General features: G+C 63.4%; 56 protein-coding genes and 1 tRNA gene (2 of these 57 running past the window's edge). 19 read left to right on the top strand and 38 right to left on the bottom strand.

Annotation, left to right across the window (positions count from 1 at the left end; genetic code table 11):
- Positions 1-353, top strand: partial view of a DUF4142 domain-containing protein gene (locus tag AB4Y85_RS09310; RefSeq protein ID WP_441984594.1) — the 3' portion only. 151 nt of this gene lie to the left of the window's left edge; the window shows 353 of its 504 coding nt (coding positions 152-504); its start codon lies off the left edge, out of view; its stop codon occupies positions 351-353.
- A 10-nt stretch (positions 354-363) separates the two neighbouring features.
- On the opposite strand, the gene AB4Y85_RS09305 is transcribed toward AB4Y85_RS09310, so the two are convergent.
- Positions 364-978, bottom strand: coding sequence for a pyridoxamine 5'-phosphate oxidase family protein (locus tag AB4Y85_RS09305; protein WP_441984593.1), 615 nt, complete (start codon positions 976-978; stop codon positions 364-366).
- A gap of 134 nt (positions 979-1,112) precedes the next feature.
- Here AB4Y85_RS09305 and AB4Y85_RS09300 point away from each other — a divergent pair, with 134 nt between their 5' ends.
- From AB4Y85_RS09300 to AB4Y85_RS09290, 3 genes are all read left to right on the top strand, one after another.
- On the top strand, positions 1,113-2,051 hold the full coding sequence (locus AB4Y85_RS09300) for a DMT family transporter (protein WP_441984592.1): 939 nt from the start codon (positions 1,113-1,115) through the stop codon (positions 2,049-2,051).
- An 82-nt stretch (positions 2,052-2,133) separates the two neighbouring features.
- A complete protein-coding gene (locus tag AB4Y85_RS09295; protein WP_441984591.1) occupies positions 2,134-3,810 on the top strand; it encodes an adenylate/guanylate cyclase domain-containing protein in 1,677 nt (558 codons plus the stop codon).
- 66 nt (positions 3,811-3,876) lie between these two features.
- A complete protein-coding gene (locus AB4Y85_RS09290) occupies positions 3,877-4,722 on the top strand; it encodes an AraC family transcriptional regulator (protein ID WP_441984590.1) in 846 nt (281 codons plus the stop codon).
- A 72-nt stretch (positions 4,723-4,794) separates the two neighbouring features.
- Here AB4Y85_RS09290 and pnp read toward each other — a convergent pair whose 3' ends face one another.
- The 9 genes from pnp to rimP form a co-directional block, all read right to left on the bottom strand.
- A complete protein-coding gene (gene pnp, locus AB4Y85_RS09285; protein WP_441984589.1) occupies positions 4,795-6,948 on the bottom strand; it encodes a polyribonucleotide nucleotidyltransferase in 2,154 nt (717 codons plus the stop codon).
- 293 nt (positions 6,949-7,241) lie between these two features.
- Positions 7,242-7,511: a 30S ribosomal protein S15 gene (gene rpsO / locus AB4Y85_RS09280; protein WP_441984588.1), complete on the bottom strand. Its 270-nt coding sequence runs from the start codon at positions 7,509-7,511 to the stop codon at positions 7,242-7,244.
- A 296-nt stretch (positions 7,512-7,807) separates the two neighbouring features.
- The gene (truB, locus tag AB4Y85_RS09275) at positions 7,808-8,740 is read right to left on the bottom strand and encodes a tRNA pseudouridine(55) synthase TruB (RefSeq protein ID WP_441984587.1); all 933 of its coding nucleotides are present in this window, start codon (positions 8,738-8,740) and stop codon (positions 7,808-7,810) included.
- A complete protein-coding gene (locus AB4Y85_RS09270) occupies positions 8,737-9,321 on the bottom strand; it encodes a YcxB family protein (RefSeq protein ID WP_441984586.1) in 585 nt (194 codons plus the stop codon). Before AB4Y85_RS09270 ends, truB begins: the two co-directional genes overlap by 4 nt.
- Before the next feature lie 17 nt (positions 9,322-9,338).
- A complete protein-coding gene (rbfA, locus tag AB4Y85_RS09265) occupies positions 9,339-9,764 on the bottom strand; it encodes a 30S ribosome-binding factor RbfA (RefSeq protein WP_441984585.1) in 426 nt (141 codons plus the stop codon).
- Between the two features lie 223 nt (positions 9,765-9,987).
- Complete coding sequence (gene infB, locus AB4Y85_RS09260) at positions 9,988-13,029, bottom strand: translation initiation factor IF-2 (RefSeq protein WP_441984584.1); 3,042 nt, start codon at positions 13,027-13,029, stop codon at positions 9,988-9,990.
- On the bottom strand, positions 13,026-13,697 hold the full coding sequence (locus tag AB4Y85_RS09255; protein ID WP_441984583.1) for an RNA-binding protein: 672 nt from the start codon (positions 13,695-13,697) through the stop codon (positions 13,026-13,028). Before AB4Y85_RS09255 ends, infB begins: the two co-directional genes overlap by 4 nt.
- Before the next feature lie 30 nt (positions 13,698-13,727).
- On the bottom strand, positions 13,728-15,347 hold the full coding sequence (nusA, locus tag AB4Y85_RS09250) for a transcription termination factor NusA (protein WP_441984582.1): 1,620 nt from the start codon (positions 15,345-15,347) through the stop codon (positions 13,728-13,730).
- A 12-nt stretch (positions 15,348-15,359) separates the two neighbouring features.
- Positions 15,360-15,986, bottom strand: a complete 627-nt coding sequence (gene rimP, locus AB4Y85_RS09245) for a ribosome maturation factor RimP (RefSeq protein ID WP_441984581.1) — start codon at positions 15,984-15,986, stop codon at positions 15,360-15,362.
- A gap of 268 nt (positions 15,987-16,254) precedes the next feature.
- On the opposite strand from rimP, the gene AB4Y85_RS09240 reads away from it, so the two are divergent.
- The 3 genes from AB4Y85_RS09240 to AB4Y85_RS09230 are packed head-to-tail and all read left to right on the top strand — an operon-like array spanning position 16,255 to position 19,173.
- Complete coding sequence (locus AB4Y85_RS09240; protein WP_441984661.1) at positions 16,255-17,226, top strand: efflux RND transporter periplasmic adaptor subunit; 972 nt, start codon at positions 16,255-16,257, stop codon at positions 17,224-17,226.
- A gap of 1 nt (position 17,227) precedes the next feature.
- Entirely contained in the window at positions 17,228-18,475 is a 1,248-nt protein-coding gene (locus AB4Y85_RS09235; protein WP_441984580.1) for an ABC transporter permease, read from the top strand.
- Positions 18,472-19,173: an ABC transporter ATP-binding protein gene (locus tag AB4Y85_RS09230; protein WP_441984579.1), complete on the top strand. Its 702-nt coding sequence runs from the start codon at positions 18,472-18,474 to the stop codon at positions 19,171-19,173. The genes AB4Y85_RS09235 and AB4Y85_RS09230 overlap by 4 nt, the downstream gene beginning before the upstream one ends.
- Here AB4Y85_RS09230 and trmB read toward each other — a convergent pair.
- The 10 genes from trmB to AB4Y85_RS09180 form a co-directional block, all read right to left on the bottom strand.
- Positions 19,158-19,853 (bottom strand): tRNA (guanine(46)-N(7))-methyltransferase TrmB, encoded by a 696-nt coding sequence (trmB, locus tag AB4Y85_RS09225; RefSeq protein WP_441984578.1) that lies wholly within the window; start codon positions 19,851-19,853, stop codon positions 19,158-19,160. The genes AB4Y85_RS09230 and trmB overlap by 16 nt on opposite strands.
- A gap of 67 nt (positions 19,854-19,920) precedes the next feature.
- Positions 19,921-21,099: a methionine adenosyltransferase gene (gene metK / locus AB4Y85_RS09220; RefSeq protein WP_441984577.1), complete on the bottom strand. Its 1,179-nt coding sequence runs from the start codon at positions 21,097-21,099 to the stop codon at positions 19,921-19,923.
- 108 nt (positions 21,100-21,207) lie between these two features.
- Positions 21,208-21,624, bottom strand: coding sequence for a helix-turn-helix domain-containing protein (locus AB4Y85_RS09215; protein WP_441984576.1), 417 nt, complete (start codon positions 21,622-21,624; stop codon positions 21,208-21,210).
- 49 nt (positions 21,625-21,673) lie between these two features.
- Positions 21,674-23,281 carry an apolipoprotein N-acyltransferase gene (lnt, locus tag AB4Y85_RS09210; protein ID WP_441984575.1) on the bottom strand — a complete coding sequence of 536 codons (1,608 nt, stop codon included), beginning with the start codon at positions 23,279-23,281 and terminating at the stop codon, positions 21,674-21,676.
- Positions 23,278-24,300: a hemolysin family protein gene (locus AB4Y85_RS09205; RefSeq protein WP_441984574.1), complete on the bottom strand. Its 1,023-nt coding sequence runs from the start codon at positions 24,298-24,300 to the stop codon at positions 23,278-23,280. The genes lnt and AB4Y85_RS09205 overlap by 4 nt, the downstream gene beginning before the upstream one ends.
- A 32-nt stretch (positions 24,301-24,332) precedes the next feature.
- Positions 24,333-24,791 (bottom strand): rRNA maturation RNase YbeY, encoded by a 459-nt coding sequence (gene ybeY, locus AB4Y85_RS09200; RefSeq protein ID WP_441984660.1) that lies wholly within the window; start codon positions 24,789-24,791, stop codon positions 24,333-24,335.
- 14 nt (positions 24,792-24,805) lie between these two features.
- On the bottom strand, positions 24,806-25,900 hold the full coding sequence (locus AB4Y85_RS09195) for a PhoH family protein (RefSeq protein WP_441984573.1): 1,095 nt from the start codon (positions 25,898-25,900) through the stop codon (positions 24,806-24,808).
- 66 nt (positions 25,901-25,966) lie between these two features.
- Positions 25,967-27,325 (bottom strand): tRNA (N6-isopentenyl adenosine(37)-C2)-methylthiotransferase MiaB, encoded by a 1,359-nt coding sequence (miaB, locus tag AB4Y85_RS09190; protein WP_441984572.1) that lies wholly within the window; start codon positions 27,323-27,325, stop codon positions 25,967-25,969.
- Between the two features lie 348 nt (positions 27,326-27,673).
- Positions 27,674-28,357: a glutathione S-transferase family protein gene (locus tag AB4Y85_RS09185; RefSeq protein WP_441984571.1), complete on the bottom strand. Its 684-nt coding sequence runs from the start codon at positions 28,355-28,357 to the stop codon at positions 27,674-27,676.
- Positions 28,358-28,377: 20 nt separating this feature from the next.
- Complete coding sequence (locus tag AB4Y85_RS09180) at positions 28,378-28,530, bottom strand: DUF1127 domain-containing protein (RefSeq protein WP_441984570.1); 153 nt, start codon at positions 28,528-28,530, stop codon at positions 28,378-28,380.
- Between the two features lie 192 nt (positions 28,531-28,722).
- On the opposite strand from AB4Y85_RS09180, the gene gcvA reads away from it, so the two are divergent.
- Positions 28,723-29,652 (top strand): transcriptional regulator GcvA, encoded by a 930-nt coding sequence (gcvA, locus tag AB4Y85_RS09175; protein WP_441984569.1) that lies wholly within the window; start codon positions 28,723-28,725, stop codon positions 29,650-29,652.
- Here the strand turns inward: gcvA and AB4Y85_RS09170 are convergent.
- The 4 genes from AB4Y85_RS09170 to tsaB form a co-directional block, all read right to left on the bottom strand.
- Complete coding sequence (locus AB4Y85_RS09170) at positions 29,649-30,416, bottom strand: lysophospholipid acyltransferase family protein (RefSeq protein WP_441984568.1); 768 nt, start codon at positions 30,414-30,416, stop codon at positions 29,649-29,651. The two genes, gcvA and AB4Y85_RS09170, sit on opposite strands and share 4 nt — an antisense overlap.
- Complete coding sequence (locus tag AB4Y85_RS09165) at positions 30,413-30,787, bottom strand: Fur family transcriptional regulator (RefSeq protein WP_441984659.1); 375 nt, start codon at positions 30,785-30,787, stop codon at positions 30,413-30,415. The genes AB4Y85_RS09170 and AB4Y85_RS09165 overlap by 4 nt, the downstream gene beginning before the upstream one ends.
- 193 nt (positions 30,788-30,980) lie before the next feature.
- The gene (locus AB4Y85_RS09160) at positions 30,981-31,463 is read right to left on the bottom strand and encodes a GNAT family N-acetyltransferase (protein ID WP_441984567.1); all 483 of its coding nucleotides are present in this window, start codon (positions 31,461-31,463) and stop codon (positions 30,981-30,983) included.
- On the bottom strand, positions 31,460-32,143 hold the full coding sequence (tsaB, locus tag AB4Y85_RS09155) for a tRNA (adenosine(37)-N6)-threonylcarbamoyltransferase complex dimerization subunit type 1 TsaB (RefSeq protein ID WP_441984658.1): 684 nt from the start codon (positions 32,141-32,143) through the stop codon (positions 31,460-31,462). Before tsaB ends, AB4Y85_RS09160 begins: the two co-directional genes overlap by 4 nt.
- A gap of 132 nt (positions 32,144-32,275) precedes the next feature.
- Between tsaB and AB4Y85_RS09150 the strand changes: the two genes are divergently transcribed.
- Positions 32,276-32,851: an NUDIX hydrolase gene (locus tag AB4Y85_RS09150; protein WP_441984566.1), complete on the top strand. Its 576-nt coding sequence runs from the start codon at positions 32,276-32,278 to the stop codon at positions 32,849-32,851.
- A gap of 3 nt (positions 32,852-32,854) precedes the next feature.
- Here the strand turns inward: AB4Y85_RS09150 and AB4Y85_RS09145 are convergent, their stop codons facing one another.
- The 10 genes from AB4Y85_RS09145 to fabA form a co-directional block, all read right to left on the bottom strand.
- Complete coding sequence (locus AB4Y85_RS09145) at positions 32,855-33,445, bottom strand: malonic semialdehyde reductase (RefSeq protein WP_441984565.1); 591 nt, start codon at positions 33,443-33,445, stop codon at positions 32,855-32,857.
- Positions 33,446-33,516: 71 nt separating this feature from the next.
- Positions 33,517-34,077 (bottom strand): NifU family protein, encoded by a 561-nt coding sequence (locus tag AB4Y85_RS09140; RefSeq protein ID WP_441984564.1) that lies wholly within the window; start codon positions 34,075-34,077, stop codon positions 33,517-33,519.
- Between the two features lie 357 nt (positions 34,078-34,434).
- Positions 34,435-34,932 (bottom strand): universal stress protein, encoded by a 498-nt coding sequence (locus AB4Y85_RS09135; protein ID WP_441984563.1) that lies wholly within the window; start codon positions 34,930-34,932, stop codon positions 34,435-34,437.
- A gap of 75 nt (positions 34,933-35,007) precedes the next feature.
- Entirely contained in the window at positions 35,008-36,048 is a 1,041-nt protein-coding gene (trpS, locus tag AB4Y85_RS09130; protein ID WP_441984562.1) for a tryptophan--tRNA ligase, read from the bottom strand.
- 96 nt (positions 36,049-36,144) lie between these two features.
- The gene (murJ, locus tag AB4Y85_RS09125; RefSeq protein ID WP_441984561.1) at positions 36,145-37,653 is read right to left on the bottom strand and encodes a murein biosynthesis integral membrane protein MurJ; all 1,509 of its coding nucleotides are present in this window, start codon (positions 37,651-37,653) and stop codon (positions 36,145-36,147) included.
- Between the two features lie 181 nt (positions 37,654-37,834).
- Entirely contained in the window at positions 37,835-38,461 is a 627-nt protein-coding gene (locus AB4Y85_RS09120; protein ID WP_441984560.1) for a thioredoxin domain-containing protein, read from the bottom strand.
- Between the two features lie 202 nt (positions 38,462-38,663).
- On the bottom strand, positions 38,664-40,298 hold the full coding sequence (locus AB4Y85_RS09115) for a chloride channel protein (RefSeq protein WP_441984559.1): 1,635 nt from the start codon (positions 40,296-40,298) through the stop codon (positions 38,664-38,666).
- Positions 40,299-40,567: 269 nt separating this feature from the next.
- Entirely contained in the window at positions 40,568-41,398 is an 831-nt protein-coding gene (gene fabI, locus AB4Y85_RS09110) for an enoyl-ACP reductase FabI (protein ID WP_441984558.1), read from the bottom strand.
- Positions 41,399-41,644: 246 nt separating this feature from the next.
- On the bottom strand, positions 41,645-42,868 hold the full coding sequence (gene fabB / locus AB4Y85_RS09105; RefSeq protein WP_441984557.1) for a beta-ketoacyl-ACP synthase I: 1,224 nt from the start codon (positions 42,866-42,868) through the stop codon (positions 41,645-41,647).
- 219 nt (positions 42,869-43,087) lie between these two features.
- Complete coding sequence (gene fabA, locus AB4Y85_RS09100; protein ID WP_441984556.1) at positions 43,088-43,609, bottom strand: 3-hydroxyacyl-[acyl-carrier-protein] dehydratase FabA; 522 nt, start codon at positions 43,607-43,609, stop codon at positions 43,088-43,090.
- 302 nt (positions 43,610-43,911) lie between these two features.
- On the opposite strand from fabA, the gene irr reads away from it, so the two are divergent.
- Together irr and AB4Y85_RS09090 are read left to right on the top strand one after the other, a co-directional pair.
- Positions 43,912-44,382 carry a Fur family transcriptional regulator Irr gene (gene irr, locus AB4Y85_RS09095; protein ID WP_441984657.1) on the top strand — a complete coding sequence of 157 codons (471 nt, stop codon included), beginning with the start codon at positions 43,912-43,914 and terminating at the stop codon, positions 44,380-44,382.
- 43 nt (positions 44,383-44,425) lie between these two features.
- Positions 44,426-45,301 (top strand): EamA family transporter, encoded by an 876-nt coding sequence (locus tag AB4Y85_RS09090; protein ID WP_441984555.1) that lies wholly within the window; start codon positions 44,426-44,428, stop codon positions 45,299-45,301.
- A gap of 3 nt (positions 45,302-45,304) precedes the next feature.
- Here the strand turns inward: AB4Y85_RS09090 and AB4Y85_RS09085 are convergent, their stop codons facing one another.
- Both AB4Y85_RS09085 and AB4Y85_RS09080 read right to left on the bottom strand, forming a co-directional pair.
- Positions 45,305-45,454: a DUF3096 domain-containing protein gene (locus tag AB4Y85_RS09085; protein WP_441984554.1), complete on the bottom strand. Its 150-nt coding sequence runs from the start codon at positions 45,452-45,454 to the stop codon at positions 45,305-45,307.
- A 200-nt stretch (positions 45,455-45,654) separates the two neighbouring features.
- On the bottom strand, positions 45,655-46,185 hold the full coding sequence (locus tag AB4Y85_RS09080; RefSeq protein WP_441984553.1) for an SH3 domain-containing protein: 531 nt from the start codon (positions 46,183-46,185) through the stop codon (positions 45,655-45,657).
- 165 nt (positions 46,186-46,350) lie between these two features.
- Between AB4Y85_RS09080 and AB4Y85_RS09075 the strand changes: the two genes are divergently transcribed.
- From AB4Y85_RS09075 to AB4Y85_RS09065, 3 genes are all read left to right on the top strand, one after another.
- Complete coding sequence (locus tag AB4Y85_RS09075) at positions 46,351-47,343, top strand: 2-hydroxyacid dehydrogenase (protein WP_441984552.1); 993 nt, start codon at positions 46,351-46,353, stop codon at positions 47,341-47,343.
- Positions 47,344-47,592: 249 nt separating this feature from the next.
- Positions 47,593-48,312, top strand: coding sequence for a Crp/Fnr family transcriptional regulator (locus tag AB4Y85_RS09070; protein WP_441984551.1), 720 nt, complete (start codon positions 47,593-47,595; stop codon positions 48,310-48,312).
- The gene (locus tag AB4Y85_RS09065) at positions 48,313-48,603 is read left to right on the top strand and encodes a hypothetical protein (RefSeq protein ID WP_441984550.1); all 291 of its coding nucleotides are present in this window, start codon (positions 48,313-48,315) and stop codon (positions 48,601-48,603) included.
- 26 nt (positions 48,604-48,629) lie between these two features.
- Here AB4Y85_RS09065 and AB4Y85_RS09060 read toward each other — a convergent pair whose 3' ends face one another.
- Complete coding sequence (locus AB4Y85_RS09060) at positions 48,630-49,892, bottom strand: flavin monoamine oxidase family protein (protein WP_441984549.1); 1,263 nt, start codon at positions 49,890-49,892, stop codon at positions 48,630-48,632.
- Positions 49,893-49,989: 97 nt separating this feature from the next.
- Between AB4Y85_RS09060 and AB4Y85_RS09055 the strand changes: the two genes are divergently transcribed.
- Positions 49,990-50,733: a sulfate transporter family protein gene (locus tag AB4Y85_RS09055; RefSeq protein WP_441984548.1), complete on the top strand. Its 744-nt coding sequence runs from the start codon at positions 49,990-49,992 to the stop codon at positions 50,731-50,733.
- A 58-nt stretch (positions 50,734-50,791) separates the two neighbouring features.
- On the opposite strand, the gene AB4Y85_RS09050 is transcribed toward AB4Y85_RS09055, so the two are convergent.
- Positions 50,792-51,895 (bottom strand): complex I NDUFA9 subunit family protein, encoded by a 1,104-nt coding sequence (locus AB4Y85_RS09050; protein ID WP_441984547.1) that lies wholly within the window; start codon positions 51,893-51,895, stop codon positions 50,792-50,794.
- Positions 51,896-52,110: 215 nt separating this feature from the next.
- Between AB4Y85_RS09050 and AB4Y85_RS09045 the strand changes: the two genes are divergently transcribed.
- The 4 genes from AB4Y85_RS09045 to AB4Y85_RS09030 form a co-directional block, all read left to right on the top strand.
- Positions 52,111-52,195: transfer RNA gene (locus tag AB4Y85_RS09045), tRNA-Leu, on the top strand.
- Between the two features lie 264 nt (positions 52,196-52,459).
- A complete protein-coding gene (locus AB4Y85_RS09040) occupies positions 52,460-53,335 on the top strand; it encodes a LysR family transcriptional regulator (protein WP_441984546.1) in 876 nt (291 codons plus the stop codon).
- A gap of 103 nt (positions 53,336-53,438) precedes the next feature.
- Complete coding sequence (gene wrbA, locus AB4Y85_RS09035) at positions 53,439-54,041, top strand: NAD(P)H:quinone oxidoreductase (RefSeq protein ID WP_441984545.1); 603 nt, start codon at positions 53,439-53,441, stop codon at positions 54,039-54,041.
- A gap of 5 nt (positions 54,042-54,046) precedes the next feature.
- On the top strand, positions 54,047-55,010 hold the 5' portion of the coding sequence (locus tag AB4Y85_RS09030; RefSeq protein ID WP_441984544.1) for an amidohydrolase. It continues 716 nt past the right edge of the window; only the first 964 of its 1,680 coding nucleotides appear in the window; the start codon lies at positions 54,047-54,049; the stop codon falls past the right edge of the window.

Here is a 55,010-nt window from a genome sequence, read left to right as displayed (position 1 = left end):
AGAAAGGCGGCAGCGACGGTGTGAAGAATTTCGGCCGCCAGCTCGAGACCGATCATTCCGCGGCCAACCAGAAGGCCATGAATGCGGCAAGTTCGCTCAGCGTGACGCCGCCGACTGAACCCAGCAAGCAGCAGAAGGAAACCTACCAGAAGCTGTCAAAGCTTTCAGGCGCCGCCTTCGACCGCGAATTCATCAAGGAATCGGTCACTGATCACAGGAAGGATATCGCGGAATACGAGAAGGAAGCCAAGCAGCAGAACGACCCTGCGGCAGCCTATGCCAAAGAGACCTTGCCTGCTCTGCACAACCATCTGCAGGCGGCCCAGGCACTCGAAAAACAGCCGAAGTCATAATAACTGCGCTTCAGTAGAGCGTCGTCTTCTGCCGCTCCGGCAGACCCTTGTCGTAGGTCTCGCCGTCAAACCGGTTGGCAGTGACGGCGGCAAGGATCTGCCCGGCGCTGGGAAGCGTGCTTCGCGCCACATGCTTCTGCGAGTTCCACAGCTCTGAGCGCAGGATGGCGCGGGCGCATTGGAAATAGACTGCATCGACCGTGATCGCGATGACGGATTTCGGCGCCTTGCCGTCCACCGCGAAACTTTCGAGGAGGGCAGGCTCCACGCTGATCACGGCCCGTCCGTTCACGCGCAGGGTCTCGCCAATGCCGGGAATTAGGAACAGCAGGGCCACCTGCGGATCGCGCACGATGTTGCGCAGGGAATCGAGGCGGTTGTTGCCGCGCCGGTCCGGCAGCAGCAGGGTCTTCTCGTCCTGCACGCGCACGAAGCCCGGCGCATCGCCGCGCGGTGAGCAATCGAGCCCTTCCGGACCGCGCGTGGCCAGGGACGCGAAGGGCGCCGCCTCGATCAGTGCGCGGTATTCGGGAATGACGCGGTCCATCTCCTTGAGGAGAGAGGCCTCGGCAGGCTGGTCGTACAGCGCTTCGAGCTCAGCGAGGCTGGATATCGTGGCCGGCATGAAGGCCTCTCCCAAGGATTAGAGACGATACGGCATAACCCCGTCCGCCCCTCGCCGCAATGGTGGGATGCGCCTTGCAACCTTGTGCCATGGAAAGGGGTGTGAAATGGCTGTCGAGACAAGGATCGCCCGCCATGACCGCCTCATCCGTCGAGACCACGACCGCAGCCGCCAAGCGCCCTTATATGGGCTATGTCATGGCGGCGGCCGGGGCCACGCTGTTCGCCACCAAGGGCATCCTGATCAAGCTCGCCTATGCGCAGGGCCTCGACGCGGAAACGACCTTGGCGCTGCGCATGATCCTCGCCCTGCCCTTCTACCTGGTCATCGGCATTCATGCCTTCAGGACCATGAAGCAAAGCGGCGAGGAACTGCCGGACCGGCAGCTCTGGCTGCGCATGATCGCCGTCGGTGTCCTGGGCTACTGGATTTCGAGCTATCTCGACTTCAAGGGGCTCGAATATATCTCCGCCCATTACGAACGGCTGATCCTGTTCACCTATCCACTTTTCGTGGTTCTGTTCGGCGCGGCTTTCTTCTGCCAGCCCATTCGGCCCAAGGCGCTCGTGGCCTTCGCGGTGAGCTATGCGGGCCTCGCCCTTCTCTTTGCACAAAACCTCTCCGCCTCCGGCATGAGCACCGTGACCGGCGCGCTCTATGTGCTGACCGCCGCCGTAACCTTCGCGCTCTACCAGCTTTTCGCGAAGCCCCTGATCATGCGAGTCGGGCCGCAGCTTTTCACCTGCATCGCCATGGGTTCGGCGGGCGTTGCCGTGATCTTGCAATTCCTCATCACCCATCCCGTCCAGGCGATCTTCGTCTCGCCGAGCCTGTGGGGCCTGGGGCTCGCCCTCGCCTTCGGCGCGACCGTGCTGCCGTCGTTTTTCTTAAGCGCAGCGCTCAAGCAGATCACCGCCCAGGCCAATGCAACAATCGGCATGCTGAGCCCGGTCGTCACCATCATTCTCGCCATGGCGATCCTTGGCGATGCGGTGACCGGCATGGATTGGGTGGGGGCTGCCCTCGTCATCCTCGGCATCGGCTGGTTCACGCTCTCTGAGCGCAAGGCCTGAACCGCACCGTTCCAGGGATAGTGATTTGACTCGTCCCCGAGCCATATAGCTTCCTGACAGCGGTGCGACGCGAAAGAGGCCGATGCGGGAGCAGGGCGGAACAGGGGCAGGCCATCTTGGCCGCACAGCGATTCCATGGCGGGAGATTCGTCTGGCTTCGGGCCTCGTGCTCGGGCTTTTCCTGCTTACCCATTTCAGCAACCACGCCCTCGGGCTCGTCTCCATCGAAGCGATGGAGGCGGGCCGCCACTGGTTCAACCGCCTCTGGCGAAACCCGGTCGGCACCACCCTCCTCTACGGGTCGATCCTGCTGCATTTCCTGCTGGCGCTTTATGCCCTCTACCGGCGGCGGACCCTGCGCATGCCCGCGCGCGAGGCGGCGCAGCTGATTCTTGGTCTCGTCCTGCCCTTCCTCATCATCTCCCATGTGGTCGGCACCCGGGTGGAATGGAGCATTACCGGGTGGGAGGCGGATTACCCGGAGGTCGTGCGCAATCTCTGGATCAACCGGCCCATGATCGGGCTGCGCCAAGCCATCGCGTTGGTCATCGCCTGGCTTCATGGGTGCCTGGGCATTTATTTCTGGCTGCGCCCAAAACCCTGGTTTCCGCGCCCTGCCCTCGCCCTTTACACGGCGGCGATCCTCTTGCCCGTTCTGGCCTTGCTGGGTTTCGCGGAAGCCGGGCGCGAGATTGCCGCGATGCCTGAAAGGTTTCCCGTTGAGGGGCGCCCTGAATCAGGTTCCGTATTGCTGGCCTATGCGGATGTAGGCCTCTATGCCGCCTTCACGGGCCTTATCGGTGCGACGCTGCTTGCCCGCGCCATTCGGAGCGGCCTGCTTTTCAAGCGGCGGGTGCGGATCTCCTATCCCAACAATCAGACGGCCACCGTGCCCATCGGCTTCACCGTGCTGGAGGCAAGCCGCATCGCGGGCATTCCGCACATCTCAGTGTGCGGTGGCAGGGGCCGCTGCTCCACCTGCCGGGTGCGAGTGATCGACGGGCATCACAAGGAGCCGCCGCCCTCCCCGCAGGAACAGGCAACCCTCAACCGAATCAAGGCCGGGCCGCATGTGCGTCTCGCCTGCCAGTTCAGGCCCACCCACGACGCCTCCGTGGTGCCGATCCTCTCCGCCGGTCGCAACGGCCTGACGCCTCTGGTGAGCGCCGGGCGGGCGCAGGGGCAGGAGCGGGAGATCGCAGTCCTGTTCTGCGACCTGCGCGGCTTCACGAGCCTCGCCGAGCGCCGCCTGCCCTTCGACACCGTGTTCATCCTCAACCGCTATTTCGAGGTGGTGGGTGAGTCTGTCGAGGATGCGGGTGGCTATATCGACAAATTCGTCGGGGACGGCGTGCTCGCCCTCTTCGGCCTCAAGGCCTCGCCAGAGGAAGCGGCGCGCCAGGCCGTGGACGCCGCCTGCCGCATCCATGCCGGCCTTGCCGACCTCAACGCCGATTATTCAACCGAATTCGAACACCCGCTCAAGATCGCCATGAGCCTCCACGCAGGCCCGGCAATCGTCGGCGAAATGGGCTACGGCCAGGCCACAAGCCTCACCGCCGTGGGCGACACCATCAACGCCGCAAGCCGCCTGGAGGGCCTCGCCAAGGAGCTCGACGTTGAACTGGTGATCTCCGAACACCTCGCCACCCGCGCCGGCCTCGACCTCTCGCAACACGAGCGCCAGACGGTGATGATCCGGGGCAGGGCGGCGCCGCTGGACAGCTGGATTATTCCGGAGGTGGATGGGTTGCGATAAGAATAGCAGGATTTATCAAAAGGCTTCCGTTTAAGATTAGGCAATCAAGCCTATCGGGTGCGGACAATGAAGCCTGTTTCAGAGAGTTACGCGAACCGCCTTACGCGTGTTTCATCCTATATCCACGATCATCTGGACGATGACCTCAATCTCGATGTTCTTGCCGAGATTGCCTGTCTGTCTCCTTATCACTGGCATCGGATTTATCAGGCCTCCTTTGGAGAAACGGTCGCAGCAACCGCCAAACGCCTGAGACTGCAGCGAGCAGCCGCAGAGCTTGCCCACACGAACAAGCCGATTCCGCAAATCGCGGCCCGCGCCCAATACGACAGCCAGGCCTCCTTCACCCGTGCCTTCAGCGCCGCCTTTGGATTGCCGCCTGCGAAATATCGCGAGGTCGGTGCTCACTCGGTCTTCAAATCTCCAACCGCACAAGATGTCCAAGCCATGTATGACGTTGCCGTGACCCAAGTTCCTGCCATGACCTTGATCGCCGTCGATCATCGCGGCTCGTATATGAGCATCGGCAAGAGCTTCGACCTGTTGTTCACGACGCTGGCGGCCCGCAATCTCATCAGACCGGATCTGCGCATGATCGGCGTGTATCTTGATGATCCCACGCACGTGCCGGAGTCCGAGTTGAAATCTCAAGCCGGTGTTACGATCAGTGATCCGTTGAATGCTGACGCACCGCTTCTGACAACGCGGATACGCGGCGGTGACTATGCCGTGCTGAAATATAAGGGCCCGTACGGCGATATGCGTGCGGCTTACGATTGGCTTTACGGCCAATGGCTTCCCGCTTCCGGGCGCGATGCCGCCGATGCGCCGGTCTTCGAGGAGTATCTCAATAACCCGCGCGACACGCCGCCGACAGAGCTGCGGACGGATATCTGTCTTCCGCTGAAGTGAGATTGCTCTTGGATAAATAAAAAAGGCGCGGCCGAAACCGCGCCTTCACTATTCTTAATCAGGCTAACGCAGTTACTCGCCCGCAGCTTTCTGCTGTTCGCGCTCGGCCTTGAGCTGCTCGGTGATGTCTTCGCCGGTTTCCTGGTTCACGACCTTCATGGAAAGGCGAACCTTGCCGCGATCGTCCATGCCGAGGAACTTCACCTTGACCTTGTCGCCTTCCTTGACGACGTCCGTCACCTTGGCGACGCGGTTCTTGGCGAGCTCCGAGATGTGCACGAGGCCGTCGCGGGAACCGAAGAAGTTCACGAAGGCGCCGAACTCCATCACCTTCACGACCGTACCTTCATAGATCACGTTGATCTCGGGCTCGGCGACGATGGAGCGGATCCAGTTATAGGCGGCCTTGATCGACTTGCCGTCGGCGGAGGCGATCTTGATGAGACCGTCGTCGTTGATGTCGATCTTCGCGCCGGTTTTCTCCACGATCTCGCGGATGACCTTGCCGCCCGAACCGATGACTTCGCGGATCTTGTCGACCGGGATCTGCATGGTCTCGATGCGCGGAGCATGCTCGCCGAGTTCGGCGCGCGGAGCGGTGAGCGCCTTGTTCATCTCGTCGAGAATGTAGGCGCGGCCGCCCTTGGCCTGCTCGAGAGCGACACGCATGATCTCTTCGGTGATACCGGCGATCTTGATGTCCATCTGGAGCGAGGTGATGCCCTGGTCGGTACCGGCCACCTTGAAGTCCATGTCGCCGAGGTGATCCTCGTCGCCGAGAATGTCGGACAGGACCGCATAGCGCTCACCCTCGAGGATGAGGCCCATGGCGATGCCGGCGACCGGACGGCGAAGCGGAACGCCCGCATCCATCAGCGCCAGCGAAGCGCCGCAGACGGAGGCCATGGAGGAGGAGCCGTTCGACTCGGTGATCTCCGACACGACGCGGATCGTATAGGGGAAGTCATGGGTTGCCGGCAGCATCGGGTGGATGGCGCGCCAAGCGAGCTTGCCGTGGCCGATTTCGCGGCGGCCAGGCGAGCCCATGCGGCCCGTCTCACCGACGGAATAGGGCGGGAAGTTGTAGTGCAGCAGGAAGGTTTCCTTGCGGGTGCCTTCGAGCTGGTCGATGTACTGCTCGTCCTCGCCGGTGCCGAGGGTGGCCACCACGAGGGCCTGCGTTTCGCCGCGGGTGAACACGGCCGAGCCGTGGGTGCGGGGCAGAACGCCGACTTCGGACACGATCGAGCGCACGGTCTTGAGATCGCGGCCATCGATGCGGGAGCCGGTGTCGAGAATGTTCCAGCGCACGACCTTGGCCTGGGCGTCCTTGAAGACGGCCTTAACCTTCTCGGGCTCGAACTTGGCTTCGCCTTCAGCGGGGCAGAGCGCTTCGAACACCTTCGCCTTCACGGCGTCGACGGCGGTGTAGCGGTCCTGCTTCTTGGTGATCTTGTAGGCTTCGCGCAGGTCCGTCTCGGCGATTTCCAGAACGGCCTTCTCCACGTCGGAGACATCGGCCGGCTTATAGTCGCGCGGCTCCTTGGCGGCCTTCTCGGCGAGGCGGATGATGGCCTCGATCACCGGCTGGAAGTGCTTGTGGCCGAACATCACGGCGCCGAGCATCACGTCTTCCGGCAGTTCCTTGGCTTCCGACTCGACCATCAGCACGGCGTCGGCGGTGCCGGCGACCACGAGGTCAAGAACCGTCTCTTCCATTTCCTGCAGCGGCGGGTTCAGCTTGTACTGGCCGCCGATATAGCCGACGCGGGCAGCGCCCACGGGGCCCATGAAGGGCACGCCGGAGAGGGTCAGCGCAGCCGAGGCAGCGACCATGCCGACGATGTCGGGATCGTTCTCGAGATCGTGCGAGAGCACGGTCACCACGACCTGCGTGTCGTTCTTGTAGCCTTCGACGAAGAGGGGGCGGATCGGGCGGTCGATGAGGCGGGAGACCAGCGTCTCCTTCTCACTCGGACGGCCTTCGCGCTTGAAGTAGCCGCCCGGAATACGACCGGCGGCGTAGGCGCGCTCCTGGTAGTTCACCGTGAGCGGGAAGAAGTCGAAGCCGGGCTTCGGCTCCTTGGCCGAAACGACGGTGGCGAGCACGGTGGTCTCACCATAGGTGGCGATCACGGCGCCATCGGCCTGGCGGGCCATGCGGCCGGTTTCGAGCGTGAGCTTGCGCCCACCCCAGATCAGTTCTTCGCGTTGTGTATCGAACATGTTTCGTCTTTCATGACAGCAGGAGCGGGGGCTCGATGCCATGAGCAAGACGGCAAGAGGCTCGTTGGGCGGAACATGCCGCCTTTCCAAGCCTCTTGCGATCCTGCCATGGTCATCGCGTCGTCCGTCTCCTCGAAAAGGGCGCCGGGACATGTTGTTGTCTCGCCAGCGCCGGAGCGAACCTTTCGGGCCGGTCGCCCGATCCGTTCGGAAGATCCGGGGCACGATCCTTGAAGGTCCGGCCCGGAAGACCGTCCGGAGCCGTGCTCCGGACGGAAGTTCTCGCAAAAAGCCTAGCGGCGAATGCCGAGCTTCTCGATCAGCGTGCGGTAGCGGCTCTCGTCCTTCTTCTTCAGGTAGTCGAGAAGCGAACGACGCGACGACACGAGCTTCAGGAGGCCACGACGGGAGTGGTTGTCCTTGGCGTGAGTCTTGAAGTGACCGGTCAGGTTGTTGATCCGCTCGGTGAGGATCGCGACCTGCACCTCGGGGGAGCCGGTATCGCCAGTCTTCTGGGCGAATTCCTTCACAAGCGCAGTTTTGCGCTCAGCAGTAATCGACATCGCATATCCTTTCAGGTTTGCTGTTCAGTGAGACCTTGGCCTTTAAGACCTGAAGGTCGGATTCGTCCGGGAAAGGCCGGGCCGGGATGTCGTCCAGCGCGGTCTTCATATCCGTGACGTCCTCAAGGGCTCATGGCCCTCAAAGCGGGCGCACCATACACCAATTGCGGCAAAGTGCCAGAAAAATCATTTTTGCCAAGCGGGGCAATGGGATGGCTTGGCTGCGAGGAGGGTAATCGGAGCCTATCGCGGAGGGTGTCATCCCGGACGGCGAAGCCGATCCGGGATGACATGTTTTAAGCCCCGAGGTTGAACACCCGATGCGGCACCAGTTCGCCGCGCTCCACGTCGCCGACGGCCACCAGCACGCCGTTGCAGGTGGCATAGGCCTTGCCGGAGATCGGCGCATCACGGCCGCGCAGGATGATCGACTGGCCGCGCATGAGGCGGGTGGCCATGTCGCGGCTCACCGCAACGGACGAGATTTCGTCGAGAGCGGTTTCCACCGGGCGCAGGGCGGCGGCGTTGGTGGCGAGATCGTCCACCGTTACCGCATCATGCTCCGTGAAGGGGCCGACGCGCGTGCGCCGGAGCGCCGCGATATGGCCGAGGCAGCCGAGCGCGCGGCCGAGATCGCGGGCGATGGCGCGCACATAGGTGCCCTTGCCGCAATCGGCTTCGATGATAGAGCGGTTGCCATCGTGGTGTACTAAGGTGAGACGGTCGATTTCGACGGTCCGTGCCTGCAGCTCCACTACTTCGCCTCCGCGGGCGAGATCGTAGGCGCGCTCGCCCTGGATCTTGATGGCTGAGAAACGCGGCGGCACCTGCTGGATAGAGCCGGTGAAGCGCGGCAGCAGCGCCTCGATCTCGGACGGCTCCGGCAGCTTGTCCGTCTGCTCGACGATATCGCCCTCGGTGTCGTCCGTATTGGTCTCCGCGCCCCAGGCGACGGTGAACACGTAGGATTTCCGGCCGTCCATGATGAACGGCACGGTCTTGGTGGCTTCGCCCAGCGCAATCGGCAGGATGCCGGAGGCGAGGGGATCGAGCGTGCCCGCATGGCCCGCCTTCTTGGCCGAGAGCCCGCGCTTGACCACGGCGACCGCGTGCGTCGACGTCATGCCGACGCCTTTGTCGAGGATGATCCAGCCATTCACGTCGCGCTTCTTCGGGCGGTCACCTTGAGGGCGGCGGGGAGGGCGCTCGTTCTGAGGGGCGTCGGTCATGCGGTTTTCTCTGAAATTGTTTGTTGGAAGTTATCGGCGGCCATGCGGCTCTGCATAAAAGAGGCGAAAGCGTCGAAGGCTTCTGGTTGCGCGAAGGCCGCTTTGGGCAAAGCGAGAAGCGCATCGCGCTTTCTGTAGAAGATCAGATGGGCTTCCAGCCTGGCCATTCGCTCGATGCCTGCAAACGCGATGCGGGTTCTGACATGCTCGTCTGTGATGGTGAGAGCATGTCCATCGCTGGTGACGTGCAAACTCTGCGCGGGATGGAAAAGGGATTTGCGGATGCTGCGCCGCCATCCCTTTTCGAACAACATGCGAAAAGCCATGAGCCCTGCAAGACCGCCTCCAATCGTGAGAGTGGCCTTTTCCGGAAAGCTCGCCTGGAGTGCATCGAGATTCCAAAGAACGAGCCCAGCCAGACCAGCCATGACCGCGAAGGCGCCGATGCGGGACAGGACGGTGACGATGACGAGATAGGGACGATCCGGAACATGCCGCGCCAGAACCTTCATATCCGCTGGCGATGGCGTGAACCGGACATCGATGATGCCCTGCGCGGCTTTTTCGAATGCGTCAGACACGGTGGACGATCCTTCGCTCAGGCGTCCTGCTCGTCCTCATCGTCGGCTTCGGGTTTACCGGTGTCGCGCGCCACGCGCTCCGAGCGTAGCAGCGCATCGATTCGCGCGGCCTCGTCGAAGCTCTCGTCGCGGCGGAAGCGCAGGTCGGGCGCGAATTTCAGGTTCACGCGGCGGGCGACTTCCTGGCGCAGGTGCTTCTTGTTCTTCTCCAGCGCCTTGATCACCGCATCCTCGTCCTTGCCGCCGAGCGGCATGACATAGGCGGTGGCGAGCTTGAGATCCGGCGACATGCGCACTTCGGGGATTGTGATGACGTTCTTGGTCAGCACGTCGTCCTGCAAATCGCCGCGCGAGAGCACCTCGGCGAGAGCGTGACGGATGATTTCAGCCACGCGCTGCTGTCGCTGCGAGGGGCCGGTGGTTTGTTCGAAACGTTTTGCCATTGTCATTTCTCCGGGATCGGACCGGATCCTTCAAAAAAATCGTGGCCGGGAATAACCCGGCCACGATGATGAATGTTTCAGGCCTGAGGATCGATCAGGCGTGAGGCGGCCAGAGCATCGTACGGAAAAGTGGATTCCGGTTTTCCGGTCCGAACGATGCTCTGCTTTTAAAGCTAAGCATCAAATGGAGCCCAAAAGTGGTGTCCACTTTTGGGTTCGATGCTTAGAGCGTCCGCTTCACTTCCTCGACGCGGTAGCACTCGATCAGATCGCCTGCGCGCATGTCCTGGTAGTTCTCGAAGGACATACCGCATTCCTGACCGGAGGTGACCTCGCGGGCATCGTCCTTGAAGCGCTTGAGCTGAGCCAGCTTGCCTTCATGGATGACCACGTTGTCGCGGATGAGGCGGACGTGAGCGCCGCGCTGGACCACGCCGTCGAGGACGCGGCAGCCTGCGATCTTGCCGACCTTGGACACGTTGAACACCTCAAGGATCTGCGCTTCGCCCAGGCGCTCTTCGCGCAGGGTCGGAGCCAGCAGTCCGGACATCGCCGCCTTCACGTCATCCACGAGGTCGTAGATGATGTTGTAGTAGCGGATCTCGATGCCGGCACGCTCGGCGGATTCGCGTGCTTCCTTGTGGGCGCGCACGTTGAAGCCGAGGATGATGGCGCCGGAGGCTTCAGCCAGCGTGACATCGGATTCGGAGATACCGCCGACGCCGGTCTGGATGATGCGGGCGCCGACTTCCTCGTTGCCGACCTTCTCGAGAGCGCCGGTAATGGCTTCCGCCGAACCCTGCACGTCGGCACGGATGACGAGCGGGAACTCCTTGCGGCCGGCTCCGGCCTTCAAGTCGCGCATCATGTCGACCAGGGTGCGGCCGGCCGAGCCCATGCGGGCAGCGGCGCGTTCGCGCTTCTGGCGGGTGCGGTACTCGGTGACCTCGCGGGCACGGGCTTCGGATTCGACCACCGCGACGCGGTCGCCCGCTTCCGGCGTGCCGTTGAAGCCAAGCACCTCGACCGGAACCGAGGGACCGGCTTCCTTCGTGTTGGCGCCGAGATCGTTGATCAGGGCGCGCACGCGGCCCCATTCGGCGCCTGCCACCACGATGTCGCCGGTGCGCAGCGTGCCGCGCTGGACGAGAACCGTGGCCACCGGACCACGGCCGCGATCGAGCTTGGCTTCGATGACGGTACCTTCGGCCGAACGCTCGGGGTTCGCCTTGAGGTCCAGGATTTCCGACTGGAGCTGGAGACCTTCGAGCAGGGTTTCGAGGCCCTGGCCGGTCTTGGCGGAGACCTCGAATTCGAGGGTCTCGCCGCCTAAGGATTCCACGACGATCGAGTGCTGGAGCAGCTCGGTGCGTACCCGCTGCGGGTTCGCGTCGGGCTTGTCCACCTTGTTGATCGCCACGATCAGCGGCACGCCGGCTGCCTGGGCGTGGTTGATCGCCTCGATGGTCTGCGGCATGACGCCGTCATCGGCGGCCACCACGAGCACGACGATATCCGTCACCTTGGCGCCGCGGGCGCGCATGGCGGTGAAGGCGGCGTGGCCGGGGGTGTCGATGAAGGTGATCTTGCCGCCGAGCGGCGAGGTCACCTGATAGGCGCCGATATGCTGCGTGATGCCGCCGGCTTCGCCGGAAACCACGTTGGTCTTGCGGATCGCATCGAGCAGCGAGGTCTTGCCGTGATCGACGTGGCCCATGATGGTGACCACCGGCGGACGGGACGACAGGTTGTCATCCATATCCGGCGTGTCGAACAGGCCTTCCTCGACGTCCGATTCCGCGACGCGCTTCACCGTGTGTCCGAGCTCTTCCGCGACGAGCTGCGCGGTATCGGCATCGATCACGTCGGTGATCTTGTGCATCTGTCCCTGCTTCATCAGGAACTTGATCACGTCCACGGCGCGCTCCGACATGCGGTTGGCGAGCTCTTGGATGGTGATCGTCTCGGGAATCGTCACCTCGCGGGCGATCTTTTCCTTCTGCTCCACCTGGCGGTGGCCCATCAGACGCTGGTTGCGGCGGCGGAAGGCCGCGAGCGAGCGGGTGCGCTCGTCGTCGCCCGAGGTCGCCGTTGCAAGCGTCAGGCGGCCACGGCGGCGCTCCTCACCGGGAGCGGCCTTGGGCGTCTTGGGAGCGGCAACGGGCTTCGCAGGCGTGCCGGGACGACGAACCGTGCGCGGTGCCTCATCATCGTCGATCTCGACGGCGGGGCCACGGGTCGCGACCGGAGCAGCGGTGCGGGTGTTGGGTTTAGCCGTCGACGGATCCGGAATAGCCGGGGCCGCGGGGCGTGCCATATGGTTCAAGCTCGGCGGACGGCCACCTGTAGTGCCGCCACCGCTGCGCGGGCCGCTGAAGCCGCCGGGACGGCCTTCACGCGGACCATCGGACCGGAAGCCACCGGGGCGGCCTTCACCGCGCGGGCCGCCTTCAGAGCGGAAACCACCAGCGGGACGGCCTTCACGTGGGCCATCGGACCGGAAACCGCCGGGGCGGCCTTCGCCGCGCGGACCGCCTTCCGAGCGGAAGCCGCCCGAGCGCGGGCCTTCGCTGCGAGGACCGTCGCCACGCGGACCATCCTGGCGGAAGCCGCCGGGGCGACCTTCGCGCGGACCGTCCTGGCGCGGGGCCGGGCCACGATCGCGAGCTTGCGCGGGAGCGGGAGCCGCTTCATCGCCAAGGCGACGGCGGGCTTCCTCTTCGGCGCGGCGCTTGTGCTCGGCTTCCTGACGGCGGCGCTCGTCTTCTTCCTGCTTGCGGGCTTCGGCGGCGACGCGGTCCTTGGCTTCGGCGGCCTCGCGCTCGGCGCGTCGGACCACTTCCTCAGCCTGGCGCTTGCGGTCTTCCTCATCGCGACGGCGGGAATCGGCCAGCGCGTTCATGCGGGCATCGCGCTCCTGATCGGAGAGCGTCTGCAGCACCACGCCCGACCGGGGCGCATTAGAGGAGGCGCCGCGTTGCGGGCGTCCGCCTTGTGCGGGCGCCGCGGGTTTTGCAGCAGGTGCCGGCGCAGCTGCCTTCGGCGCGGCAGCGGGAGCTGCAGCCTGGGGGGCCACCGGCTTTTCATCCTTGGCCCCCGTGGGGCCAACGGCAGGGCGACGCTTGACCGTCTCGACCACGACCGCCTTCGAGCGGCCATGGGAGAAGCTTTGGCGCACCGTGCCTTGCTCGACGGGGCGCTTCAGAGACAGCGTCTTGGACGACACATGGAGAGTCTTATCGCCCTGGTTTTTGGTATCAGTCATTCCGCCTCAGTTCCTGCGGGTTTCAAAATCGTGGGTTCGCCGGTCTCGTTTCCGAGGCCAGATGGGTCGGCGCCGATGCCGCAATAGGTACGGTAGCGATGCCAGCGGTTCAGAAAGCCGTCGCTCCCAGCGCCCGCGACGAGGGCAGCATGTATCACATGAGACCGGCCTAATGCCAAATCCAATTCGTCAATCGACAATACTTGGATGACCGGAAAGCTAGATATTGCCTCACCGAGGCGTTTTCGCAACGGGTTTGCCAATTTTCTTCGCCCATCTTCGGCCGCCTCTACGGCATGAATAAGGGCAACGATGGGCTTAACCGTGATTGCGGCCTCGACTTTCTGGAATCCAGTAATCACGTTGCCCGCCTTGTTGGCGAGCGCCAGGCCCTGCCTCACGTCGTCGCGGAGGACGCGCTCGATATCGTCGGACAGGGTCTCCGAGGTTTTGGCCTCGGTCTTGAAGGCGCGGGAGAAAAGGCGGCGCTTGACCGCCTGCTCCACCATGTCGCGGCGGGCGGTGACCCAAACGCCGCGACCCGGCAGCTTGTGACGCAGATCGGGAACGACTTGGCTGTCGGGCCCGAGGACAAAGCGGATCAGCTCCGCGGGGCTTTGAGCCTCGCGGGTGATGATGCAGGTGCGCTCCGGTTCATGCCGCGGCACGGGTGCTGACCTCGCTTTGCCATTGTCCGGTTAAGAAGGCTGAGCCTCGGTCTCGGCCTCGTCGGCCGATTCCTCGGTTTCCACCATTTCTTCCGGCGCTTCGATCCAGCCAGCCTTCACGCGGGCGGCCATGACCATGGATTCGGCCTCGGCACGCGACACCTCGAAGTCATCGAGGGCGCCCTTGTAGCGGGTCGCGTCGGCGCCTTTGCCCTCCGTCCAGCCGACGAGATCGTCGGTGGCGCAGCCGGCAAGGTCCTCGATATTTTTGATGTCGTTCTCGCCGAAGGCCACGAGCATGGCCGTGGTGACGCCATCGATCTCTTTCAGGTCGTCCTCGACGCCCAGCTCCGTACGGCGGGCTTCGTTCTCGGCCTCGATGCGGGCCAGGTATTCGCGGGCACGCTCCTGGATCTCGCCTGCGGTGTCCTCGTCGAAGCCTTCGATGGAAGCGACTTCGCCGGAATCCACGTAGGCGATTTCCTCGACCGAACGGAAACCCTCGGAGGCGAGCAATTGGCCCACCACCTCGTCCACGTCGAGAGCGTTCATGAACAGATCGGTGCGCTCGGCGAATTCCTTCTGACGGCGCTCTGATTCCTCGGCTTCGGTGAGGATGTCGATGTCCCAGCCCGTGAGCTGCGAGGCCAGACGCACGTTCTGGCCACGGCGGCCGATGGCGAGCGAGAGCTGGTCGTCGGGCACCACCACCTCGATGCGGTCGGCTTCCTCGTCGAGCACCACCTTGACCACTTCGGCAGGCTGGAGCGCGTTGACGATGAAGGTCGCCTGATCTGGGGACCACGGAATGATGTCGATCTTTTCGCCCTGCAATTCGCCGACGACGGCCTGCACGCGCGAGCCGCGCATGCCGACGCAGGCGCCGACGGGATCGATGGAGGAATCGCGCGAGATCACGGCGATCTTGGCGCGGGAGCCCGGATCGCGGGCAACGGCCTGCACGGTGACGATGCCGTCATAGATCTCCGGCACTTCGGAGGCGAAGAGCTTCGACATGAACTGCGGATGCGTGCGCGACAGGAAGATCTGCGGGCCACGGGTCTCGCGGCGCACGTCGAAGAGATAGGCGCGGATGCGGTCGCCGGGGCGGAACGTCTCGCGAGGGATCAGCTCGTCGCGGCGGATGATCGCCTCGCCGCGGCCGAGATCGACGATCACGTTGCCGTATTCGACGCGCTTCACGGCGCCGTTCACGACCTCGCCGATGCGGTCCTTGTATTCCTGGTACTGACGGTCACGCTCGGCGTCGCGCACCTTCTGCACGATCACCTGCTTGGCCGACTGCGCCGCGATGCGCCCGAAATCGAAGGGGGGCAGGGTGTCTGCGATCACGTCGCCGACCTGAGCCGCCGGGTTGTGGCGCGAACGGGCGTCCGAGAGGGTGATCTCGCGGGAATCGTTCTCCATCGCGTCGTCATCGACCACGAGGAGGTGGCGCGCGAGGCGCAGCTCGCCGGTCTTCGGGTTGATCTCGGCGTGGATATCGGTCTCGGCGCCGTAGCGGGAGCGTGCGGCCTTCGCGATGGCATCCGCCATGGCGTCCAGCACGATCTGCTTGTCGATCACCTTCTCACGCGCGACCGCATCGGCGATCTGCAAGAGCTCAAGCCTGTTGGCGCTAACAGCCATCGAGGTCACTCCTTAGTTCGGTTTCGTATCGGATGGGTCGTTGTCCTGTTCAGGCGCTTCCACCACATCCGTGTCTTCATCAAGATCGTCCGTGGTCGGCGCCGTTCCCCGGCGCAGCGATTCACGGATCAGGTCGTCGGTCAGAACGAGGTGCGCTTCGCCGAGATCCGAGAGGGGAACGCGCGCGATGGGCTCGAGGCCTTCCTTCACGTCCGGCAGCTCGATCACGAGCTCGCCATTCTCGACGCCGCGCAGGAAACCGCGAAAGCGCTTGCGGCCTGCCTGAGGCACGGCCAGCTCGACCTTGGCATCGTGGCCGGTCCAGCGCTCGAAGTCGCTGGCACGCACGAGCGGGCGGTCGATGCCCGGCGAGGAAACTTCGAGATAATAGGCGGTGGAGATCGGATCCTCGAGGTCGAGCACCGGCGAAACGGCGCGGCTGACGGTCTCGCAATCGCTGACCGCCATGGTGCCGTCCGGCCTCTCGGCCATGATCTGCACGGTGCAGCCGTTCTCGCCGGTGACCTTCACCCGCACGAGATTGAAGCCCAGATCCTCGATCACGGGTTCCACGATGGCGGCCACACGGGCAGCAACGCCGTTTTCCGTTATCAGCCGCTTGTCGCGTTCGTTCGTCATGATTCTCCAAAGCTCCGGCATTCAAGCAATAAAAAAGAGCGGACCCGGCGGGGCCCACTCTCGAACGGCAGCTTAACGCTGCAACCAGAGCTGACGGCGAAAGATATAGCTCCACAAGGCTAAAAACGCAAGAGTTGTGTCGGACGTGCCGGTCCAGCCACTTTGCCGCTGCTCCGGAATAACCCTCAATCGCGGCCAAGCTCCGGTTATGCTAGAAATCCTGGGTATTGGAGGGCCTGTCTTGAAGCTGTCCCGCGTGCTCCTTGCCATGGCCGTGCTGGCGGTCGCAGGAGCAGCCGTCTGGTACCTTCGCAAGCCGCGCGAGATTGCCGTGGTTCAGCCCAGCCGGGGCGATGCGGCGGAGATCGTTTATGCCACCGGCGTCGTCGAGCCGCGCACATGGGCCAAGGTAACCCCTCTCCTTCGGGAGCGGATCGTCGAGCTTTGCAACTGCGAAGGCGAGCCGGTGGAGCGCGGCGCCGTGCTGGCCCGGCTCGACAGCCGGCAGCCGGAATCGACCCTCGCCGAGCTGCGCGCCCGACATAAATCCGCGTCCTCCGATTACGACAGGGCCGTTGCCCTCGTGGAGCGCCGGGTGTCAACGGAACAGACACTGGACCGCGCCCGCAGCGAGCTGAACCAGGTCGAAGCTCTCATCGCAGGCCAGCAATCGCGTCTCGAATCCTATGTGTTGCGCGCGCCCATGAGCGGTGTCGTCCTGCGTCAGGATGGGGAGGTAGGCGAGGTGGCAGAGCCGGGAACCGTGCTGTTCTGGGTGGGCGAGCCCAAGCCGCTCCAGATCGAGGCCGACGTGAACGAGGAAGACATCCCCCGGGTCACGGTCGGCCAGCGCGCCGTCCTGAAGGCCGATGCATTCCCCGGCCAGATCCTGGAGGCCCGCGTCGAATCGATCACCCCGAAGGGCGATCCCGTCGCCAAGACGTACCGGGTGCACTTGGCCTTGCCGGATGCCACGCCCTTGCGGATCGGCATGACGGTCGAGGTGAACATCATCGTGCATGTGGTCTCCGACGCTCTTCTCGTGCCGACGAGCGCTCTTCGCGGCGAGGCCCTGTTCATCGTCGAGAACAGCATCGCCCGGCGACGGAAGGTGAAGACCGGCATTCGCGGCGCCAGCAACACGCAGATTCTGTCGGGACTGGAGGAGACCGAGCGGGTGATCGTCCCGTTTGCGGAAGAACTCGCCGACGGGGCTATTGTCAAAGAGAAGGGCCATTGAGATGCGCCTGATCCTTGACCTTGCCTTCACGCATATCGCCGGACGCGGCCGCCAGACCGTCGTGGCGACACTCGGCGTCGCGCTCGGTGTGGGTTTTTCCATCGCCATGGCGGCGCTCATGCAGGGTACGGAGAAGGATTTCATCGCCCAGCTCGTCGATACGATGCCGCATGTGCAGATCAGCGACGAGAGCCGCACGCCGCGACGCCAGCCGGCGGAAGACCTGTTTCCCGCCGTGAGCTTCGAGGGCTTGAGGCCGAAAGAGGATCGGCGCGGCATCCTCAACCCGGCTGCCGCCTTCGCTTCCCTGCGCGCCTGGGTGCCTGGCCGGATCGCGCAAAGCCTGCGCACACAGGGGGTGGCCCGCTATTCCGGCCGCGATGTGGGCGTCACGATCCTCGGCATCGAGCCTGAGGTTGAGGAAACGGTTTCCTCCGTCGCAGGCGATTTCCTTCAAGGGAGTTTCGATGCCCTGCGTGCGGGCGGCAACAACATCGTAGTGGGTGACAGGCTGGCGCAACGCCTCGGGGCATCGATCGGCACCACGATCCAGCTCGTCTCGCCCACGGGCCAGTCGCGCGGCTTCAAGATCGTCGGGCAGTTCCACACCGGCAACAATGCACGCGACGAGGGCGAGACCTATGTGCTTCTGAAGAATGCGCAGATACTCTCCGAGCGTCCCAACGCCATCAACGATATCCGGGTGCGGCTCGACGATCCTGGTGCAGCGCCGCGCGTCGCCCGTCAGGTGGAAGCGGAGATCGGCTACAAGGCAGTGCCCTGGCAGGAGGCGAACGAATCGATTCTCGAAGCGCTCGTTGTACGCAACGTGGTCATGTACACGGTCGTCGGCGCAATCCTGCTCGTGGCAGGCTTCGGCATCTACAACATCATCTCCACCATCACGCATGAGAAGGCGCGCGACATCGCGATCCTCAAGTCTCTCGGTTTCACGCAAGGCAACATGCGGCGATTGTTTCTGATGGAGGGGCTGGCGCTCGGCTTTGCCGGTTCCGTGGCCGGTTGGATAATTGGCTTCCTGCTCTGCCTGGCCCTGTCCCAGGTGGAGTTCAAGGTGTCGGGCGCCGGCATCGGCCGGGAATTGACGCGCCTTCCCCTGTTCTGGAGCCCCTGGCACTATGTGATCGCCTCGCTTTTCGCGCTCATCGCGGCGGGAGTAGCGGGCTATCTTCCCGCCCGTCAGGCAGCCAGGCTCAATCCGGTCGACATCATTCGGGGCGCTACATGACCGCGCTCATCGAAGCCGAAAACCTGACACGCATCCTGCCGGCCATCGTCCCCGTGACGCTGGTGCGCGATGTGTCGTTCACAATCGGAGAGAAGGAGCTCATCGCGATCACCGGTCCCTCCGGTTCAGGTAAATCCTCGCTTCTCTACTTGCTCGGGCTTCTCGACCGCCCGACCAGCGGCACGCTGCGGATTGCCGGTCAGGATACCTCGCGCCTCGATGACGACGAACTCGCCCGCATGCGCTTGGACCTGCTCGGCTTCGTCTTTCAGTTCCACTTCCTGCTGCCGGAATTCAGCGTGCTCGGCAACGTGGAGCTGCCGATGCGCAAGGCGGGACGCCTGTCCTCGTGTGAGATGCGGGAGCGTGCCACGGGATTGCTGGAGGATCTCGGACTGGCCGGTCATCTCGACAAGCGGCCGGATCAGCTGTCAGGCGGTCAGCGCCAGCGTGTCGCCGTCGCCCGGGCGCTCGCCAACGATCCTCGCGTCGTGCTCGCCGACGAGCCGACCGGCAGCCTCGACAGCAAAAGCTCGGAACAGGTCTTCGTCATCCTCAAGGATCTCGTGCACAAGCGCGGCAAGACCGTGATCGCCGTCACGCACGATCTCGACATTGCAGCCCGTATGGACCGGCGCATTCATCTGGTGGATGGAATGGTCGTCAGCGACGAGCGGATGACTCAAGGCGTGGCTTGAACACGCACCATCGTCAGGTAGCTCGGCACGCGGCCCTCGCGGATCGCCTTCGCCTCGTAGCGGGTGCCGGGCCAGCCTTCATAAGCGTTTCGCCAATCGTCGGCGCGGGCGGCGGTCCAGCAGAAATGGTCTGAGCGCATGACGCGGGCAAGCACCCAGCCGATGTAATCGTCGATGTCGCTGGCAAAGCGCAGCTCCGCACCCGGCTTCATGACGCGGGCAAGCTCGACGAGCATCTCGTCCGACACCAGACGGCGCTTGCGCTGGCGGCGCTTCGGCCAGGGGTCGGGATAGAGAATGTAGACGCGGTCGAAGGAATTGTCCGGCAGGGTCGGCAGCAGCTTGGTGACGTCGTCGTCCCAGACGCGGATATTGCCGAGCTTTTCATGCTCCACGGCGGCGAGAAGCTTCGCCATGCCGTTCACGAAGGGCTCGCAGCCGATGAAATTGACGTCGGGATGGGAGCGGGCCTGGTGAGCCAGATGTTCACCGCCGCCGAAGCCGATCTCAAGCCAAGTTTCGCGCGCATCTGTGTTCGGGAACTGGCTGGAGGGCGCGCTGCCCGGGATCGTGCGGATCGCGGGCAGCAGATTATGGACGAGATCGTCCTGGCCTGCGCGAAGCTTCTTGCCTTTCCGGCGCCCGAAGAAGGCGCCGGTTTGTTCGGGAGCTTCGCTCATAGAAGATTTCTCCTAAGTGGGCACGATCCTCTCAGAAAACCGGTGCCCACTTTTTCGGATCAGGTCCTTACCGGAACGCCGCCTTGAGGCTGTCGGCGAGGTCCGTGCGCTCCCAGGAGAAGCCGCCGTCAGCTTGCGGCGCGCGGCCGAAATGGCCGTAAGCGGAGGTGCGGGCATAGATCGGCTTGTTGAGGCCGAGATGCGTGCGGATGCCGCGGGGCGAGAGGTCCATGACGTCCATGAGAACCGCTTCGAGCTTGTCCTCGGCGATCTTTCCAGTGCCGTGCAGGTCCACGTAGATCGAGAGGGGCTTCGCCACGCCGATGGCGTAGGAGAGCTGCAGGGTGCAGTTTTCGGCAAGGCCTGCGGCCACCACGTTCTTGGCCAGGTAGCGGGCTGCATAGGCGGCCGAGCGGTCCACCTTGGTCGGGTCCTTGCCCGAGAAGGCGCCGCCGCCATGGGGGGCTGCACCGCCATAGGTGTCCACGATGATCTTGCGACCGGTGAGGCCGCAATCGCCGTCGGGACCGCCGATCACGAACTTGCCGGTGGGGTTCACGTGCCAGATGGTCTGGGACGAGATCCAGCCTTCCGGCAGGGTCTTGCGGATATAGGGCTCGACGATCTTGCGCACGTCGTCCGACGACAGATTCTCGTCCAGGTGCTGCGTCGACAGAACGATCTGCGTGACGCCGACCGGCTTGCCGTTCTCGTAACGCACCGTAACCTGGCTCTTGGCGTCGGGCCCGAGCTTGGCGGCATCGCCGGTCTTCGCCTTGCGGGCGACGTTCAGGTTTTCGAGGATCTTGTGGGCGTAGTAGATCGGCGCCGGCATGAGCTCGGGTGTCTCGTTGCAGGCATAGCCGAACATGATGCCCTGGTCGCCCGCGCCTTCGTCCTTGTTGCCGGACGCGTCCACGCCCTGGGCGATATGCGCCGACTGGGCATGCAGGTAGACGTCGATCTCGGCGTTCTTCCAGTGGAAGCCTTCCTGCTCGTAGCCAATATCCTTGATGGCATCGCGGGCGAGCTCGATCACCTTGTCCTTATTGATCGAATCGGGACCGCGCACCTCACCGGCGATGACCACGCGGTTGGTGGTGGCGAGCGTCTCGCAGGCTACGCGAGCCTCGGGCTCCGCGGCGAGATAAGCATCGACGACGGCATCCGAAATCCGGTCGCAGACCTTGTCCGGATGGCCTTCGGAGACCGATTCACTGGTGAAAAGATAGCTGGAGCGGCGCACGATAGAATTCCTTCGAGGCAGATAGGATAGCTATGCCTACCGGTTCTGTAGGCTTCTTTTGCCATGCTCATGCCGCAGCCTTAAAGAAAGGTCAAGCGAACGCGTTCTTTATGAAGAACGCTCTTCTTCGTTTTCCTGGGCCGCGAGAGCCGCGACCAATTGAACGATGCTTTTGCGAACCTTGGCGTTCTTGATGCCGGTGAAGGTTCTGATCAGCTGAAGACCTTCCGGCGTGGACATTACATCCGAGATATAGGGAGCGGATTCTTCCTCCGCAAAGCCCGTATCGATTTTGACGCTCTTGATACCGTTGAAGAAGAAGTCGATTCCAACACCGAGGATCTTGGCGATATCGACGAGGCGACCAACGCTGATCCGGTTGGTGCCTTTTTCATACTTCTGGACCTGCTGAAACGTAAGGCCAAGCATATCGCCAAGTTTTTCTTGGCTCATGCCAATCGAGATCCTGCGCATACGCACGCGTGTCCCGATCTCCACATCGATTGAGCTGGTCGATTTCTTCATAACTCACGCTTTCTTGCCGAAGCTGACGTAGCGTCGAGTCATCATTACCCTATACTACAAAGGACCGCTGCTTTCGACCTACAATTAAAGCCATTAAGCAGACGGCAAGCGTGGCCGTCAAAGAAAACATTGCGAATTTCGAATAAACTGTCGGTGAAGACGCAACCGGTAACTTTACATCTATAACGCCTTCAACCCCAAGTGGAAGACTGTCCACAATACGACCATATGAATCGATCATTGCAGAGATTCCGGTGTTCGCAGCTCTGACTAAAGGCAGACCTTCCTCTACGGAACGTAGGCGTGCCTGAGCAAAGTGTTGGTAAGGTCCCGGCGTCTGGCCGAACCATGCGTCGTTGGTGACGTTGAGGATGAGGTTCGGGCGCGGCCCTTCGGGCAAGATGTCGCCAGGAAAAATCGCCTCGTAGCATATCGTCGCAGCCACCGGCGGCAGGCCGGGAATGGTCAGCGGCACGCGACGCTCACTTGGCTCGAAGCCGCCGGGGATCTGCACGAACTGGCGCAGGCCCACCACCCGGATCAGGGTGTCGAGGAATTTCGGCACATATTCCCCGAAGGGCACTAGGTGCACCTTGTCATAGGCGCCGAGGATCGTGCCGCGATCGTCGATGACCTGGATCGCGTTGAAGAACTTGCCCACGGCTTCGCCCGGCAGCGGCTCATCCATGCGCGCGGCGCCGGTGATCAGGACGGACCCCGGCTCCAGAAGACCGCCGATCTGAGCAAGCGAGGCAGGATCGCGATGGAGCAGGAAGGGAAAGGCGGATTCGGGCCAGACGAGATGGGTTGCACCGGCAAGGCCCATACCGTCGCGCGCCTGGCTCGCGCTGATCGTCAGGTAGCGGCGCATGATGGCGTCGCGGTTGCGCGGATTGAATTTCGCGTCCTGCGGAAGGTTCGGCTGCATGATGCGGAAGCGCACGTTCTCGACCGTGGCCGAGGGTTCGGACGGGATGCGCCAGATTCCGAACCCGGCCATGATGCCTATGGCAAGCAGCGCCAAGACAGGCGACATCCAGCGCTCGCGCCGGGTGCGCCCGGTCAGGAGCAGGGTAGGCGCGGCGCAGATCGCTATCGCGATAAAGGTCAGGCCATAGAGGCCGACGAGAGACGCGCTCTGCATGAGCCAGAGATTCTGACCGAGCGCCATGCCGGGGCTGTTCCAGGGAAAGCCGGTAAAAAGATGCCCTCGCATGACTTCGCTGACGGTCAGGCCGAAGCTGAGGGCGAATACGCGGGAGGCATCGGGCAGCCAGAGCAGGCGCGCCAGGGCGAAACCGAAGGCGGGAAAGAACGCGAGCACCGCCGGCAGGCCCAGCACGCCCAAGGGCAGGGCCCAGGCGAATTGGTCGGCCTCCACGAGGAAAGCCGCGCCCAGCCACCAGAGCCCGGCGACGAAATAGCCGAATCCCCAGAACCAGCCGATGAAGGCGGCCGCTTTCACGGGTGCCCAGCGCGACGCTCCGCTCTTGGCGGTGCCGTCCATCAGCAGGATTACGGGGATCAAAGACAGGGCGAGTGCGGCGAGAAAACCGAAGGGCGGCATCGCGAGCGCGCCGACGGCCCCGGCCACAAAGCCCAGGAGCCAGCGGCGCCATCCCCGGGCGAGGATGACGCGATCGGCAAGGGAGATCATTCGGCGGCGGCGTTATGGGGCGGCGGCAGGAGAGGAACCTCCACGGAGGTCGAGTCCATGTTCCGCTGCAGGATGCGCAGGCGCTTCACCCGGCGGGGATCCGCGTCGAGAACCTCGAATTCTAGGCCGTTCGGTCCCTCGATCACCTCGCTTCGGGACGGCACGCGTCCGGCGACCGTGACGATGAAGCCGCCGATCGTGTCGATGTCCTCGGCACCTTCCTCACCGGAGAGATCGACGCCGAGCATCTCCATGATCTCTTCGAGGCTGGCGCGGGCATCGGCGATATAGGTGCCGTCGGCCGCTTTCACGATGGTGATCGTGGCGTCGACATCGTGTTCGTCCTCGATATCGCCCACCACCATCTCCACGAGGTCCTCGATGGAGACAAGGCCGTCCGTGCCGCCGTATTCGTCGATCACGAGGGCCATGTGGGTGCGGGTCGCCTGCATGCGCACCAGAAGGTCGATGGCGGGCATGGAGCGCGGCACGAAGAGGACGGGGCGCAGGATATTGGCGGAGGCCAACAACATGGAGAGATCGATCTGGCCGAGGCTCGGCGGAGGCGTCTCGTCGGTCGAGCCCGATTCCGAGGCGCCGCTGTCGGCGCGCATGGCAATGAAATCGAGGAAGTCGCGGATATGGACCATGCCCTTCGGATCATCGAGGGTCTCGCCATAGACCGGAAGACGGGAATGTCCGGCGGTGCGGAAGAGGTTCAAAAGCTCGCCGAGATTGGTGTCGGCGGCTACCGCGACGATGTCGGCCCGTGGCACCATCGCGTCTTCCACCCGGATGCGGTGGAAGGACAGCACGTTCTTGAGCATCGCCCTTTCCCGGGGCGAAAAGTCCGTGTCCTCGACGGATTCCTCGAGGGCATCCTCAAGATCATGACGGATGGATTCGCGGGGTTTGAGGCCCAGCCGGGTCAGCACCCGGTCGTACCAATGGTCGCGTGTATCGTCTGTCTCGCTGCTAGGTCGGACAGGGCGTTCGCTACGACTTCGATCTTCGTTCATATCTGTTTGAATTCAGCCCGAGCGTCAGCCGCTCATGCTGCCATATCGCGATAAGGGTCGGCGATGCCAAGGGTGGCGAGCGCCTTTACCTCGAGAGCTTCCATGATTTCCGCCTCCGCCTCGACCTCGTGGTCGTAGCCGAGAAGATGCAGGACTCCATGAACGATCAAATGGACAAAATGATGCGCAAGCTCCTTGGATTCCTCCTCGGATTCGCGCACCAGTGTCTCGTAAGCTAAAGCAATATCGCCCAAATGGCGAGGCCCTGTCGCACCGGGCATTTCAGGCGCCGGGAAGGACAGCACGTTGGTCGGCTTGTCCTTGGCCCGCCAGTCGCGGTTCAACTCCCGGATATGCGTATCGTCGGTAAGCATGACCGTCGCCTCGAAATCACCGGCGGCCTCATAGGTGACGGCAAGCGCCGCCGAGGCCGCTTTCCGGGCAAGGCCCTCCGCGTCCGGGATCGTCTCCCAGTCGCCCTCCTCGATCATGATGTCGATCTCGATCACGGCCTGAAATTCCGATCCCGGTAAGAGGTTTCCTGAGGTGGATTGTTGCGGAAGTCGGTGTCGTAGGCCGCTACGATGCGACGCACGAGGTCGTGGCGCACAACGTCGCCTTCCTTGAAGGTGACGCGGGAGATGCCCTCGACTTCCTGCAGGATGCGCACGGCTTCCACGAGACCGGACTTCTGGCCCGGCGGCAGGTCGATCTGCGTCGGGTCGCCGGTGATGATCATGCGCGAGCCCTCGCCGAGACGGGTCAGGAACATCTTCATCTGCATGGTGGTGGTGTTCTGGGCCTCGTCCAGCAGAACCAGTGCGTTGGTGAGCGTGCGCCCGCGCATGAAGGCGAGCGGCGCGATCTCGATCATGCCGGTCTGGAGGCCCCGGTCCACATGGCGCGCTTCCATGAAGTCGTAGAGAGCGTCGTAGATCGGGCGCAGATAAGGATCGACCTTCTCGCGCAAATCGCCGGGCAGGAAGCCTAGGCGCTCGCCCGCTTCCACGGCCGGACGAGAGATGATGAGGCGGTCCACCTGACCGGCTTCGAGCAGCGAGACGGCATAGCCGACCGCAAGCCAGGTCTTGCCAGTACCGGCAGGGCCTTCCGCGAAGGTCAGCTCGTTCTGCTTGAGCGCCTTGATATAGGTGTTCTGCGCCGCGTTGCGGGCGCGCACCGGACCGCGCTTGCGGGTGGAGATATGGTCGAAGGCGGAGAGGCCCGGAGCCGGGGCTTCCTCGGGAGAGAACAGGGAACCTTGAAGGGTAGCTTCGTGGATGGTGCCGTCTACGTCGCCGGTGCCCATGGGGCCGCCCTGGCGGGCCCGGTCATACAGGCTTTCGAGAACGCGCCGGGCCATCTCGGTCGATTCGGGTGTGCCCTTCACGGTGACCCGATTGCCATTGGCGACGGCGGCCACGTTCAGGCGGCGCTCCAGATGCGCGAGATTCTGGTCGTATTGCCCGAAGACTAGGCTGGCGAGGCGGTTGTCGTCGAAGGTGAGGATGATTTCCGCCTCTTCCTCGACGCCTGGATGCGAAGTGCTGGGGGATCTGCCCTTTTGCGCTCGTGCGGTCGCGTTGTCCGCTGGCCTCAAATGCCTCTCCTTTGTTTTTCGCGGCGGGGATGCCACGAAAGAAAACTCTCTTCGCAGGAGAAAGTGTCAGGCCGCGGCCTGGGAGCCTGGCTCGACCACTTCCCCGAACAAGCTGTTGGTGCTTGTCTGCGTGATCCGCACCGTCACGATATCACCAATCCGGTGGCTGTCGCTGTCAAACTGCACAGGTTGCATATAGGGCGACTTGCCGGCCATCTGGCCCGGGTAACGACCCGGCTTCTCCAAGAGAACGTCCAGAGTCTGACCAACGGTTCCGTGATTGAAAGCCTGTCTTTGGGTTTCCAACAGATTTTGCAGGCGCGCCAGCCGCTCGGACTTCACAGCCTCGGAAACCTGGGTTTCGATCTCCGCCGCGGGCGTGCCGGGGCGGGGGCTGTACTTGAACGAGAAGGAGCTGGCAAAGCCCACATCGGCGATAAGCCTCATGGTGTCCTCGAATTCTTCATCCGTCTCGCCGGGGAAGCCGACGATGAAGTCGGAGGACAGGGCAAGATTCGGCTGCACGGCGCGAACACGCTCGATCACGCGGCGGTATTCGTCGCCCGTATGCTTGCGGTTCATCACGTCGAGAATGCGGTCGGAGCCGGACTGCACGGGCAAGTGCAGATAGGGCATGACGGCAGGAATATCGCGATGGGCGGCGATCAGCTCCTCGTCCATGTCACGCGGATGGCTCGTCATGTAGCGAAGCCGCACGATGCCGGGGATATCGGCCAGGCGATGGAGCAGGCGGCCGAGCGTCCATACGAGCCCGTCCGGCCCCTCGCCGTGATAGGCGTTCACATTCTGCCCGATCAGCGTCAGTTCGCGCACGCCCGCATCGGCGAGACGCAGCGCTTCGTCCACGATCTTGGCGACAGGGCGCGAGACCTCGGCGCCGCGGGTATAGGGCACCACGCAGAAGGTACAGAACTTGTCGCAACCCTCCTGAATCGTCAGGAAGGCCGAGACGCCACGGCTCTGGGTGCGGGCCTTGGTCGGGGCGGGCAGGTGGTCGAACTTGTCCTCGATGGGAAATTCCGTATCGACCACGCGCTCCGAGCGGGGCTTTTTCAGAAGCTGGGGCAGGTTGTGATAGTTCTGCGGGCCGACCACCACGTCCACGGCGGGCGCGCGGCGCAGAATTTCTTTACCTTCGGCCTGGGCGACGCAGCCCGCGACCACGACCTTGATCTCCTGCCCTTGCGCCTCGCGCTCCTGCTTCATCTCGCGCACGCGGCCCAGTTCCGAATAGACCTTCTCGGCGGCCTTTTCGCGGATATGGCAGGTGTTGAGGATGACGAGGTCAGCCTCCTCCATGGCCTTGGTCTCGGCATAGCCTTCAGTCGCCAGCATGTCCGCCATGCGCTCGGCATCGTAGACGTTCATCTGGCAGCCATAGGATTTGACGAAGACTTTTTTCACGAGACCGGCCTGTCTGCTGTCGGAGAAATCAGGCGCCCTTTTAAGCCTTTTGTTCTCCCAAGAGAATAGCGGCTGTTTGGCTCAATCGCGGAAGCGGTTCGCGTATGGGTCATCCCGGACGGAGCGAAGCGGAGATCCGGGATCGGATTCAGGGTGTGGCGCCCCTCTGTCATTCCGGGGCGAGTGGTAGCGAGAGCCCGGAACCCATAACCACGACGATTGCAGCATAGAGTGGGACGCTTCTCACCACTTTCTGAACCACAAGTGTTTATGGGTTTCCACACCTGCGGCGCCCCGGAATGACAAAGGGGCTGAGCTTACACCGCCCGGGATGACGATTCTCTCCTGCTAATCCCGGAACGCGCCTTCGACCGGCGCTGAAATCTCCCGGTCGGCCTGGAGGATCGCGGCGCTGACTTCGGCGAAAGCCGGGCGCTCGGCGAGGCGGGTGTACCAAGCCGCGAGAGCCGGGTAGGGTTTCAACGAAGGACCACCGAGGCGGCGAACCCAGAACACGGCCATGAAAGCGGCGATATCGGCGGCGGAAAACGTGCCGCAGAGATAAGGCTTGTCCGACAGCGCGCGTTCAAGGGTAGCGAAATGGCCTGCGATAGCAGGCTCGGCCTCCCTGGCCTTCGCCTCGTTCGCGAGAAAGCGCGGATCGTTTACCTCGTGCGGCTCCGTCCGGTGCATCAGGGGGCGGAAGGAGGCCAGCATCACCTCGTCGGCGAAGACATCGAGCAGGCGGCAGCGTGCCCGCTCCTTCGGCTCCTTCGGGAAGAGAGGCGGCGTGGGATAGGCATCCTCCAGATATTCCACGATCACGGTGGAATCGTAGAGCACGAGGCCATCACCCACGAAGACGGGCACCTGCCCTTTCGGATTGGCGGTGAGCACCGCCGGGTCCTTCGGGCTGTAGCCCTCGGTCTGGCTGAAGGGGACCTGGATGCGCTCGAAGGAAAGCCCCTTCTCATGCAGGGCGATTTCGACCTTGCGTGAGAAGAGGCTGACAGCGCCGGAATAAAGCTTCATCGTCGATCTTTCTGGCAGGATCAGGAGTTTTCCCAGAAGGCGCCATTCAAGCCGTCCACATCGGCCTTGGACAAGCCCATATCTGCCAGATCGCGGTCGTTCATGCGGTAAAGCTCGCGGCTGGATGAGCGGTTGTCGAGCCAGTATTCGAAGCGGAGAAGATAGTCGAGCATCGTCGTCTTCCTTTCGGGCTTGGCCCTTGCGAACCCAAGATTTACTGTGGCGTATCCGGTTGCCATGGCAGGCCTCCATCAGAGGTGTGTTTCTATGAGAGAAGGATGCTCCTGAAGGGGCTGCCGAGCAAACGAGAAGTCCTTGCCTGTTGCCCAAGCTCAACTTGGGCAAATCGATCTTTAGGGAAGCTCATGGCCCGCCGCCGACTGCCACCGCTCAATGCTCTTCGCGCTTTCGAGGCGGCCGCCCGTCATCTCAGTTTCGAAAAGGCCGGCGACGAAATCGCCGTCACTGCGAGCGCGGTCGGCCAGCAGATCAAGTCCTTGGAGGACTGGATCGGGCGGCCGTTATTCGTGCGCCTTCCAGCTAAGGGCGTGGCGCTGACTTCGCTTGGCCAGCGCTATGCCAATGCCGTCACCGACACGCTCAACCGGCTCGATGAGGCGACCGCGCAGGCGCTGAGACCTGAGAATTCCCACGTGGTCACCGTCAGCGTCATGCCGAGCCTCGCCACGAACTGGCTCATCCCGAGGCTCGGCGCGTTCCGGGAGCGCGAGCCCGAGATCGACGTGCGCGTGGCGGTATCGATGCGGCTCACCGATTTCGCCCGGGACGACGTGGATGTCGCGATCCGCTTCGGACGCGGCAATTATCCGGGTTTGCGGACGGACCTCCTGATGGAGGAGTATTTCTTCGCCGTGTGCAGCACCGCCCTGCTGAACGATCCCGAAAAGCCCTTGCGGGAACCCGACGATCTGCGCCGCCACACGCTTATCCACGAGATCGCGGAGGGCATTCTAGACTACACGAACTGGGACACATGGCTCGCCGCCATCGGCGTGACGGGAATCGACACGTCACGCGGCCCGCGCTTCACACATACCTATCTCTGCCTTCAGGCGGCGGCAGCCGGGCAAGGCGTGGCGCTCGCCACCACTGCGCTGATCGGCGATCACCTGTCGGCGGGCCGCCTCGTGAGGCCTTTCCCGCATCAGGCGAGGGGCAGCTACCAGTACTACATCGTCTGTCCGGAGGATGTGGCCGAGCGCCCCGCCATCGCGGCCTTCCGGGCCTGGCTGCTGGACGAGGCTCGCGCACAGGCGGAGGCTTCGGAGAGCTAAGCCGCCTTCAGCGCCCTGCGGACGGAGGCTTCCGCGGCGGCGGTGGCTTCCTTGCGGCTGCCGTTGAAGGGGATCGGATCGCCCCAGGTCGCCACCACGTCGATGGCGTGGCCTTTGACGAAAAGCGCCAGATGAGGCGCGAGGTCCATGTCGCCGTACCAGGCGATGAAAGGCCGGTCGCGGCGGGTGACGGGGAGGCCGTCGCGGCGCGTATAGGCGATGGCCAGCGGCTGGAGATAGACGGTCTCGACGGCATCGTGGGCGAGCGCTCCTTGAGCCGCGCCGACGAGCGAGGAGCGGAAAGGCAGGAGGCGATTGCCGTCGCCCGTGGTGCCTTCGGCGAAGAGCACGATCGCCTCGCCTTTCACGAGCCGATGAGCCAGCGCATCGTTCACCTCCGCCGTTGCCTTGCGGCGCTGCCGGTCGATGAAGACGGAGCGCTGGAGTTTCGCCAAAAGCCCGACCACCGGCCAGTTCTCGACCTCCGATTTCGCGATGAAGGAAAGCGGATGCAGGGAGCCGATGACGGGAATGTCGAGCCAGGAGACGTGGTTCGATACCACGAGCGTCGGCACGTCGGTCGGCGGCGTTCCCTTCTCGATCACGCGCACGTTGAAAAGCCGCAGCAGAAACCGGTGAAACCATACAGGAATGTGGTGCATCGGCGAAAAGCCGAAGCGAATGCTCGCCAATTGCACCGGCGCGAGCACGAGAGCGAACAGCGCGAGCAGCGCGAGTTTCGCGGCGACGACGAGTTTGCTCACGCCTCGTCCTTGTCGATGGGCACCGCATAGAGTTCGAGCCGATGATAGACCACCTTGTAGCCGAGGCGCCTGGCGATCTCGGTCTGCAGCGCCTCGATCTCCTCCGAGCGGAATTCGATCACGTCGCCGGTCTCTAAATTGATGAGATGGTCGTGATGTTCGCGCGCCGCCTGCTCATAGCGGGAGCGCCCGTCGCGGAAATCGAGCCGTTCGAGAATGCCTTCCGATTCGAACAGCCGCACCGTGCGATAGACGGTGGACAGCGAGATCCGGTCATCCACGGCGGCCGCGCGCCGGTGCAGTTCCACCACGTCCGGATGATCGTCTGCGGCGTCGAGCACTTGCGCGATGATCTTGCGCTGACCCGTCATGCGCAGGCCCTTGTCCCGGCAGGCGCGCTCGATGGCGTCCGAGCGGCGTGTTCTGACTGTATGACTGGTCCGTGCGGCCAAGGCTTCATCTCTCCCTGGTCATGCTTATAGGAGACTTGCCCGAGCGGGGCTACAGCATCGGACCCGAAAGTGGATTTGCGCTTTTGGGTCCGATGCTTTCTCTTTTGATCCTCTAGAGCTCGAGCGTCATCGTGAGCGCCGCGACCCGTGTTCCATCGGGCTTCTGGTAATAGCCCTGGCGGCGTCCGGTTTCCTTGAATCCGAAGCGACGGTAGAGGGCGAGAGCAGGATGGTTGCCCTCCTCGACCTCCAGATGGACGGTTTTGACGCCGCGACGGGAGAGCTCTTCGAGGTGGCAGGTCAGCAGGGGGGGCGAATGCCTCTTGCCCCGGGCCTCCGGTGCAAGGGCGACGGTGAGGATCTCGGCCTCGTCGAGCACGATCCGCGACATCACGAAGCCGGAGGACTTAGTGGTGTTTCCGAGAAACAGGCCATCCGCCACCACGCCGCGCTCAGCCAGCAGGCGCTCGAATTCGAGCGTACTCCAGGCCCGCGAGAAGGAAGCGCCATGGATCGCGGCAAGGCGCGCGGCAGCCTCCATTCCCACCGGCTCGATGCGCGGCAGGGCGGGCTTGAAGAGATCGGAAATCCTCATTGCCGGGCGATGCGCGCCCCGTCCTGCGGCTTGGCGTCGGGATCGCGCAAATAAAGGGGCTTCGGGAGAGCCTGATTCGGATCGGCGAGCGCGCCGAGCCGGGCGACCCAGGAAATGTCGGGCGCCATGGCGACGTCGCTGATCCTGGCCTCGACGCCTTGCGCGCGGGCTTCCGCCGCCAGCATGGCGGCAGCCGAACCGCTCACCAGGATGGGTCCTGAGCCCAGCATGCGGATGGCATCGCGATAGCTCATGAGGCTCGGCGCGATGATGGTGCGTCCGCCCGGCGCGATGGCCTGGATGTAGATGTGGCCGTGCTTGGCATCGATGGCGGCGGTGAACAGCCCGCGCCGTTCGTTTGCCATGAGTGGAGCAAGAAAGGCGGAGAGCGTCGCGACGCCGACCACCGGAATGCCGGCGGCAAGCCCGATGCCCCGGGCGGCGGATATGCCGACCCTGAGACCTGTATAGCTACCCGGACCCACGGTGACCGCGATGCGGTCCAGCCCCTCGAAGCCTCCCTCGACCTGGGCCGTGACCCGGTCGATGAGCGGGAGCAGGGTCTCCGCGTGGCCGCGTTCCATTTCGAGCGATTCGCTGGCCAGGGGCGCAGTGTCGCCCGCCTGCCAGATGCAGGCCGAGCAGGCGCCAAGGGCCGTATCGATGGCAAGGACTCGCACCATTCGCCTCCGTTGGGTGTTCGCTCTGTTTAGAGCAAGATGCGGACGGGTGGAAACCCGGTTTCACGCATGCTGACCACGATCCGGACTTTCAGCTTGAGCATTCGGGAAACCGGGTGCGATGATCGTATCATGACAACCTTACCCGATTCCAATCTCAAGCCCTGGACCATCGAGACTTCGCGGAACGTGATTCGCGACCGATGGGTAAACCTCCGCGCCGACGACTGCCTGACCGCCGAGGGTGTGGAGGTCGCGCCCTATTACGTTCTCACATATCCCGACTGGGTGCAGATCGTCGCCATCGACGACGAGGATCATCTGATCCTGGTCAGGCAATACCGCCATGGATTCGGGAACATCTCCCTCGAAGTACCCGCTGGCACGGTCGATCCGGAGGATCCGTCTCCGCTCGCGACGGCGGCCCGCGAGTTGGAGGAGGAGACAGGATATGTCGCCGAGCATTGGCGCTACTTCGGCAAACACTCACCCAATCCCGCGACCCATACGAATTTTTGCCACACGGTGCTCGCCCAGGGTTTGAGCCTGTCCGGTAAGTTCCTCAACGATCCCACCGAGCAGATCGAGGTGGTGCGGGTGCCGGTTCAAGACGCCGCCCGGCTTGCTGCTGAGGGCATCATCGTCAATGCCCCGCAGATCGCTTCGCTTGCGATTGCCCTCGGCGCCCTCGGCAAATGGAATCCTTGAAAATCACTCGATCCGGCAGAATTCCTCGAAGGCGAGGCGCGGCTGGCGGGGGTGGAGCTTTTCCGGCAGGCCGTAGCCGAGATTGATGAGAAAGTTCGACTTGGTCTTGCCGTCGGGAAAGAACGTCTTGTCCACGCCATCGTTATCGAACCCGCCCATGGGGCCGCAATCGAGCCCCAGCGAGCGGGCCGCCATGATGAGATAGGCGCCCTGCAGGCTGGAGCCCTGGAAGGCCGTGCGCTCGATGACATCGGGCTTGCCGGCGAACCAGCTGCGCGCATCCTTGCTGTGCGGGGCAAGGAAGCCGAGCTTTTCGTAGAACTCCATGTCATGCGCCACGATCACGGTGGCGGGCGCGCTCATGGTCTGGCGCACATTGCCCTCGTCGAGATGGGGTTTGAGCTTTTCCTTGGCGGCGTCCGACACCACGAAGACGAAGCGGGCGGGTGTCGTGTTGGCGCTGGTCGGGCCGAGCTTGGCGAGATCCGCAATGGCACGCAGGGTCTCCTCCGAAATCTTCCGGTCGTCCCACCAGCGATGGGTGCGGGCATTGCGGAAGATCTGGTCGATGGCGGCGTCGGTCAAAGCAGGCACGGCGAAACTCCAAAGAAAAAGCGCGGCGTGAGAGGGCCGCGCTTTGAAATATTAGGGTTCTGATTGCCCGATCAAACTGCCTGCACTTCGCGCACGTCCGGCAGGAAGTGGCGGAGCAGGTTCTGGATGCCGTGGCGCAGGGTGGCGGTGGAGGAGGGGCAGCCTGAGCAGGCGCCCTTCATGACCAGATAGACGATGCCGTCCTTGAATCCGCGGAACGTGATGTCGCCGCCATCGCCCGCGACAGCCGGGCGGATACGGGTCTCGAGCAGTTCCTTGATGGTCTCGACGGTGGCGGCATCCGCATCGTCGAAGAACTCCTCGCCATCGTCCACGGTGGCGCCGCCGCCTTCGGTGAAGAGGGGCGCGCCGGTCATGAAATGCTCCATGATCCCACCGAGGATCGCCGGCTTCAGATGCTGCCATTCCCCATCCGCCTTGGTGACGGTGATGAAATCGTAGCCGAAGAACACAGCTGTCACGCCCGGCACGGCAAAGAGGCGCTGGGCGAGCGGCGAGAACTGGCCCTGCTCGGGCGTCTTCGCCTCGAAGGTGCCCTCCGTCATGACGACGCGGCCGGGCAGGAACTTCAGGGTCGCGGGATTGGGGGTCGCTTCAGTCTGGATAAACATGGTCTTTTGGTCCTCTGACGCCGGTTCAAGGCCGGCCGAGCGGGTGGTCTTAGAATCGTTCTAACAGGTTCCTCTTTCAATGTGGATCGGGAAGAGGGGGATTCCAAGAGGGGAATTGAGGGGGTCATGCCGGACGAAGCACAGCGGAGATCCGGTATCGTCGGCCGGATCGAGCTCGCCCTATGTCATTCCGGGGCCGCGCAGCGGAGCCCGAAACCCATAACCGCCAAGGCAGCCAAAAATAACGCGACGCTCGCCACTTCATTCTGCTCATTCGGTGGTTATGGGTTTCCACGCCTTCGCGGCCCTTCGGGTCGGGCTCGCCTGGCGGCGCCCCGGAATGACACAGGGGGTGCTCTACCCCGCCAGCGCGTCGATCTCTTCATCCGTCAAGCTGCCCGGCACTACGACGATGGGAACCGGGAAGGTTGAGGCGGCCTTGCCGGCGAGCGTGCTCACGAGGGGGCCGGGGCCTTCCTTGCTGCTGCCGGCGGCGAGCACGAGGAAGGACACGTCCTCGTCCTCGCGGATCAGCTTGATGATCTCGTCGGCCCGAACACCGACGCGGATCACCTGCTCGGGCTCTACGCCAGCCGCGCTGCGGGCCTCGCGGGCGGCGGCCTCCAACTGCTTGCGGGCCTCCTCGCTCGCCTCCTCGATCATGGCCTCGCCGACACCGATCCATTCGAAATTGTCCGGCGGGTCCACGACCGCGAGCATCAGCATGCTCGCGCCGGTTCTCGCCGCGCGCCGGGAGGCGAAATGGATCGCCCGGGCACATTCCGGTGTCTTGTCGACCACCACCATGAATTTCGGGCGGTGGCCCGATTCGTAGGATCGCCGCTTGCCGCTCATTGCACGCTGTCCTGCATCGAGACGATGCTGCCCTGCCCTCTAAACAAGAGCAAGCCCGGCACCGCGCCCAAATTTTCAGCGCGCACGCACGAAGCCCACAATGTCCTTCACCGAATTCATCGTCTGTGACGCAATGGCGCGGGCCCGGGCGGAGCCGTCCGCGAGCACGGCATCGATATGGCCGGGATCGTTCATGAGGCGGCGCATCTCGTCGGCGATGGGGGCTAGCTTCGTCACCGCCACGTCCACGAGGGAGCCCTTGAAGCCGGAGAACTGCGCGCCGCCATGCTGGCGAAGAACCTCCTCCGCCGTGGTGTCGGTGAGCGCCGCATAAATCGCGACGAGGTTTTCCGCCTCGGGACGGGTCTTCAAGCCTTCCACCTCTGAGGGGAGCGGCTCGGGATCCGTCTTCGCCTTGCGCACCTTCGTGGCGATGGTGTCGGCATCGTCGGTGAGGTTGATGCGCGAATAATCGGACGGGTCCGACTTCGACATCTTCTTCGAGCCGTCGCGCAGCGACATGACGCGGGTCGCCGGGCCGTGGATCAGCGGCTCGGTGAGCGGGAAGAAGGCATCGCCGAAGCCGTGCTCGGCGATGGATTCAGAGAAGTCGTTGTTGAACTTCTGCGCCACGTCGCGGGTGAGTTCCAGATGCTGCTTCTGGTCCTCGCCCACCGGCACATGGGTGGCGCGGTAGACCAGAATATCGGCCGCCATGAGGCTGGGATAAGCGTAGAGGCCGAGCGATGCGTTCTCGCGGTCCTTGCCGGCCTTTTCCTTGAACTGCGTCATGCGGTTCATCCAGCCGATACGGGCGACGCAGTTGAACACCCAGGCGAGTTCGGCGTGCTCCGAGACCTGGCTCTGGTTGAACACGATGTGCTTCTTCGGGTCGATGCCGGCGGCGATGAACGCTGCGGTCACTTCACGGATCTGACGCTTCAGCTCCTTGGGATCCTGCCACACGGTGATCGCGTGCATGTCGACGACGCAATAGATGCAGTCGTGCGTCTCCTGCATGGTGACGAAGCGCTTGATGGCGCCGAGATAATTGCCGAGATGGAGATTGCCGGTGGGTTGGACGCCCGAGAACACCAGCTCCTTGAACTGCGCCATCTTTTTTGAACTCCCTGCGACAGCGGGTTGGACGCCGCTTCGCGAATAATGGTCGAGGCGGGGTTATGACAGGGCCGCGCCACGATGCAAGGGGGTTTAAGCGAGGCTCTTCCAGTCCTCACGGGTAATGGCCCCGGTCAGCCAGGCGGTGAGGGCATAGAGCGCAAGGCCGCCAACGCAGAACGCCACCAGAGCCAACGTGCCTGCGGGGTCGAAGACCCGCTGCGCGCCGACGAGGCCGAGGCCCATGACAGCCACCGAGGCCAGGATGCGAAGGAGGCGACCCGCAAAGCGGCGATCCGGGCGCCACAGGCCGAATCGGGCGAGACACCAGATCATCGCGGCGGCATGGACCACGCAGCCCAGGGTGATGCCGAGCGCTATGCCGGTCGCATTCCATGTCAGAGCCATTGCAAAGGAACCGATGAGGGTGGCGGCGATGCCGACGAGCGTTGCGATCAGCGTCTGGCGCAGGGCGCCGCGTGCGAACAGCGTCTGGCTCAGCACCTTGCCGAGGGTCGCGAAGGGAAGGCCGATGCTCAATGCGCCCAGCACCCATGCGGTGCCTTCCGCATCCGATGCCGTGAACGCCCCGCGTTCGAAGAGAACGACGGTGATTGGATAGGCGAGGATCGCGAGAGCAGCACTCGCGGGCAAAGCGAGCAGCAGCGCCACCTCCAGCGCGCGGTGCTGCGCGTCAACGATGGCGGCGGTTTCTCCCTGCCGGTGACGGCGCGCCAGTTCCGGCAGCAGCACGCTCGCGCCGAGCGCGGCGATCAGGCCGAGGGGCAATTGCATCACGCGTTCCGCGTAATAGAGCCAGGAAATACCCGAGGGCCAGAACGAGGCGACCTGCGTGCCCGCGAGCACGAACAACTGCACGGCGCCGCTGGCGACAAGCGCAGGAAAGCCCGCAAGTAGCAGGTTCTTCAGCGTGGAGGACCAGCGCGGGATATGAAAACGGATCGCACGGCTTCCTCGCAATGCGAGGAGCACGAGAATGAGCTGGATGAAACCTGCGAGGCTCGATGCGCCCGCAAGCCATGCGGCTTTCGTTGCGAGCGGAAGGGAGAAGCCGGTTTCCAGCACGACAAGCGCCACGATCAATCCACCATTCACGGCAAGCGGCGCAAGAGCGGTTGCCGTGAATCGTCCGCGCATGTTGAGGATCGCCGCGGCGATGGAGGCGAGCGTCACGCAGAGCACGATGGGGAAGGACAGACGCGTGTAGAGCGCGACGAGGCCGAGCGTCTGCCCATCGTCGCGCAGTCCCGGCGCGAGCAGCAGCGCCAGCGCGCCGGCGCCGATTTCGACGATGGCGGTGACGCCGAGCAATGCCAGCGCGAAGCCGCTCATTACGTCGCCCGCGAGGCGCGCCGCGTCGCGGGGCTCCAACGGGCTCAATCGGGGAATGAGAACCGGATTGAGCCCGCCTTCGCCGACGATCCGGCGCACGAGGTTCGGCAGGCGGAAGGCGGCGAGAAACGCATCCGCCACGGGACCGGCCCCCAGCGCCTGTGCGAACAGAATGTCCCGGGCGAAGCCGAGAACGCGCGAGGCGATGGAGCCGAGGCCGACCAGAAGGGATGAGCGAACGAGCGACATGGTTGCGCCGCGCTTAAACCCTTCCGGGGAGAATGTCTAAGGGATGATCGTTTACTTCTGGTCCTACCCTCGTCATGGCCGGGCTTGTCCCGGCCATGACGACTGGAAGAGGGTCGCGCTTCAAACCATCGGGATCACCGGCACAAGGCCGGTGATGACGTGAAGGGGATAATACGCTGCTTTAGCCGCGCGCCCGCGCAATCGCGTCGCGCTTCTGGGCGAGACGCATGCCGCCGATATAGGCGTCCGTGCCGATGAGGAATGACGGTGTGGCGACGAGGCCGAGCGCGCTGCCGATCCTAAAGGCATCCGTCATCCACTGAGTTGTCTTCTTGGCGTCGGCGATTTCCATCAGCTGCTTGCGGTCGCCGCCGAGGCGCTCGGCCTCGTTGAGCGCTCGCTCGCCGTCGACCGTGCCGTGAAGATTGAACAGGGCGAGATGCAGGGGCAGATAGCGCTCCGGCCCGTAGAGCTGGAAATAGGCCAGGGCCGCCTTCGTCGCCGCGACGGATTGCGGGCTGAGCACGGCGAAATTGATGAGCACATAGGTCAGTTCGGGCTCGGCCTTCAGCAAGGCTGGAAGGTCCTGCGCGGAGCGTTTGCACCAGGGGCAATTGTAGTCGAAATATTCGATCATGATCGCATCGCCGTGAGCATGACCAAGCCGCACAGCGGAAGGCAGGTTCAACGTGTCCTCGACCAGTTCCACCGGCACCATCTGAGGCTCGGGCGCCGATTGCGCCAAGGCGGAAACGCTCGCGCCGGACAAAGCAAGACCGGTGAGGAACGTGCGGCGGGACAAGGTCATCGGGTAGAAACTCTCTTGAACGAGAGCTTGTCGTGAGGCCTGATCGTGTCGAGAGCAAGGCCACGCTTCGCCTATCCCGGTCCTTATGAAAACAGAGTTTCGCAAGCGTTAAGCGTGATTTGCCGGCCATTGGGGAAATTCCGGGAGAGGGGCGGGACAAGTTTTCATGAACCCCTCTTCTCCGGCTTGCTTTCGTTCGAGCCTACTTGCTGATGCCGAGATCTTCGCGGCGCTGAAGGTCCAGGGTGCTCGATGCCAGCGCAAAGGCATCGCGGGCGCGCACGACACCGATCAGGATGTTGTTCTTGGCAGGGTCCATGACGGCGATGGTTGCGCGGTCGTCGTTGCGGAAAATCTCGACGAGTTCTGCCAGATTGGTCTTGGGCGTAACGGCCGGGTTGGTCTCATAGATCAGCTCGGCAGCCACGATGGGAAGCTGTGTCTCCTCGCTCTCGACGACCTCCACCAGGCGGGGATCGATCAAACCGGCGAAGGATCCGTCATGGCGATAGACGGCAGTGCCTCTGGCGCCCGCCGAGGAGACCGCGCGAAGGACGTCGTCGAGATCCGCATTGGCGGCGATCGAGCGCTGGGGCGGTTTGATGATGCTGGTGATCGGGGAGGCGGCAAGCCGCGATACGTCGTGACCGCCTTCGATGGCAAGCCCGCGCTGCTGGAAGCGCCACGTCGCGAAGGAATAGCCGAATAATCTGTCCGTCAGGAACGAGGCCGCTACCGCGCCGATGGCAACGACCACGGACGCATCGAAATCGCCCGTGGTTTCGAGTACCAGGAAGATCATGGTCAGAGGGCTGCCGATGATGCTCGCCCCCACTGAAGCCATGCCGATCACGGCGCACAATGCCGGGCTGACCCAGGGAACACCCGGAATGAGCGTCACAATCCAGGCCACGAGTTGCCCAAGAAGCGCACCGATCAAGAGAGATGCACTGAAGAGACCGCCTCGAAAGCCGCTACCGAGACTTGCTGCCGAGGCAACGGTCTTGGCCCCGAGAAGCCCCAGGGCATGCCGCCCGGCGATGTCGCCATTGACGGCATGCTCGATAGCCGCATGGCCGCTGCCCAGCACGGCGGGGAAGCGGATCGAGAGGATGGTCAGAAGAATGCCCACGGCGATACGGCGCAGGGTCACGTCCCCAAACAGGCGCTTGAGCAGGCGTTCGAAGACCGTGACGAGAAGCATGACCCCGATCCCGAGAGGAGCAGCCAGCAGACCGATCACGAGGGCGAGCGGAAAATCCGCCCAGGACGCACTGGTTCCGAGCGGCAGGTCGAACGGTTTCGCCTGGTCGGTCAGCAGCCACATGGTGATCAAGGCGCAGATGGCGGCAAGGCCGATAGGAGCCAGGGTTCGTTTGGAATAGGTGCCGAGCACAAGCTCATAGGCATAGAGCATGCCGGCAATGGGAGCCCGGTAGGCGGCGGCGATGGCGGCTGCCGAACCGGCTCCTACAAGAATGCGCAGATCCGAGCGCGGGCGTCCCAGCCGCCGCCCGAGCCGGCTGGCGAGCACCGCGCCAAGCTGGGTCACGGCTGCCTCGATGCCGACTGAAGCACCGAACGAGACCGAAGCCAGGATCGGAATGACCACCCCTATCGCATCGAACCAGCTCATGGTTCCACCGCTCAGGGCATTGGCCTCGACGGCGTCGATGGGTTCCTTGGTTTTCCAGCGGGAGAGGAGAGTCGTCAGGAGGGTGACGAGGATTGCGCTGCAGGTCAACGCAACGGCAATGCGGAGGTAGGAGGCGTGATCGGGCAGTACGATCCGCCGTTCCGCGGCAAAGCCCAGCGTCGCACGTTGCGCAAACACCACGAAATACTGAATCGCGGCAACCCCGATGCCGGTGAGGCACCCGACAGCCGCGGCAAGGGCAACGAGACGGAACGAACCGGTTTGGGCTTTCGAACGTCGGGAACGGATGAGAGCCGTGGTTCGAGACTCATTCGTCAGCCTTCGATCATGAGAGGATGTTCGTCGGGAAACGTCCTCGGAGGCAAAAGGTCACTGCATGGTCTTAAAATGAAAATGCCGCCTGGGGAACAGGCGGCATTGGAAAAATAGGCTTTGAATTTGAATGCGGCTCAAGCCTCTTCGCCCGTCACGCCAGCGGCGTCCTGGGCTTTGAGCACGTCGGGGCGCGGCATCGAGATGATGTTGTAGCCGGAATCCACGTAGTGAATCTCGCCGGTCACGCCTCTCGACAGGTCGGAGAGCATGTAGAGGGCAGCGCCGCCCACATCCTCGATGGTGATGTTCTGGCGCAGCGGCGAATGAGCCTTCTGGTAGGTGAACATCAAGCGCGCATCGGCGATGCCTGCACCCGCCAGCGTACGCACGGGGCCGGCCGAGATGGCATTGCAGCGGATGCCCTGCGGGCCGAGATCGTTCGCGATGTAGCGCACGGACGCTTCGAGGGCGGCTTTGGCCACGCCCATCACGTTGTAGTTCGGCATCACGCGGGTGGAGCCGCCATAGGTCAGCGTGAGGAGCGAGCCGCCGTTCTTCATGCGCTTGGCGGCGCGCTGCGCGATTTCCGTGAACGAGAAGCAGGAGATCACCATGGTGCGCGAGAAGTTCTCGCGGGTGGTGACGTCCGTGTAGGAGCCCTTCAACTGCGATTTGTCGGAAAAGCCGATGGCATGGACCACGAAGTCGATGGATTCCCAGCGCTTGTCGAGAGCGTCGAAAGCGGCGTCCACGGAAGCGAGGTCTTCCACGTCGCAGGGGATCACGAGATCCGAGCCGAGGGATTGCGCCAGCGGGGCCACGCGCTTGCCGAGGGCCTCGCCCTGATAGGTGAAGGCGAGTTCCGCGCCCTGCTCCGACAAGGCCTTGGCGATGCCCCAGGCAATGGAGTGATCGTTCGCGACGCCCATGATGAGGCCGCGCTTTCCTTGCATCAGACCGCTCATGTGGGCCCCCCTATGCACAGGCTCTAATGTGGGATGCCGATCGTTAGCAAACCGTGCATCCGGAGCCTTGGTCTTGATTTCAATGAGCGTGTCCATGCGACATCCCCGGTTTAGCGGGACATCGCATGGCGCTGTCTCAGGTTTATGACGACGTGAGAGCTGCTTCCACTGACGTAGAATCGGCTCTCATTTTCAGTTGCCGCACTTTTTTGACGGCGAAACGTATCCACTTCGCCGAAAAATGCTTTACCCGTTGTAACGGCTGAAGACGAGTGTGGCATTGGTGCCGCCGAAGCCGAACGAGTTCGAGAGAACCGTGTCGAGCTTGGCATTGTCGATGCGCTTCTGAACGATGTTCATGTCGGCGAAAGCGGGATCGATCTCGTCGATATGGGCGCTTTCGCAGATGAAGCCATTCTGCATCATCAGCAGCGAATAGATCGCCTCCTGCACGCCGGTGGCGCCGAGCGAGTGGCCCGTGAGCGATTTCGTTGCAGAAATCGGCGGGCACTTCTCGCCCGAACCGAACACCTCGCGGATCGCCTCGATCTCTTTCTGGTCGCCCACGGGGGTCGAGGTGGCGTGCGGGTTGATGTAATCGATCGGGTTGTGCACATCCTTGAGCGCCATGCGCATGCAGCGGATCGCGCCTTCGCCCGAAGGCGCCACCATGTCGTAGCCGTCGGAGGTCATGCCGTAGCCGACGATCTCGCCATAGATCTTGGCGCCGCGGGCCTTGGCGTGCTCCAGCTCTTCCAGAACCAGCACGCCAGCACCGCCGGCGATGACGAAGCCGTCGCGGTTCACGTCATAGGCGCGGGAGGCCCGGGACGGGGTGTCGTTGTACTTGGTGGACATGGCGCCCATGGCGTCGAAGAGGTTCGACAGGGACCAGTCCAGGTCCTCGCAGCCGCCGGCGAACATCACGTCCTGCTTGCCGTACTGGATCATCTCGTAGGCGTTGCCGACGCAGTGGTTGGAGGTCGCGCAGGCCGAGGAGATCGAATAGTTCACGCCCTTGATCTTGAACCAGGTGGCCAAGGTCGCGGAAGCCGTGGAGGACATGGCCTTCGGCACGGCGAAGGGGCCGATGCGCTTGGGGCCCTTGTCGCGGGTGATGTCGGCGGCATCGATGAGGGTGCGGGTGGAAGGACCGCCCGAGCCCATGATGATGCCGGTGCGCTCGTTGGAAACGTCGCCCTCTTCCAGACCCGCATCGCGGATCGCCTGGTCCATGGCCACGTGGTTCCAGGCCGTGCCCTTGCCGTGGAAGCGCATGGCGCGGCGGTCGACGAGGGAATCCACGTCGATCTGCGGCGACCCGTGCACCTGGCAGCGGAAGCCGTACTTCTCGTAGTCATCGGCCTTCACGATGCCGGACTTCGCTTCGCGCAAAGAGGCCAGCACCTCCTGCGTGTTGTTGCCGATGGACGAAACGATGCCCATTCCGGTGACGACGACGCGCCTCATAACCTACCTCTTCATCGGACTTTTGTGTCAGCCTTATCGTCTTCGAAACGTAAGGTCTGCCCTGTCCATTCTCAACCTTAAGCCTGGAGAATGAATCGAAGGACGATCTTTCAATTCCCGGCTGTGCCGCCGCGCGGCAGGGTCGGTTTTTCGAAAAGATCACGGTTTGTCAATAGGATGCATGGTTTGGCGCTGACGCTGGGTCAGCGCCAAATGAACTTAACCGCCGACAGGAGTCTCGGCCTGAAACAGGCCAACCCGCATGTCCTTGGTCTCGTAGATGCGGCGTCCATCGGCTTCGAGCCAGCCGTCGGCGATGCCGAGCACCAGCTTGGAGCGGAACACACGCTTGAAATCCACGCCGTAGACCACCTTCTTCGTGGTGGGCAGCACCTGATCGGCGAACTTCACCTCGCCGACGCCGAGCGCGCGGCCGCGTCCGGGGGAGCCGCCCCAGCCGAGGAAGAAGCCGGTGAGCTGCCAGAGGGCGTCGAGGCCGAGGCAGCCTGGCATCACCGGATCACCGTGGAAATGGCAGGGGAAGAACCAGAGGTCCGGCCGCACGTCGAGCTCGGCCAGCACATGGCCCTTGCCATAGGCGCCGCCGTCCTCGGCGATGGAGGTGATGCGATCGAACATCAGCATGGGCGGCAGGGGCAGCTGCGCGTTGCCGGGGCCGAACAATTCTCCGCGCCCGCAGGCGAGGAGCTCTTCATAGTTAAAGCTGGACTGGCGGGCCATGCCGGGTGCCGATCCTTTCATTGGACTTGTCAAAGCAGCCTCGAACACGCGTCCGAGGCCCGGGATGGAGGCTCTGGTAGCACAGGCTTGGCCATCCATCAAAGGGACCTCGCCCAGGAGACGGCGTTCTCAGCCGGAATTCTTTTTGCCGGGGCCCTTTCCTGAGCCCCGGTCCGGGCATGCTCGTGCGGCTGCCCTTTGGAGCTTCCCCTTTAAGGGGTTGGCACGAGCCTTGCAGCAAAACCCTCGCTTTCCTATGATGGTAGTGATAGAAGCGCTCATTCTTGCAAACAGTTCCGATGATGACCGATCCTCTGTCCGCCTATATCGAGTCCACCGCAACCGCTCCTTCCCGGCGGGGATGTCCCCTGTCGGAGTTGCGGGACAAGTTGCGCCGCGTGGGCCTGCGTCCGACGAGGCAGCGCGTCTCCCTGGGCTGGCTGCTGTTCGGCAAGGGCGACCGGCATATCACCGCCGAAATGCTGTTCGACGAGGCGTCCCGCGCCCGCGTTCCGGTGTCGCTGGCGACTGTCTACAACACCCTGCACCAGTTCACGGAGGCCGGCCTTCTGCGCCAGCTCGCGGTGGACGGATCCAAGGCCTATTTCGACACGAACCCCACCGAGCACCACCACTTCTTCCTCGAGGACGAGGGTGAGCTCGTTGATATGCCGCTCTCCGGCGTCAACGTCACGGACCTGCCCGAGGCACCGGACGGCATGGAAGTGGCCGGTGTCGAAGTGATCGTGCGCCTGCGCCGCAAGGCGGCCTAAAGCCGAACAATCCTCTCAACGGGCGGCGCTACCGCCTTGAAGCATGCCGCTCAGCCACAGCCTCGCTGCTATCCTGGTCGCCTTCATCTGGGGCTTGAGCTTCGTCGTGATCAAGCTCGGGGTCGGCACCATGCCGCCCTTGCTGCTCTGTGCCCTGCGGTTCCTGTTCGCGGCGCTTCCCGCCATCCTCTTCATACCCCGCCCGAAAGCGCCGTGGACGAATGTGGTGGCCTACGGCTTCTTCCTCGGAGTGGCGCAATTCGGGCTTCTGTTCGCGGCCCTTGCCATCGGCATGCCGGCAGGCCTCGCCTCCCTCGTCATGCAGGCTCAGATCTTCTTCACGATTCTGTTCGCGGCCCTCTTCATGAACGAGCGGCCCGGCCTTTATCAGGTCCTGGGCGGCGCAATCGGATTCTTCGGCCTCGTGATCATCGCCGTACCGCGTCTCGCTGGGAGCGGAGCGATTCCCTTCCTCATGACGGTGGTGGCCGCCGCATCCTGGGGCGTGGCGAACATCGTCTCGAAGCGGGCAGGCCGCGTGGACATGCTGGGCTATATCGTGTGGGCGAGCCTCGTCGCGCCCCTGCCGCTCATCGCCCTGTCCCTCTGGTTCGACGGACCGGCGGTAGTGACCTCGGCGCTCATGCATATCGATGGCGCCACCATCGCGGCGGTGGCCTATCTCGCCTACCCGACGACGATTTTCGCCTTCGGCGTCTGGGCCTATCTGCTGTCGCGCCATCCGGCCGCGACCGTCACCCCCTATGCCCTGCTCGTGCCTGTCGCGGGCACGCTCGGCTCGGTTATCGTCCTGGGCGAGGAACTGCACCCCGTCGAGGCTATCGGCGGGGCGGTCATCGTGGCGGGACTGGCGCTGAACGTGTTCGGCAAGCGCCTCTTCAGCCGCCGCCTCGCGTAAAAGTTATCCGCGGATAAACCCGAAGCCCACGAGCGCGTAGACGATCAGGAAGATCGCGACGAAGACATTGAGGAAGCGCGGCGCGACCAGGGAGGCGATGCCGAGGATCAGGGCAAGAATCGGCAGGAGTTTGAAGCTCAGATTGATGGACATGAATCGGGTCTCGATACGGATAACGATACCTTGTTACTAATCCGCAATTCTTGCCAAATCGGAAAAATCCGGAGGGCGATTTCGAGCATCGTGCGCAAAAGTGGCTCCCGGTTTTGCGGGCGAACGATTCTCTGGTTCAAAGAGAAAGCATCGGATTGATCCAAAAAGTGCAGATCCACTTTTTGGTCCGATGCTGTCCCTTACTCGACAGTCTCGTTGGGATAGACGCCCCACAGTTTCACCTGCTGGACATAGCCGTCGATATCCCGCGCGCGATCCATGCTGATCGTGACGCGGCACCATTTGCCGTCGCAGCCCTTCACATTGGCGATGACGCCCGGCTGCAGATGCGCCACGGTACCGCCCTTTTCATCGGCGCGGTCGAGAAGAGTGATCGTCTCGCCGGTCTTCACCCAAGGCATCACGAGGGCCGTGCGGCGGCCCGACAGGAGCGAGTGGAGCACCCAGCCTTCCGTGCCCTCCGAATCGCGGATGCGCCGCCAGGTCTCGTATTCGGCGATGATCTCTACGGGCAGGCCAGCACGCTGGAACACCCAGGCGGTGCGGTGATCCTTGGAGGGGCCTTCGCGCAGGTTCACGCGGTCGGTCTTGAGGCTTACATAGCGGGGCACAGGCAAGCCCGTGCCCAGACGCCCGCCAGGCGGCTGCTGCGCGGTGGCCGACATTCCGCTCAACATCAGAACGGCAATGGCAACGGCGATCTTGCGCATGGTATTCCTCTCGGCGACTTTGTGCTTGTTGAAGCCTCTGGTAGATAAGCTTGGCTGGCGCCGCCAGGCGGCAGCTCATCGCCTTTAGTCGCCGAAAGAGGGTTAAAGGAGAGTGAAAGCTCTCTAAAATCCTTACAAGTCCAGTGCGGGGGAACGCTGAAACCGATGAAGAAGAGACCTGTCGTCGTCGTCACCCGCCGCCTGCCCGATGTGGTCGAGACCCGTCTGCGCGAGCTGTTCGACACCCGCCTCAACCTCGAGGACAAACCGCTCTCCCGCGAGGAGCTGACGGAGGCGGTGCGCGTGGCGGACGTGCTCGTGCCCACCATCACCGACGAGATCGACGCCGCCCTGCTGGAGCAGGCGGGTCCCGGGCTCAAGCTCATCGCGAATTTCGGCAACGGCGTCGACAATATCGACGTGCAGGCCGCCGTCGCACGGGGCATCACGGTCACCAACACGCCCGGCGTGCTCACCGAGGATACGGCGGACATGACCATGGCGCTGATCATGGCGGTGGCGCGCCGTATCACGGAAGGCGCGCGCGTGATTCCGGACGGCGAGTGGTCCGGCTGGTCGCCGACCTGGATGCTCGGCCGGCGCATCACCGGCAAGCGGCTCGGCATCGTCGGCATGGGCCGCATCGGCCAGGCGCTCGCCCGCCGCGCGCGGGCCTTCGGCCTGTCGATCCACTACCACAACCGCCGCCACGTGGCGCCGAAGATCGAGGCCGAACTCGAAGCCACCTACTGGGAATCCCTCGACCAGATGCTGGCGCGCATGGATATCGTGTCGGTGAATTGCCCGCACACGCCCGCCACCTATCACCTGCTCTCCGCGCGCCGCCTGAAGCTCATGAAGCCGGATGCGATCCTGGTGAACACGGCACGCGGCGAGATCATCGACGAGGGCGCGCTCACCAAGCTCATCGAATCCGGCGCCATCGCAGGCGCGGGCCTCGACGTGTTCGAGGAGGAGCCGGCGGTCAATCCGCGTCTCGTGCGCCTTGCGAAACAGGGCAAGGTGGTGCTCCTGCCCCATATGGGCTCTGCCACCCGTGAGGGCCGCGTCGCCATGGGCGAGAAGGTGATCGTCAACATCAAGGCCTTCATCGACGGCCACAAACCGCCCGACCGGGTGCTACCGAGCATGCTGTGATGGTGAGGGGACAGTGAGAGCTATTGAGGTAAGGCTCGTCACACCGCTACTGCAAGCCGGATAGAGCAAAGCGCCCCAACTTTGCGGTCCTTCCCTCCGAGTTGGGAAGCAAAGCGGCATCGCGTCCGCACGTCGCAGGCTTCAGGACTAATAGCCCAGCTAAAGAACCTTCGATCATATAACATATGTGAGTGCGGGACTGGTCATGGACCGGCCAGAAGGGCTGACATCCCTCCATGAAAAGCCTTTATGTCCAACCCTCTCCTCCTCAAGCTCGAACAACGCGACCAGCTTTCCGACGGTGAGAAGCGTGTGCTCGAAAACGCGATCTCGCGCGTGCGGGTCGTCGAGGCCGACGAGGATGTCGTGCGCGAGGGCGACCAGCCCAACGAGAGCATTCTGCTGCTCGACGGATTCGCGGCGCGGTACAAGATTTTCTCCAATGGACGGCGCCAGATCACGGCCATCCATGTCGCCGGCGACTTCGTCGATCTGCACAGCTTTCTGCTGAAGACCATGGATCATGGCGTCCTGGCGCTCACGCCTTGCCGGATCGCCGCCGTGCCCCATGCCACGCTGGAAAAAATCACGGACGAGCATCCGCATCTCACGCGCCTGCTCTGGCTGAGCACGCTCATCGACGGTGCGATCCATCGCGAGTGGCTCACCACCATGGGCCGGCTGTCCGCGACCGCGCAGATGGCGCATTTCATTTGCGAACTTTTCTTGAGGCTGCGGTCGGTGGGGCGCACCGAAGGCGATACGATCCAACTTCCCCTGACCCAGGCGGAACTCGGAGACACTTTAGGACTTTCCACCGTTCATGTGAATCGCGTGCTGCAGGAACTGCGCAAGGAAGGCCTGATCCGGTGGCAGGGCGATGCTCTCACGATCCTCGACTGGAAGCGTCTGGAAGAGGTGGGGGAGTTCACACCGACCTATCTCAGCCTCCAGCACGAGCATCGTTGAATGAAGGACAAATCGACCGCCCCCGACATCACCGTGCAAACCATGTCCGTGCGGAGCGACGGCGGCAGCCATGAAGGCCGGCTTATCCTGGCCAACCAAGATCTCGTCGCGGTCTTCAGCCGGGTCACGGCAGAGGAAAACTCAGCCGGAGCAACGGGAACCGGAGGCTGGTTCCTGGAAGCCGGCTTCGGTCCGTGCAGCATTCTCATGACGACGAACCCGTCGGTCTTCCGAACTCTTGAAGAGGCGATCGCCTGGGTTCAGGAACGGCTGGAGGCAAGGCTTTCCTGAGACAGGGACTTTCCTGAGATCGGGTTCTATACCGGCGCCTTGAGCTGCCGGGCGATTTCGTCCGCCGCGCGCTCGCCTTCCTCCCATGCGCCGCCCGCCGTGCCCCATTGCGCGCGCGACAAAGCCTCTCCCGCAAACCAGATCCGCTCCGCCACCGGCGCCTTCAGGCTGTCGCGAATGGAGGCAAGCCCCGGCGGCACCACGGCCCAGGAAGCGCGTGACCAGGGATCGTTGCGCCACGCAGTGGCGTGCATCACGCTTAATCTGCGGATCGCGCGATGGCCGAAATGCTCCGCCAGGACCTCGCGCGCGAAACGCGCCGGCGCATGGGCATCGCGCTTGTCGAAGGACGCGGCGCGCGGCTGATCGAGCTCGAAGAAATGAAACGGCGTGCCGTCGATGCGCGTAAGCAGGCCCGGCGGCTCGTGGCGTGTGCCCGTAAGGCTCGCAAGTCTGTCGGCGCCATCGAACGGCGAGTCGGGCCAATGCAGAATCACATGCTCGTAGACGCCCTGCGTGAAGCCGTGAATCGCTTGGGCAATCTCGTTCGGCAAAGTGGGCGCGAAGCGGATTGCATCCGCCTGCAGAACCGCCATGGGCGTCGTGACGATCGCGGCGCGGGCCTGCAGGGTACCGGCGGAGGTCTCAATGCGCACGCCCCGTCCCGACCAGTCGATGGCGTGGACAGTTGTGCCGAGGCTCACCGGTACCTGAAGACCAAGGCGCTTCACATAGGCGCCGAGGCCGCCTGCGATGAAGAGATTGTCCGAATATTCCATGCTTGGAAAATCGTGCAGGCTCACCTCATTGAGAGGCCTTCCCGAGACGAGGCCATGAATGGCGGCGACCCGGTGCCCCATCGGCCCCATCATGCCCGGCAGGGCCGTGGCGGCGGCCTGGTCCTCGCGGGCATGGGCTGCACGGGTCATCGCCCGGTCGGCCATGTCGAACGCCCGGTCGAGGGATGCGCGCTGCGCCCGGGTTCCCTTTTTGCCCGCCACGAAGAAATGGCCGTTCACGGGCGCCCGCTTTAAGGGCTCGCCGCGCTCCCGTCCCAGTTTCACGAGCGGGTTGATCGGGCCCGCATGCAGCCAATGGGCACCGAGATCAACGGGATGACCGCGAAAAGCTCGCGTCACCGTGCGCCCGCCCATGCGGCCCCGCGCCTCGAGCATTGTAACGGACAACCCGGCAGCGATCAGCCTGCGCGCAGCAGAAATCCCGGCGCTGCCTGCGCCGACGATCACGACATCCGGTTCCTGGAAAGCTGTTGGGGATTCGAACGGCAAGGTTGTCTCCACCCTCTCGTCATGGCCAAGGGTCGTTCATAAGTAAAGCCTGCGCTTCGCCTCTGCGAGGGCGGCGCTGGAGGTAAAACGAACGACCATGTTGATCCAGTCGGTTTTTGCAGCCGCCCGCGATGTCCTGTCGCCGGGATTGCGGCGCATCCTGTGGAAGTCCATCGGCCTGACCCTGGCGCTGCTCTTCCTGGTGTGGCTCGTCCTGACGCGCCTGCTCGATTCGTTTCTCTCCAGCCACGATCTCAGCGCGAGCTATCCGATTCTCGACAGCATCGCGTTCTTCCTCGCGGGCTTCGGCCTCTTCATTGCCTTCGCCTATCTGTTGCCGGCGGTCTCGGCCATCGTTGCGGGCTACTTTCTCGACGACGTGGCCGAGGTGGTGGAACGCGGAAGCTATCCCGCCGATCCGCCAGGCCGGGCGCTGCCCTTCGGCAAGGCGTTACTTTATGCCTTGCGCTTCGCCGGGCTCGTGCTTGTCGTGAACATGTTCGCGCTGCTGCTGTTCTTCATCCCCGGCATCAATATCGGCGTGTTCTTCATCGCCAACGCCTATCTGCTGAGCCGGGAATATTTCGAGCTCGCCGCCGGTCGCTTCTGGCCAAAGGAGGATGTGGTGCGCCTGCGCATGCAGCATCGCGGAACGATTCTCGCGGCAGGCGCGGTTCTGGCGGGACTCGTGCTCATTCCGGTGCTCAACCTCATCACGCCGATCTTCGGCGCGGCGCTGATGGTGCATCTGCACAAGCGGCTCACGCAGGACCCGGCAACGCGCGCGGCTCTTCGCCGGAACGATCAAGCCTCCATCGCGCAACAATCCGAGCGCATCTGACGACGCGTCTCATCACAAGAGAAAGCCCCGGAAGTCGGTCGACTTTCGGGGCTTGTCTTTAGTGGCTGGAGGACGATCCGACGGCGGGGCCCGATGCGCGCTCCGGATGGAAATCCGATGCGGCTCCACCCGATTTCGGTGCGAGCAGATCCGGTGTCGTCTGCGTCGCGTTGCGCTTCAGATCGAACTGGCCGGTCTTGCGGAAGCGGATCAGGTAGGACGGCACGATGGCCTCGATGGTGGTGGGCGTGATGCCCAAGCCCTCAAGCGTTCGGCCCTCGGCGATTGCGCGCTCGGAGACCACGTTGTCCTTCTCGAGCAGGAGAGCCTGATCGCGGGTCATGACGAGCTCATCCGGCATGAGGCCAAGGGTGAGCTTGTCGAGGGCGCCCATGATGGTGCCCTGGGCGCGGCCCGCCGCATTCGGCAGGGACAAGATCAGCCGCTTGCGTTCCGTGACCTCGCAGGTGAATTCCACGATCTCGCGCAGGGTCTTGATCTCGGGGCCGCCGAGTTCATAGGTCTGGCCGCCCGGCACAGCGCCGTCGACGGCCTTCACGATGGCCTCGGCCACATTGCCCGCATAGACCGGCTGGAAGCGCGTGTCGGCGCCGGCGAGAGGCAGCACCGGCAGCATGCGCACCAATGACGCGAAGCGGTTGAACAGGCTGTCGCCGGGGCCGAACATGAGGGACGGGCGGATGATCACCGCATCCGGCCGCACCTGAAGCAGGCCGGCCTCACCGGCGGCCTTGGAGCGGGCATATTCCGATTCGGACTGGTCATCGGCGCCGATGGCCGAAACCTGGACGAAGGACACGGCCTTCGTAGCCGCCTCCGCGATCAGGCGGGGGGCATTCGCCTGCACTGCATCGAAGGTCTGACGGCCGGTCTCCTTGAGGATGCCGACGAGGTTGACCACGTGATCGGCCTTTGCCGCCACATGGGCGATGGATTCCGGATAACGCAGGTTGGTCTGGATCGCGTAGACCTGCCCGACCTTGCCCATGGGAAGAAACATGGTGGGGTTCGGGTTGCGGGTGGCGACCAGTACCCGATAGCCGCGCTTGGCCAACAGGCTCACCACATAACGGCCGAGAAAACCCGACCCGCCGAACACCGCGACGGTTTGCTGCTCAGGCGTGCGAAGGGCGCCGATCATGAAAGCCTCCTGACCTCGTGAGAGAGGGGCCGGTCAAAGGGGAGGGCCCTGCAAGGGACCGTCTCCTCAAGGACTTGGCCGTGATTTTGAAATGTCTCTAGTCAAAGCCCGTTCCCCTGTGAAGGGGCCTTGCGACCAAGAAAGCGCATCGGAAGCGTTTTCAGCGATTGACGGCGCCTGAGAAGCATCTTAAACGAACCCTCGCCGAAAGGCATGCCCAGGTGGCGGAATTGGTAGACGCACTGCTTTCAGGTAGCAGCGGGTAACACCGTGGAGGTTCGAGTCCTCTCCTGGGCACCAACAACACCCTAAGGTGTTGATCCGCTAGAGACTTCAGATAAATCAAAGGCTTGAGACTGCCCGAGTGGTTCACACGGGTGGTGCAAATGCATCAAGCAGGCAGCTCGCAAGCCTCATCTCTCCCTGGATTTCAGCCCATAAAAGACAATCTTCCGCTGGGTGCCGTTGTGTCTGAAGACCGGCGCGTAACAACCCTGGAAAAACCTGCTAAGAAGCAGGAACACTATCCAGCCTTCAGCGGAAAACATGGACCATTTAGGAGCGATGCGCTCATTCAGGCGCGTGATCGAGCGGGGCAGCTTCAGCCGGGCGGCTGAAGAGTTGGGGCTGTCATCGGCGGGCCTTGGCAAGCAGATCCGGTGGTTGGAGGAGCGGCTGGGGACCGTGCTGATCCAGCGCACGACTCGGCGCATGGGCCTGACGGAGATGGGGCGCGCCTATTACGAGGAATGTTGCCGTATTCTCGATGAGCTTGACGAGGTGGAGCGTTCCATCTCGGCCGATGCGGCCCATGTCTCGGGTCGCCTGCGGGTCAATGCGCCCCTTTCCTTCGGGCTGACGGTGCTCTCGCCGATCCTGCCGGATTTCATGGCGTCTTACCCCGACCTCAAGATCGATCTTACTCTTGCCGATCATCTTCTCGACGTGGTGGGTGCCGGTTTCGATGTGTCGATCCGCGTGCGCTCGGAGCTTGCCGACTCGTCGCTGATCGCGCGCAAGCTCGCCGATGTCGACCAGGTCATCTGCGCCGCTCCGGCTTACCTGGAAAGGCGGGGAACGCCTCTCTCTCTCGACGATCTTCACCGCCACGACTGTCTCGCCTACACCCTGGCCGACAATCCAGGCGCTTGGCATCTCAAAGGCCCTAGGGGCGAGACCAGCATCGCCGTTCCCGCACGGCTCTCCGCCAACAACAGCATCATGTTGTGCGACATGCTTCTGGCCGGAATGGGCATTGGGGCGCTGCCCTCCTTCATCGCCAAGCCGCAGATCGACAGCGGGGCCCTCGTGACTGTGCTGACGGATCATGAATTTCCGCAGCGCCATGTCTATGCGGTCTATCCCACCAGCAGGCATCTCCAGCGCAAGGTTCGCGTCTTCCTGGATTTCCTGGCCGATACGTTTGAGGCGTGTCTCTAAAGGACTTTTTACCGCCAGCTAAAAGTTTTGTGTCTGGAGCATCGTTTATCGCGAATGAGCTCCGTGGTTCTTATCGTGCATCTTTGCAGTTGAGGATCCAGCGATGGCCAAAGTTCTCGTTCTTTACTATTCCACCTATGGCCATATCGAAGCCATGGCATCCGCCGTAGCCGAGGGCGTGCGCTCCGTCGATGGCGCCGAAGTCGTTCTGAAACGCGTTCCCGAGCTTATGTCCGATGACGTCGCTCGCGCGGCGGGCGCAAAGCTCGATCAGGCTGCACCGATTGCATCGCCCAACGAGCTCGCCGATTACGACGCCATCATCTTCGGCACGCCGACCCGTTTCGGAAACATGGCCGCGCAGATGCGCAACTTCCTCGACCAGACCGGCGGTCTGTGGGCGCAGGGAAAGTTAATCGGCAAGGTCGGTTCTGTCTTCACGTCCTCCGCCAATCAGCACGGAGGCCAGGAAACCACCATCACCTCCTTCCACACGACCCTGTTCCACCACGGCATGGTGGTGGTCGGCCTGCCCTACAGCTTCGCGGATCAGATGGGCATCGAGGAGGTGAAGGGCGGCTCGCCCTACGGCGCAACCACGCTGACCGGCAATGATGGCGCGCGTCAGCCCAGCCAGATCGATCTCGCCGGTGCCCGTTTCCAAGGCAAGCACGTGGCCCAGATCGCCAAGAAGCTCCGGGCTTAAACGCCATGCGCCGCGCATTGATCGGATGCCTTGCCGTCCTCGCGGCTGCTTCAGCCTCGGCTGATTCTGGCAAGGAGAAGACCGTTCTCTACCGCAATGCCAAAGTGCTGACCGTCGATGCGGCGTTCGGCACCGCGCAGGCGCTGGCGGTGCGCGGCGACCGTCTTCTCGCCGTCGGCTCCGAAGCGGAGGTGACGGCGGCGGCAGGGCCCGATGCCCAGACCGTCGATCTCGAAGGCCGGACTGTCATCCCGGGGCTGATCGACAACCACGTCCATGTCATTCGTGCAGCGGCCAGCTGGGCTGAAGAGGTTCGCCTCGATGGGGCGGCAACGCGCGAAGAAGCGCTCGAGCGTATTCGCCGCAAGGCGGCGATCACGCCGAAAGGGCATTGGATCTACAGCCAGGGCGGGTTCACGGATGCGCAATTCGGCGATGGGCGCGTGTTTACCCGAGCGGAATTGGACGAGGCGGCTCCCCATCATCCGGTCTATCTCCAGCACATGTATAGCCATGGCTATATCAACCTCACTGCTGCGAAGGCCGCCGGGTTGATGGGGCCTGCAAGCCACATCTTCGCTGAAACAGGTGAGATGCCTGCGGGCGAGGATGGACTTCCGCTCGGTGCCATTGCCGGCCGTGCCATGGATTTCGTCATGCGCAAGCTCCCGCCCAAGACGGCGGAGAAGTCCTTAGCCGGCGCCGAGGCCGTCATGCGCGACCACGCCGCAGTTGGTCTTACATCCATCTTCGACATGGGTGGCTTTGGAATCCGGGATGAGGATTACACGCCGTTCGCCACGCTCGCGACAGCGGGCAAGCTCCCCATTCGCGTGTTTCACACCCGCTGGTTCCGCAATGACAACGGTTCGCGCGGCAAAGAGGCGTTCGCGCGCGAATTGCGCGAGATGAAGCCCTTGTCAGGTTCTGCCCATTTTCGCCTGATCGGCGCGGGCGAATTGATTTACA

It is taken from the genome of Microvirga sp. 2YAF29 (assembly GCF_052114605.1).
Taxonomy (GTDB): domain Bacteria; phylum Pseudomonadota; class Alphaproteobacteria; order Rhizobiales; family Beijerinckiaceae; genus Microvirga.
This window is presented reverse-complemented; position numbering and strand designations above follow the sequence as displayed.

Excerpts from the sequence above, each read along its gene's own strand:
- AB4Y85_RS09305 (WP_441984593.1), bottom strand. The coding sequence starts at position 978 with ATGCCGGCCACGATATCCAGCCTCGCTGAGCTCGAAGCGCTGTACGAC.
- AB4Y85_RS09300 (WP_441984592.1), top strand. The coding sequence starts at position 1,113 with ATGACCGCCTCATCCGTCGAGACCACGACCGCAGCCGCCAAGCGCCCT.
- AB4Y85_RS09295 (WP_441984591.1), top strand. The coding sequence starts at position 2,134 with ATGCGGGAGCAGGGCGGAACAGGGGCAGGCCATCTTGGCCGCACAGCG.
- AB4Y85_RS09290 (WP_441984590.1), top strand. The coding sequence starts at position 3,877 with ATGAAGCCTGTTTCAGAGAGTTACGCGAACCGCCTTACGCGTGTTTCA.
- pnp (WP_441984589.1), bottom strand. The coding sequence starts at position 6,948 with ATGTTCGATACACAACGCGAAGAACTGATCTGGGGTGGGCGCAAGCTC.
- rpsO (WP_441984588.1), bottom strand. The coding sequence starts at position 7,511 with ATGTCGATTACTGCTGAGCGCAAAACTGCGCTTGTGAAGGAATTCGCC.
- truB (WP_441984587.1), bottom strand. The coding sequence starts at position 8,740 with ATGACCGACGCCCCTCAGAACGAGCGCCCTCCCCGCCGCCCTCAAGGT.
- rbfA (WP_441984585.1), bottom strand. The coding sequence starts at position 9,764 with ATGGCAAAACGTTTCGAACAAACCACCGGCCCCTCGCAGCGACAGCAG.
- infB (WP_441984584.1), bottom strand. The coding sequence starts at position 13,029 with ATGACTGATACCAAAAACCAGGGCGATAAGACTCTCCATGTGTCGTCC.
- nusA (WP_441984582.1), bottom strand. The coding sequence starts at position 15,347 with ATGGCTGTTAGCGCCAACAGGCTTGAGCTCTTGCAGATCGCCGATGCG.
- rimP (WP_441984581.1), bottom strand. The coding sequence starts at position 15,986 with ATGACGAACGAACGCGACAAGCGGCTGATAACGGAAAACGGCGTTGCT.
- AB4Y85_RS09240 (WP_441984661.1), top strand. The coding sequence starts at position 16,255 with ATGGCCGTGCTGGCGGTCGCAGGAGCAGCCGTCTGGTACCTTCGCAAG.
- AB4Y85_RS09235 (WP_441984580.1), top strand. The coding sequence starts at position 17,228 with ATGCGCCTGATCCTTGACCTTGCCTTCACGCATATCGCCGGACGCGGC.
- AB4Y85_RS09230 (WP_441984579.1), top strand. The coding sequence starts at position 18,472 with ATGACCGCGCTCATCGAAGCCGAAAACCTGACACGCATCCTGCCGGCC.
- trmB (WP_441984578.1), bottom strand. The coding sequence starts at position 19,853 with ATGAGCGAAGCTCCCGAACAAACCGGCGCCTTCTTCGGGCGCCGGAAA.
- AB4Y85_RS09215 (WP_441984576.1), bottom strand. The coding sequence starts at position 21,624 with ATGAAGAAATCGACCAGCTCAATCGATGTGGAGATCGGGACACGCGTG.
- lnt (WP_441984575.1), bottom strand. The coding sequence starts at position 23,281 with ATGATCTCCCTTGCCGATCGCGTCATCCTCGCCCGGGGATGGCGCCGC.
- AB4Y85_RS09205 (WP_441984574.1), bottom strand. The coding sequence starts at position 24,300 with ATGAACGAAGATCGAAGTCGTAGCGAACGCCCTGTCCGACCTAGCAGC.
- ybeY (WP_441984660.1), bottom strand. The coding sequence starts at position 24,791 with ATGATCGAGGAGGGCGACTGGGAGACGATCCCGGACGCGGAGGGCCTT.
- AB4Y85_RS09185 (WP_441984571.1), bottom strand. The coding sequence starts at position 28,357 with ATGAAGCTTTATTCCGGCGCTGTCAGCCTCTTCTCACGCAAGGTCGAA.
- AB4Y85_RS09180 (WP_441984570.1), bottom strand. The coding sequence starts at position 28,530 with ATGCTCGACTATCTTCTCCGCTTCGAATACTGGCTCGACAACCGCTCA.
- gcvA (WP_441984569.1), top strand. The coding sequence starts at position 28,723 with ATGGCCCGCCGCCGACTGCCACCGCTCAATGCTCTTCGCGCTTTCGAG.
- AB4Y85_RS09165 (WP_441984659.1), bottom strand. The coding sequence starts at position 30,787 with ATGACGGGTCAGCGCAAGATCATCGCGCAAGTGCTCGACGCCGCAGAC.
- AB4Y85_RS09160 (WP_441984567.1), bottom strand. The coding sequence starts at position 31,463 with ATGAGGATTTCCGATCTCTTCAAGCCCGCCCTGCCGCGCATCGAGCCG.
- AB4Y85_RS09150 (WP_441984566.1), top strand. The coding sequence starts at position 32,276 with ATGACAACCTTACCCGATTCCAATCTCAAGCCCTGGACCATCGAGACT.
- AB4Y85_RS09140 (WP_441984564.1), bottom strand. The coding sequence starts at position 34,077 with ATGTTTATCCAGACTGAAGCGACCCCCAATCCCGCGACCCTGAAGTTC.
- AB4Y85_RS09135 (WP_441984563.1), bottom strand. The coding sequence starts at position 34,932 with ATGAGCGGCAAGCGGCGATCCTACGAATCGGGCCACCGCCCGAAATTC.
- trpS (WP_441984562.1), bottom strand. The coding sequence starts at position 36,048 with ATGGCGCAGTTCAAGGAGCTGGTGTTCTCGGGCGTCCAACCCACCGGC.
- murJ (WP_441984561.1), bottom strand. The coding sequence starts at position 37,653 with ATGTCGCTCGTTCGCTCATCCCTTCTGGTCGGCCTCGGCTCCATCGCC.
- AB4Y85_RS09120 (WP_441984560.1), bottom strand. The coding sequence starts at position 38,461 with ATGACCTTGTCCCGCCGCACGTTCCTCACCGGTCTTGCTTTGTCCGGC.
- fabI (WP_441984558.1), bottom strand. The coding sequence starts at position 41,398 with ATGAGCGGTCTGATGCAAGGAAAGCGCGGCCTCATCATGGGCGTCGCG.
- fabB (WP_441984557.1), bottom strand. The coding sequence starts at position 42,868 with ATGAGGCGCGTCGTCGTCACCGGAATGGGCATCGTTTCGTCCATCGGC.
- fabA (WP_441984556.1), bottom strand. The coding sequence starts at position 43,609 with ATGGCCCGCCAGTCCAGCTTTAACTATGAAGAGCTCCTCGCCTGCGGG.
- irr (WP_441984657.1), top strand. The coding sequence starts at position 43,912 with ATGACCGATCCTCTGTCCGCCTATATCGAGTCCACCGCAACCGCTCCT.
- AB4Y85_RS09090 (WP_441984555.1), top strand. The coding sequence starts at position 44,426 with ATGCCGCTCAGCCACAGCCTCGCTGCTATCCTGGTCGCCTTCATCTGG.
- AB4Y85_RS09085 (WP_441984554.1), bottom strand. The coding sequence starts at position 45,454 with ATGTCCATCAATCTGAGCTTCAAACTCCTGCCGATTCTTGCCCTGATC.
- AB4Y85_RS09080 (WP_441984553.1), bottom strand. The coding sequence starts at position 46,185 with ATGCGCAAGATCGCCGTTGCCATTGCCGTTCTGATGTTGAGCGGAATG.
- AB4Y85_RS09075 (WP_441984552.1), top strand. The coding sequence starts at position 46,351 with ATGAAGAAGAGACCTGTCGTCGTCGTCACCCGCCGCCTGCCCGATGTG.
- AB4Y85_RS09070 (WP_441984551.1), top strand. The coding sequence starts at position 47,593 with ATGTCCAACCCTCTCCTCCTCAAGCTCGAACAACGCGACCAGCTTTCC.
- AB4Y85_RS09065 (WP_441984550.1), top strand. The coding sequence starts at position 48,313 with ATGAAGGACAAATCGACCGCCCCCGACATCACCGTGCAAACCATGTCC.
- AB4Y85_RS09055 (WP_441984548.1), top strand. The coding sequence starts at position 49,990 with ATGTTGATCCAGTCGGTTTTTGCAGCCGCCCGCGATGTCCTGTCGCCG.
- AB4Y85_RS09050 (WP_441984547.1), bottom strand. The coding sequence starts at position 51,895 with ATGATCGGCGCCCTTCGCACGCCTGAGCAGCAAACCGTCGCGGTGTTC.
- AB4Y85_RS09040 (WP_441984546.1), top strand. The coding sequence starts at position 52,460 with ATGCGCTCATTCAGGCGCGTGATCGAGCGGGGCAGCTTCAGCCGGGCG.
- wrbA (WP_441984545.1), top strand. The coding sequence starts at position 53,439 with ATGGCCAAAGTTCTCGTTCTTTACTATTCCACCTATGGCCATATCGAA.